Raw genomic sequence first — 54,101 nt, forward strand, 5'->3', positions numbered from 1 at the left:
CGCCCGCGGGGAACGAGGGCGAAAGTCCCCGGGGCGCGGCTCGTCGGACCAATAGGCAGAACCTTTGCGCTTGGCGGTCCCATCCGTGTATGGAGGCCCGGAACTAGGTGGTGATCCTGCGTTCTACCTGGGGTTGTCCGGGCCGCTGATGATGCGGTGGATGGTAGAGCGTCCGACGCTGTACTCGGTGGCCAGGTCGGCGAGGGAGACCTCGCCGTCGGCGTAGCGGCGGCGGATGGAGCGCCGGGCGGATTCGGGGAGTTTGGGCTGCTTTCCCTTGAGCTTGCCGTTCTTCCTAGCCAGGGCCATGCCTTCGCGGGTGCGCTGGTGCCCGATGTTGGCTTCGAATTCCGCGACCATCGCGAGGGTCTGCAGGAAGAGCCGGCCGAAGGGGTCGCTCCAATCGTAGACGGATGCGCCGAGGCCGAAGTGGACGCCACGGCCGGACAGGTCGGTGAGCAGGTCGTTGGCTTCGGCCATGTTGCGGGCGAACCGGTCGAACTTGGTGACGGTGAACACCGTGCCGTCCCACACGGCGGCGAGGGCCTGATCGAGGCCGGCGCGGTCGTCGGTGGAGCAGCGCGCGTAGCCGACCCGGGGCCCGTTCAAGTGTTCCGGATAGGGGGCCTTCACCGGAACGGTTCGCGGAACACCTATACGGAACACCCCGACCTGGGTGTCCATCCGGCCCGGGTGATGTTCCGTTGAGGGATCCCCAAAACGGAACACCAGAGTGGTCACGGTCGCGGTGGTTCCGCTGGTTTCCTCCGAAGGCCCGATGGTCGCCGGGCGGGGGTGCGGGGTGGTCCTCGGACGCTGTTTAGAGGACGGTTGTGATGCCGGCCAGAATGAGGTCGATGCCGACCAGGAACTGCGTGCGGTCGTCGTGCTCGGGCAGTTGTGTCGCCACCTGGCGCATGATCGGGTACTTGTCGGGGTCGAGTTGCGCCCACCGTGCCGCGATGTCTTCGAGTACGGCCGACCGGTCGTGCGGGTGGAGGCGGGCGCGGGCGGCGTTCTGTCCGGCGACGCCGAGGATGTAGTTCCCGAGCGCGGATCCGCAGTCGAACTGTGCTCGCTGGGGGACACCAAGCGCCTGGAGGTGCCTGCCGAGGCTTTCGGCGATCTGCAGGAACGCGGGCTGCCACGGCTCGCGCGAGAGCTGGGAGCCCGCCCAGGGGTGGGAGTCGGTCGCGTCGAACACTGCGAGGGCGGTGGCCCGGATCGCCTCCCGCGGGTCGGCGACGCTGACCACGTCGGTCATGGCACTGGCGATGGCGTCGTCGGTGGCCGCCGCGAGCAGTTCGTTCATGTTGGCGACGTGGTGATAGATCGCCCCGGTCCCTGTCGCCAGGCGGGCCGTGAGCGCGCGGATGGTCAGGGCGCTCTCACCGCCGGCGTCGAGGATCTCGATGGCCGCCTCGACGATCCGCTCCCTCGACAGCGCGTCCGCGCGCCGTTCCCCTCGTTTCGTCCTGGTCGCCATGAGCTCCATCATGCCACCGTTTGGAGCGCTGCTCCAAAATGGATATATTGGAGCAGCGCTCCAACCGAGTTTGAGAGGAACATGATGACGACACCAGTCACGATCATCGGTGCGGGCCTTGGTGGCCTCACCCTCGCCCGCGTTCTGCATGTCAACGGCATCCCCGCGGTGGTCTATGAGGCCGATTCCTCTGCGGAGGCCCGCACGCAGGGCGGCCAGCTCGACATCCACGACTACAACGGGCAGCTCGCGCTCGAGGCGGCCGGCCTGATGGAGGAGTTCCGCGCGATCATCCATGAGGGTGGCGCGGCATCACGCGTGCTCGACTCCCGCGGAACGGTGCTGGCCGAAATGCCCGACGACGGCACGCACGGGCGTCCAGAGGTGCTCCGCGGCGACCTGCGCCGGATTCTGCTCGACTCCTTGCCTGCCGAGACTATCCAGTGGGGACGCAAGGTCACCGATGCCCGGTCCCTGGGCGACGGCCTGCATGAGGTGACCTTCGCCGAGGGGCCGGCCGTGACCACCGGCCTCCTGGTCGGCGCCGACGGCGCCTGGTCGAGGATCAGGCCGCTGCTGTCCGATGCCAAGCCCCGCTACACCGGCACCTCCTCCATCGAGACCTTCCTGTACGACGCCGACGAGCGGCACCCCGCGGTGGCCAAGGCGGTCGGCGGCGGCGCGATGTACGCCCTGTCTCCCGGAAAGGGGATCATCGCGCACCGCGAGGCGGGCAACATCCTGCACACGTACTTCGAGCTGCACTGCCCTGAGGAGTGGGTGGACGGCATCGACTTCACCGCCGCCGCCGCGACCGCCCAGGTCGCGGCCGAGCTCCAGGGATGGGCGCCGGAGCTCACCGCTCTGATCACCGACAGCGACACCGCACCGGTCCCGCGCCCGATCTACACCCTCCCCGACGGGCACCGATGGGACCGCACCCCCGGCGTGACACTCCTCGGCGACGCCGCACACCTGATGCCGCCGTCCGGCGAGGGCGCGAACCTGGCGATGCTCGACGGCGCCGAACTCGCCAAGGCGATCGCCGCCAACCCCGGCGACATCGAAGCGGCACTCACCACCTACGAACAGGGTCTCTTCCCGCGCAGCGACGCCGCATACGCCGATGCGAACGAGACCGTCGACCTCTTCCTCGGCGACCAGACACCGTTCAAACTCGCCAACCTCTTCACCGCCGCCCTCAACGCGCCACACGAGGAACCCGCGCAATCCTGATACGCACCGCCGACGACCCCGTGCGATCGCGGCAGGGGAACGCGACCCACTGCAGCCTTCCTTCCTACACGGCGGTCCCGAGATCGAGGCGGCTGTCCATGTCGAGGTGGAACCGGCCGTAAGGGTTGACGTGTGCCCAGAACAGCGGCGTCAGGGCGCGCCGGTCTTCGCCATCAACGCGAACCCCAGCCGCGTCGCCCCCGACTTGTTCTTGATCAGCTTCCAGTCGCCCTCGACCAGCGTCCATGAGCCGATCAGCTCATCGGGCTCCCACTCCGCGCGCACCGCAGACCCTCCCAGACCACGAACTCTCCGAACAGACGGAGATCACGATCAAGGGGAGCCAGGACGTTCTACTGCTGCGCGACCCCGGCACGCCAACCCTGGGCAAGCCCTGAGCCCCTGCCCCATGTCGGGCTACTCGGGGTTCCGGTAGTAATCGCCGAAAAAGCAATGGATATGGCGTAACCCCTGGTCAAGGAGAGGCTTGGTGAGCTACTGGCCGTCGTGACGGTCTAGGGCTTGGGCCTGGAGGCGTTGGCGGAGGTCGGCTTCCTCGGGCGTCATTGGGTCGGCGGGGCGGCGGATCCGGGCGGGGGTGGGCCGGATCGGCTGGTTGTCGTCGGTGGTTTGCTCGGCTTCTGCGAGTGCGCGGTAGAGCGAGGCGACCGAGGGGTGCTTGCCCGCGTTCTTCCCGGTCTTGGTGCGGGTTAGGGCTCGAGCACGATTTTGCCGTGGGTGTGTCGGCGTTCGAGTTCGGTGTAGGCTTGGCGGACGTGTGTCAACGGGTAGACGTTGGCGATCGGGACTTCGAGGTGTCCCTCGGCGATCAGGGCGGCCAGTTCGGCGAGTACCTCGGCGCCCGGCCTGGCGTTGGTTCCGGGTTCGGTCATTACTCCGTACTTCGCGGCCGCGGCGAAATCGGCGATGGTGTCGATCCGCTCGACCGCGGCGCCAAGAGCAAGGGCCAGTTCGACGTACCCACCGCCGTGGGTGTCGATAAAGGCATCGATGCCGCCCGGTGCGGCGGCCTTGATCCGGTCGATGACGCCGTCACCGTATACGACCGGGATCACACCGTGGCTTTGCAGCCACTCGTGGTTGTACTGGCTCGCCAGGCCGATGACCGTGGCTCCGGCACGGCGCGCGAGCTGAACAGCGAGCGAGCCGACTCCTCCGGCTGCGGCGGAGACGACAACGGTCTCCGCCTTGTCGAGTTGCACGGCATGTACTGCCCCCCATGCCGTCACGCCGGCGACGAACAGGCCGCCCGCCACCTGCCATGAGACGTTGCGCGGTTTGGGTGTGAGGTTGTCGACGTCGACCAGGACCAACTCGGCCTGGGCGGCTCGCTTCTCGGAGAACCCGATCACCTCGTCGCCGACCGAGAATCGGTCGACTCCGACGCCGACTTCCGCGACAACCCCGGCGAGATCGCTGCCCTGCCCGGACGGAAAGGTCGAGGGAAAGATGTCAGCCATCGCGCCGGTTCGGATGGCTGCCTCACCGGGGTTGATGCCTGCCGCTTTGACCCGCACGAGGACCTGCTTGTCCCCGGGCACAGGGCGGTCGATCTCGTCGACCCGCAAGACCTCGATTCCGCCGAACTCGTGGTATCTGACTGCCTTTGTCATTGTCGTGCTTCTCCTCCGAAGCGCGACGCGCGGCTGACTTCGAGAACGGGAATGGTGTCCACCGGTGAGCCCGTCACCAGGGCACCGTTCCGGCGTCGTCGAAGAATCCTCCGGTCGGGCCGTCGTCGGGCAGGGTCGCGAGGCGAATCGCGATGGCCGCACCCTGTTGCGGTGTACGGACGCCGCGAAAACCGTTGAGGTCGGTGGCGGTGAAACCGGGACAGCCGGAGTTGATCAAGATGTTGGTATCACCCAGTTCCTTGACGTACTGGATAGTGAGGGCGTTGAGGAAGGTCTTCGAGGCCAAGTAGGCGGCGGGAACCGGGCCCATGTCGATGCCGGGTGTGGTTTGCAGGGCGAGCGAGCCGACGCTGCTGGACATGTTGACGATTCGCGGTGAGGCCGAGGCGCGCAGCATCGGCAGCATCGCGTTGGTGACCCGGATGACCCCGATCACGTTGGTTTCCACGACGATTCGCACGGTCGCGGGATCGACCGTGGTCGGTGTCTGCGGCATACCGCCGGTGATCGCGGCATTGTTGACCAGAACATCGAGCCCTCCGGCATGGTCGGCGATCAATTCGGCCGCCGCGGCCACACTTGCGTCGTCGGTCACGTCGAGCGGCACATCGAACGCATCGGTCCCGGCCGCGCGCAGCTTCTCCACCGCGGCGTCGCGGCGTTGCCGATCACGCGCGCCCACACCGATTCGCCAGCCGAGCGCGCCCAGGCCAGCGGCGATCTCGTATCCGATTCCTTTGTTCGCGCCGGTCACCAGCGCAATCGTCTGTTCACTCACGTCGCAGATCCTGCTGCGATTCCGGGTGTAGCGTCCAAGACCGATCGGGTGGGCGGCGATACCGCACGGGTATTGGTCGTGGTCATCGCCGGATAACATGACCTGGTGGAGACGCGGGAGATGCGATACTTCGTCGCCGTCGCCGAGGAGTTGCACTTCGGGCGGGCGGCACGACGGCTCGCGATCGCGCAACCACCACTATCGCGAGCCATCCAGCAGCTCGAACGGCGGCTCGGAGTCGTCCTGCTGCACCGCACTGCTCGCGCAATCACTTTGACCGAGGCCGGGTCGGTGCTTCTGCAGGAGGCCCGGCTCGCCCTCGAAGCGGTCGAAGCCGCCGAGCGCCGCACTCGCCGCGCCGCTGCCGACCGGCCCGGTGTGGTGCTGGCCACCAAGGCAGGAGCGTCCAGAGAACTGTTGTCGAAGCTGCTGGACGCCTACGCCGCCGACCCCTCCGCTGTCGCAGTCGAGGTGATGCTCTGCGGGCCCGGCGAACCGGAAGGTCTGCTACGCAACGGGCGTGCCGACGTTGCTCTGCTCCACCGGCCCTACGACATGACGGCCGGATTCGACACCGAGGATCTGCACACCGAACAGCAGGTCGTGGTCCTGCCCGCGGGGCATCCCCTCGCCAACCGACCCCACATGTCGATGGCCGAGGTCAACGCCCTGACGGACCTGCCCCTGCCACGCTGGCCTCGACGGGATGGGAGTTATCCCGACGGCCCCGGCCCGCAGGTTCGCGACCATACCCAGTTGACCCAGCTGATCACGCTTGGACGGGCCTGCGCGCTCATGCCCGAGTCGCTCCGAGCCCAGCTACGCGACGATCACGCCATCGTGCCCGTGCCGGACGCACCGGCCGTCACGACCGTCATCGCCTGGCCACCACACAGCAGATCCAAAGCCGTCGCCGACCTTGTCCGTACGGCGATACGCCTCTAGCCGACAACATCCGCAAATGCCGCATAGCGCGCGGTTCGAAACGGCCACAGATGAATGCCAAAGGCTTGCCGGTCCTCACCGGAACGGCCGCGTTCGGCCAGCTCGTCCTTCATCCGCTTCTCGGCGGCACTGAATTTCGCCGAGATCGCCTGATCGAACAACCCGACGACCTCATCGAGCACATCGGCGGCTGACTGCGCCAGCACCGTGAGCAGGATCAGATGACGCCTCTGCGGCTCCCGCCGCTCCAGCGCCTGGCTGGTCATCCGCCGGCCCATCGTCGCCAGAAACCGACGCCGCTCGGCAGGCAGCACCGACATGTCCAAACGGTCGGCACCTAGGTTGCGCAGGAACCCGAGCTTGTCGACCTCGGCCTTTACCGCCGCTGCGGACGCTTCCACCGGCCCGGTGGCAAGCCACCGCAACCGCGACATCTTCAGCGAGACATCGGTGACCAGCAGCCCGTCCAGCTCCGCGCACCGCTGCGGCGTGAGTTCGTGCGCCAGCCGGTCGTAGGTTCCCGCTGCGCTTGCTCACGGGCGTGAGCAACGCGCTCCACCAGTACCACCGGGCCCGGCCGGATCACCTTCGCCGAGATCAGGTACTCACACGCCAGCCGGAACAGTACTCGACGGCGGGGAAACGCTCCTCCACCGCCAGGCGCACCACCATGAACTCCACCGGGAGGGGGAAGGAAAGCTCGGGCCTCCCCTGCGCGCTCACCCCTCTGTGAGCTGCGTGGGGATCGTCCCGACGTCGACCTGGTCCTCGAAGGCACGGCGCACCCGGTGCGCGAGGCCGCCTTCCTGCGACGGGTCGCGGACCTGCACCCGGCCAAGCACGAGTGGTGGCACCCCACGGCCGGCCACTGTAGGGCGCTAGGCGTCCAGGCCGTTCAGCATGAGAGTGATGCCGCGGCGGAGGGCAGTGGCCTGCCCGGTGCCGCCGCGCACGGCCTGATCCAGGGGCGCGACACCCGCCACGCCCTCCATGTCGATCGAGATGAAAACTCGCATGCACGTCACCGTAACCACGGCCCACGCACACCTGATCGTGCGACGGCACGACCGCCGCGCCCCCGGCTCAGCCGTTCCGACTCGTGGAAGTGAGCCCTTCCGCGATCTTCTTCAGCTCGGCGGTGACGGCCTCGGCGCCGGAGAACTCCTTGGCGTACGTGGGGCTGAACGTGATCTCGGCCCACTGCTTTTCGCCCATTCTGAGGAAGAGCGTCGGCGTGCCCTTCATCCCGTCCTCCCCGACGTTCTGCACGACCAGGTAGCCGGTACGGTCGCCGATGGTCGCCTCCTCGCCGTCCTTCTCCTCGCGGTACGCCTGGATCCGGTCGTCGACCTCCTGGACGGCGGCCGCCTCCTCGTAGATGAAGATTTGGACGCAGTAGAAGCCCTTCTTGTCGCCCTTGTAGTCGTATGAGGTCGAGTACCTGTCGCCGAAGTTCACCGACCACCGGGACCACCGCAGCCGCTCCGGCAGGTATCCCACCCTGACATGGCCGAACTCCCTCCCGTCGCCAAGGTCCCCGAGGTCCGGCGGGTCAGAGGGCAGGGGCGGGGTGTCGTCGATGGGGGGCGGCTCCGGCGCCGCGGTGACCGTGACCTGCTCACCGGTCGTGGCCACCGAGCCGACGGTCAGGTACGTGACGGGCGCGGCGACGACGGCCACGGACGCGGCCACCGCCGCCGTCCAGGCTCTCCTCCTCTTGTTCCGGGAGGAGCGCATCACCCGTTCCACCAGATCGGGCGCGGCATGCAGGCGCGCGGTCTCTTCCTTCATGAGCCGGCGGATCTCGTCCTCAAGCGTGGGCATTCCTGATCACTTCTTCCAGAGTTTCCCGGCCGAGCGCCGAACGGAGCTTGGCTATCGCCCTCGAGGCCTGACTCTTGACCGTGCCAACCGAGCATCTGAGCACCTCGGCGGTCTGCGTCTCGCTGAGGTCCTCCCAGTACCTCAGGACGATCACCGCGCGCTGCCTGGGCGGCAGGGCACGCAGCGCCTCCATGAGCACATGACGCATGTCGGCGTCGGTCGCACGGGCCGCCGTTTCCGGCGGGCTGTGCATCGGGATGATGCTGAGGATCGCCCGGCGGCGGGCACGGCTGATGGCGGCGTTGACGATGACGCGGCGCACGTAGGGCTCGACACTCTCGACGCGGACCCGATCCCAGTTCCTGTAGGTACGCTCCAGCGCCGTCTGGAGCAGGTCCTCGGCCTCCGTCTCGTCGCCGCAGGCGAGATAGGCGACCCGCAGCAGGCTCGTGGCGCGTGCGGCCACGAAAGCGCCGAAGTCATGTTCCACGCTGCTCACGGCAGTCTGTCCGATTTCACGCCTCCTAATACGCCTCGGCCTTCACGATCGTTGCCTGCCCGCGCAGAACATTTCGCAGGCAACCGTTCAGCAGGCCCAGGCGTATGGACAGGCGTGACTTGGAAACAGATGAAGTTCGCCACCGCACCGGCCCGGCGGCCGCTGATCGCCCTCAGCGTGGGCCTTGCCGCTTTCCTGGGCACGCCGACGGCGGCCGTGGCGGCTCCCCCCGAGGGCGCCTACTGGCACACCAGGGCGCTGACGACGAGCACCCACCAGTGGCGGTTCGGCACCAAGTCGGACCCCTACTCGCTGGTCGAGCAGCGGATCGACGAGACGTGGACCGCGCCCGACGGCCGGGCGTGGTTCGGGTACCGGGAGCTCGCGACGCTGCCCCAGAGCGCGGCGGACAAGAAGGCGTGGCAGCGCGACGGCTCCCCCGCCAAATGGAGCGAATCGATCGACGGCAAGACCGTGAAGTTGTCCACCCAGCCCTCCCAGGGGCACGTGGGCCAGGCACGGAACCAGACCTCGTTCCAGCTCGCGGGGCAGCTTCTGACGTATGACGAGGTGCAGCGCCTGCCCGCCGACCCGAATCGGCTCAAGGACTGGCTCACCAAGGCCGGCCAGGTCAGCCGGATTCCGGAGCAGGCAATCGGCAGATGGCTCACCTCGACCCTGCCCCAGATCCTGCACACCCTTCCCGCTCCGAAGGAGGTCCGCGCGGCGGCCTACCAGGCGCTGCTGACGATGCCGGGCGTACGCGCCGAAGGCAACGCGACGGACACGCTGGGCAGGTCCGGCGTCGCCGTACTGATCCGCGAGAACGGGAACAAGGACGAGACCTCGACCACGATGAGGCTGATCGTCGACACAGGCAGGATGGTCCTGCTGGCAGAAGGCCAGACGGTCACACTCAACGGCAAGCCGTTCTTGCCCAAGAGCCACAAGACGCTGATCGAGGTCGGCTGGACCAACTCCCCACCGACCGCCCCGGCCCTACCCTGACGGGTCGGGACCCCGGTGAAACGCGGCCCCACTCGGTTGCCGCGGCTCTGAACCGTGCGACCCGGTTCCCGGTCATTTAGACGTCTAGTCCCATTTCCGCTGCGCAGAGCCCGTTCCGGGCTGAATGGTCACCCGCCGACGCCGTAGCTCTATGGTCGTCATGAGGCCGTCGTCTAGATGATTGATTCCAAGGTGTGAGCTTGGTCAGTGGTCGTGGGCGATCAGGGATCGTTTCACTGGCTGGTTGGTGTGGTCGTTGTGCCAGATCACTGCGGTCAGCGCCAGGATTGGGACGATCATCCGGGCGATGACGCCCGTTGCGGTGTGGGCGCCGTGGCAGGTTGAGTTGGCCCTTGAGGGTCTGGTTGATCGACTCGATGGTCTGGCGTAACGGTTTGAACAGGGGTGTTCCGGCGTTTGGGGTTCGCCTTTGCGGGTTTTGCGGAGCAGCGCGAGATCGCGTTCGGCCAGGGCGGTTTCGAAGTCGCGGTCGTAGTAGTAGTCGGCCGGTGTTCAGGTCTTTCGTCACACATTGATCTTGGGCACCCTCGCCCATGTCTGCAGACGATCAGCAAACCCACCCCTTGGAATCAATCATCTAGGCGAGGCGCGCCTGGACGACGGCGTCGCAGATCACGAGGGGGCTTCTTCGAGGAGGGGTAGGACGGTTTCCGCGGCGGCCAGGTCCTGGACGCCGAGGCCGATGAGTTTGGCCACGGTGATCTGGCGCTCGTTCGCGCGCCCACGCTGGCGGCCCAGGATGAGATCGCCGAGCTCGGCCGTCGGCTCGGCTCCGGACGCGTTCAGGTCGCCTGCGATGGCGGGTGTGTTGAGGCGGCTGTCGACCGCGATCACGTCCGCCCGGTGGAAGCAGGCGGGGTCCAGCTCCGCCTTGGTCGGCTCGTCGGCGCCCACGGCCGTGACGTGCTGGCCGGGACGCAACCAGGCGCCACGCAGGATGGGACTCCGCGCCGAGGTGGCGGTCACGATCACGTCCGCCTGCCGTACCGCCCGCTCGGGGTCGTGCGCGACGGACACCGCGGGGAACTCGCCCAGCAGCGCCTCGCGCAGCTCGCGCGCGGCGCGCGGCGAGCGACCCCAGACGACCACCGACTCGATCGGACGCACCGCGCGGGCGGCCAGCGCCTGCAGGCGGGCCTGCACGCCCGTGCCCAGTACGGCCAGCGTCGCCGCGTCCGGCCTGGCCAGCAGGCGGGTCGCCACCGCACCGGCCGCGGCCGTGCGCAGGTCGGTCAGCAGGTGATCGTCGAACAGCAGCGCGTACGGCGTGCCGGTCGCGGCGTCGTGCACGGCGATGTAGCCGCCGCTCGGCGGGTCGCCGGCGGCGAACCAGGTGCCGACCTTGACCGTGAAGTACCGGCGTCCGGGCAGCCAGGCGGCCTTGACGTGCACGTCGCCCTGCTCGCCGGCCGGGGCGAACACCATCTGCGGCGCCTGCCCGAGCCCGCGGCTGAAGTCGGCCAGGGACCGGGATACCGGCTCGATGAGGTCGGGCAGGGAGACCGCCCGCCTGATGGCCTCGGGACCGTAGATCTTCACGGCAGCTCCCGCAGGGTCGCGGTGCCGACGAACGACACGTTCCCGCCCACGGTGACCCGCTCGACGCGCTCCGGCGTGCCGTAGGCGGTGATGGCGATGCGGCTCGGGCGGCCGGTGAAGCGGCCCTGCGCCAGCGCCACCTCCTGGCCGTCGGCCGCCAGGCCGTGGCGCAGCAGGTAGGCGGCCACGCAGCCGGCGGCGCTGCCGGTGGCCACGTCCTCGACGACGCCGTCGTTGTTCCAGTGCCTGCCCTCCGGGGCCGAGGCGTCGAGCAGGTAGGCGTACTGCGCGCCGCACGAGGCGAGGAGACCGGCGAAGTCGGGATGGACGATGCGGGCGCGGGAGAGGTCGCGGACGGGCACGATCAGGTAGCGCAGCCCGGTCGAGATGATCTCCAGGGGAAGCGAGTCGTCGAGGTGCCGCAGGCCGAGCGCGGCGGCGATCTCGCCCGGGTCGGCCTTCGAAGCGATCACCTCGGGCGTCCCCTGGTCCATCAGCGCGGACACCCTGCCCTCGGACGAGGAGCGGGTGGTCACCCGGACGGTCCCGGCGCGCAGAGCGAAGGTCCATGCGCGCTCGCCGGACTCGTGGGCGAGCTCGTGCAGTACCGCGGCCGCGCCCAGGACCGGATGGCCCGCGAAGTCGAGCTCCTCGAAAAGGTCGAAGACGCGCGCCCGCACCGGGTCGCCGGAGGTCACGTAGATCGTTTCGAAGTGTCGCAGCTCCCTGGTGATCGCGGCCAGCCGATCGTCGTCCAGGGGTGGCGGGTCGACGAAAACGGCCAGGCTGTTGCCGGTGTAGGGCCGGTCGGCGAAGACGTCGACGTGGTGGTAGCCGGTCATGCGGCCAGCCTAGGCACAGGCTTGATCATTGAGAATGGCGATATTCGCGTGTGCTGCATAATCAATGCTTATGGACTTCCAGATCGCCGACCTGAGGTCGTTCGCGGCGACCGTCCGGGCCGGCAGCATCACCCGGGCCGCGGTCGTGCTGAACCTCAGCCAGCCCGCGGTCAGCCAGCGCATCCAGCGACTGGAGCGGGCCGCGGGCGAGCGCATCCTGCTGCGCGACACGCAGGGCGCCCGGCTGACCCCGGCGGGCGAGACGCTGCTGGCCTACGCCGAGCGCATGCTGGCCCTGCACGACGAGGCCCGCACCTCCATCGCAGGACCCGGCGCCGAGCCGTCGGGGCGGCGCACGATCGGGCTGCTGGAGGATCTGGCGATCACCACGTTCCCCGCGGCGCTGGCCGACTTCGCGGCGCTGCACCCGCGGGTCGAGCTCGAGGTGATCGTCAGCTCGGCGGCGTCGCTGCGGCGGCTCGCCGATCGCGGGCGGCTGGACCTGGTGTTCGGCGATCCCGCGTCCATGCCGGAGGCCTCGCTGCGCTGGCAGCGCCGGGTGCCGCTGGCCTGGGCGTGCGCTCCCGGCGTCGACCTGGCCGCCGATCCGCTGCCGCTGGTGGTGTTCTCCCAGCCGTGCCAATGGCGGCAGCCGCTGCTCGACGCGCTCGGCCGGCACGGGCGAGCGTGGCGGATCGCCTTCCAGAGCACCAGCGTCTACGCGGTCCTGGCGGCCGTCACGGCCGGGATCGGCCTCGGCGCGCTCCTGGTGGACAACATCCCGCGCGGAACGCTCATCGACCCCGAGCCGTCCGGCCTGCCGCCCGCGCCGCTGGTCGACATCGCCATCTCCCGCCGCGCCGACACCGACGCCGACCAGGCCCTCAACAGCCTCGAACGCCTCCTCCGCCGCGCCGCCCAGGACTAGCGGGCGCGGTTAGTCGATCCCCCGTCGCGGGCAGGGGTGGGATGTGGAGCACGAGGTCGAGGTGCAGGCCGGAGACGTGTGGCTGCCGGGGACCCTCGTCGATCCGAAGGGCGGCGAGGCGGTCGTCGTGTTCGCGCACGGCAGCGGAAGCGGACGGCACAGCCCGCGCAATCGCTACGTGGCGGGGGAACTGCACACCGCCGGGCTGGGGACGCTGCTGTTCGACCTGCTGACCCCCGCCGAGGAGGACGACCGGCGCAACGTGTTCGACATCGGCCTGCTCGGCGAGCGGCTCGGCCAGGCGACGGCGTGGCTGCGCGAGCGGTCGCCGTCGGCCCGGATCGGCTACTTCGGCGCGAGCACGGGCGCCGCGGCGGCGCTCTGGGCCGCCGCGGAGCCCGGCAGTGACATCGCTGCCGTCGTCTCCCGCGGCGGGCGCCCGGACCTGGCCGGCGAGCGCCTGCCCTACGTGATGGCGCCCACCCTGCTCATCGTCGGCGGTCACGACAAGCAGGTCCTCGAGCTGAACGGGGAGGCCCAGCGCCTGCTGCGGTGCGAGAGCCGGCTGGAGATCGTCCCGGGCGCCACCCACCTCTTCGCGGAACCCGGCGCCCTCGAGCAGGTCGCCGCCCTGGCCCGCGACTGGTTCACCCGCTGACCCGGTCGTACAGCAGGCACAGCGGGCCGCCCTCGCCGGAGGTCGAGTCGGCCAGCCGCCAGCTCGACGACGGCAGCCCGTCCTCGAACAGCCGGGCTCCGCCGCCGACCAGCTCGGGGCAGAGCGTGATGCTGAGCCGGTCGAGCTCGCCCGCCTCCAGCAGGCTCTTGATGACGCTGACGCTGGCCAGCACGATGATGTCGCCGCCATCCTGGCCGCGCAGCTCCCTGACCACCTCGGCGGGGTCGGCGGCGGCGACGCGGGCGTTGCGCCACTCGGCCTCCTTGAGCGTGCTGGAGAAGACGACCTTCTCCACCTCGTCCAGCCACCGGGAGAAGGCCCTGTCGCGCGGGTCGGCGCTCTCGTCCTGGGCCACCGACGGCCAGTACCCGCCGAAGCCCTGGTAGTTCTTCCTCCCGAGCAGCGCGGTGGTGGCGCTGCCCGTGACGCGGATCATGTGGTCGCGGGCCACGTCGCTGACGGCGTGCGGCACGATCCAGCTCATGTCGTAGTCGCCTGCGGGGCCGTTGACGCGGCCGTCCAGTGACAGGGAGATGTTGGCGACTACGGTGCGGTTCGACATGGTGTCCTCCTGCGGGGGTGTGTTCTCGCAGTTCAGTCTCGGCCGCGGGGCAGGGGCTAACATCGGCCAGGTGGCCGATATGGGGGACATGCCGCCCGAGTTGACGTCGTTCGTCGGCCGACGCGCCGAGCTGCACTCCATCATGGCGGCGTTGGCCGGGGCGCGCCTGGTGACGCTGACCGGTCCCGGCGGCTGCGGCAAGACGCGGCTGGCCGTACAGGCCGCGCGCAGGACGGCGGGAAGCCGGCGCGACGGCGCGTGGTGGGTGGAGCTGTCGCCCGAGTCGGATCCGGACGTGGTCGCGGCGCGAGTTGCCGACACGGTGGCGGTGCTGCTCACCTCCGAGGCGTCGCTGGCCAGGCAGCTGCGCGACCGTGAGCTGCTGATCGTGCTGGACAACTGCGAGCACCTGCTGGAGTCCGTCGCGGGCGTGGTGTCGGAGCTGCTGCGCGGCTGCCCGCACGTCACGGTGCTGGCGACCTCCCGCGAGCCGCTCGGGGTGCCGGGCGAACTGGTGTGGCGGGTGCCGCCGCTGGACACCCACGACGCGATCACCCTGTTCAACGACCGCAGCGCCGTGCAGGGACCCGACGAGGCCGTGCGGGACCTGTGCAGGCGGCTCGACGGCATCCCGCTCGCGCTCGAGCTGGCCGCCGCCTGGACGGGCACGCTGTCACCCCGGGAGATCGCCGCCGAGCTGGAGGACCGCTTCGCGGTGCTGTTCACCGGCACGCGCGGCGCGCCGCCGCGCCACCGCACGCTCGAGGCGTCGATGACCTGGAGCCACGACCTGCTGGGCGAGGGGGAGCGGGGGCTGTTCCGGCGGCTGGGGGTCTTCCAGCACGGCTTCACGCTCGCCGCCGCCCAGCGCGTCTGCGGCCCGGAGGTGCTGTACGGCCTGCGCCGCCTGGTGGACACCTCGATGCTGGTGGCCGACACCGGCGAGGGCGTGACCCGGTACCGGATGCTGGAGACCGTCCGCCACTACGCCCTGGACCGCCTGGCCGCCGCGCGGGAGCTGGAGCGGACCCGCCGCCTGCACCTGGCCGCCTACCTGGCGCTGGCCGAGGAGGCCGCGCCGCTGCTCGACACCGACAAGGACGCCTGGCGGGCCCTGGTCCACGCCGACTACCCCAACCTGCGCGCGGCGCTGGAATGGGGGCTCACGCTGGAGGACACCAGCCAGGCACGGAGCCTGGCCGCCGCGCTGGCCTGGTTGTGGCACCTGGAGGGCCGCAGGGCCGAGGGCCTTGGCCTGCTGCGGCTGGCGGCCGAGCGGGGCGCGGGCGAGCACAGCGCGCTGCAGGCCCGGGTGCTGACCGGGCTGGCTCTGGTCGCCGACACCACCCACCCGCTGGGTCCCGACTTCGACGCGGCTCGGGTCGCCGCGGAGATGGCCCGCGTGCACGGCGACGTCCGTACCGCGGCACTGGCAGGGCAGCTGAGCGCGATCGGGCTGCTGGCCACCGACCTGGAGGCCGTCAGGGCCGCCGCCCTCGAAACGCGCGCCGACCCGCTCATGGCCGAGCACTCCGACGTGCTGCTCGGCCTCGTCAGCCATCTACGCGACGAGCATGAGCAGGCCATGGCGCTGCTCGGACCGGCCGCCGCCGAACTCTCGCGGCGGCACGACCGCGGTGTGGCCGCCACCGCGTTCGGGTTCGCCGCGCTCAGCGCCGCCTACATCGGCGACCTGCCCGGCGCCGAGGAGCTGGCCAGGCAGGGCGTGGACGAGGCCAGGCCGCTGCCCGACTATCACAGGAACGGCTCGGCCCGCGGCATCCTGGCCGTCGTGCTTGTGCTGCGCGGTCGTCCCGGCGCGGCGCTCGAGGCGCTCGACCCGGTCATCAGGCTGGTCGAGGAGGCGGATCACGCGCCCTTCGTCCCCTGGCTGGCCAAGGCCGCGGGACTGGCCCACCTGTACGGCGGGCGGGCCGAGGCGGCCGTCGAGTGGTTTCGCAGGGAAGCGGACTGGCTGGGGGCCGGCCGTACCGACGCCGATCTCACGCCCGAGACGCAGATCCTGCTCGCGGCCGCCCAGCAGGCCACCGGCGACCTGGAGGCGGCGCGCCGCACCTGCGCGACGGGGCTCGAGCGGGCCCGCGCGCTCGGCCTGCCGCGGTTGATCGCCGACGGGCTGGCGCAGCAGGCCCGGCTCGCCGAGCCCGAGCGCGCCCTCGAACTCCACCACGAGGCCCTCGACCTGCGCGCCCGCCACGGGCTGCGACCTGCCTGCCTCGACAGTCTCGACGCCCTGGCTCTCGCCTACGGCGCGCGCGGATCGGACGCGGTGGCCGCCCGCCTGCGCGGCGCCTGCGACCGCCTGCGCGAGGATCTCGCCTATCCCCGGGCTTTCGAGAGGTACGGCAAGGCCGACCCGCAGGGCCGCGAGCTGGATCTGGAGGCGGCCATCGAGTACGCCCGCCGCTCGCGCGGGACCCGCGGCCGCCCCGCGAGCGGCTGGGACAGCCTCACCCCCGCGGAGCGGCAGGTCGTCCAGCTGGCGGTCGAGGGCCTGTCGAACCCGGAGATCGGCAAGCGCCTGTTCATGAGCCGCAGCACCGTCAAGACCCACCTGGCGCACGTCTACGCCAAGCTCGGCGTGGCCAACCGCACCGAGCTGGCCATGGTCAGCGCAGCGCGGGAAAGAACTCCGTGACATCGCCGAGCTCGAAGCCCTGGTGGGCGGCGCGATCAGCATGATGGCGGGGGTTCTGCGCCCGCTCGGCACGGCCCTCACCCGCCGCCCGGCCGGTCCCTCACACCAGGGCCGTACGGCAGGCCCGGCCTTCGAGATGTACTACCCCCTGGGCAACGTGGTGCCGTGGCGGGAGGCGGCCTGGACGGTCCTGTGCGAACGCGTCCACCAGGTCGCCACCAGGTGCGCCGGGCACGCCAACGACGATCCTGTCATCACCGCCGCCGCGGCCCGCGCCGCCGCGGTGGCCGCTTCCCTGGACGCCGCCCGCACCTGAGCCCGCACGGCGAGGGGTCACTGGCCGTAGGAGAAGCGGAGTTGCGCGTTGATGAGGAAGTTGAGGCGGTGGCGGAGGTGGCCGAGGACGGCGGAGTCGGGGATCTCGCCGGGGGTCAGCAGGGTCCAGCGCAGCGCGGAGCCGCCGTGGGCCGGGCGGATGTCGAAGTGGATCTCGTCGTCGGGTCTGTCCGGCCACAGGGAGGACCAGACGACGAGGTCCGGCCGCACGGCTCGGAGGATGCGGGGCTCGATCTCGTCGCGGCGTAGCTCCAGCCACTGTCGTGCGCCGGGGCGGCGCGGCTCGGTCAGGCTCTCCCACACGACCAGCGGCGGAGGCGGCTGTGGACGCTCTCGCGAGCCCAACTCGATCACTCCGCCAGTCTAGAGCCGACAATCGGAGCGGAATGCTCCGGATACGATGAGCGGGGTGAGCACGCCCACGCGCCGTGGCCCGCGCAGGGTCGAGGCGGAACGCAACGATCGCGCTCTCCTGGAGGCCGCCCGCGAGGTGCTGGCCGAGGACGGAGCGCATGCCTCGGTGGCCGCCATCGCCGCCCGCGCGGGGGTGGGGATCGGCAGCCTCTACCGGCGGTACCGGACCAAGCAGGAGCTCTTCCAGCGGCTGTGCGTGCTGAGCATGGAGCACTCGATCCAGGCCGCCGAACGGGGACTGGACGACGCCGACCCGTGGCGCGGGCTGGCGGGGTTCGTGGTCGAGTGCGTGGAGTTCGGGCAGGGGCAGCTCGGGCCGATCGCCGGATCCATCGAGGTGACCGAGGAGATGGCGGCCAAGGCGCGGCGCGCCGATGAGGTGGCCGCGGCGCTGGTGGAGCGGGCGCACGCGGCAGGCGTGCTGCGGCCGGACGTCACGCGGATCGACCTGGCTCTGCTGATCGAGCAGCTGGGCAGCTCGCCGATGCTGAAGCAGCTGCGCGGCAGGGAGAAGCTGTTCAGCGCGGCCGAGAGGGCGCACCGTCGGATCGTCGCGATCGCGCTGGACGGGCTGCGGGCCCAGGGGGCCTCGAAGCTGCCGGGGGAACCGCCCACCGACGAGCTCTTCTCAGGACGCTGGGAAAAACTTCCCTGACGACGTCGAAATCCGGTCGCGGGGTTCTACGTCCCTGATGAGAAGGGGATGGAGGACACCATGAGCTACACCCGCGACCCGCGCGTCGACGCCTACATCGACGCGTTGCCCGACTGGCAGCAGGCCATCTGCCAGGAGGTACGCGATCTGGTCCACGCCGCCGACCCGGAGGTTGAGGAGACCGTCAAGCGCACCCGCCAGCCGTACTTCGTGCTCGACGGCAACATCTGCGCCCTGCTGGCCGCCAAGGACCACGTCAACGTCTTCGTGTACGACGGCGCGATCGTGTCCGACCCGGAGGGCATCATCACGGCCGGGCACGGCAACAAGACCGCCCGTACGGTCGCCTTCAAGGAGGGCGAGACGATCAACGCCAGGGCGCTGAAGGCGATGTTCCAGCAGATCATCGCCAACAACCGGGCAGGTGGATGGCGCAAGCTGAAGGGTAGGACGCAGATGTGAAGCTGGGACTTCCCGACGGCACGCGCGCGTGCCTCTTCGACATGGACGGCGTGCTCACCGACACCGCCTCGGTGCACGCCGCGGCATGGAAGCAGATGTTCGACGAGTTCCTGGGAGCCGACCGGGAGCCGTTCGACATCCATCGCGACTACGACGACTACGTGGACGGCAAGCCGCGCGAGGACGGCACCCGCTCCTTCCTGGCCTCGCGCGGGATCGTGGTGGACGAGGCCACGATCAGGCGGTTGAGCGACAGGAAGAACGCGCTCGTCCAGGACAAGATCGCGGAGCTGGGCGTCAAGGTCTTCGACGGCTCGGTGGCCTACGTGCGGGCGGCGACCGCCGCAGGGCTGAAGACTGCCGTGGTCTCCGCCAGCGCCAACACCCACCAGGTGCTGGCCGCGGCCGGCATCGACGACCTGTTCCACGTGGTGATCGACGGCATCGTGACCAAGCAGCGCGGCCTGGCGGGCAAACCGGCGCCCGACACCTACCTGGCCGCCGCCCACGACCTCGGCGTCGAGCCGGGCGCTGCCGCGGTGTTCGAGGACGCGCAGGCGGGCGTGGCCGCGGGGCGCGCGGGCGGGTTCCACCCGGTGGTCGGCGTCGACCGGGTGGGCCAGGCGGCCGAGCTGCGCGAGCACGGCGCCCACCTGGTGGTCAAGGACCTGAGCGAACTGCTGGAGCCGTCGTGATCGAGCATCCCGCCTATCCGGCCGAGCCGTGGCAGGTCAGGGAGACCTCGGTCGACCTGGACCGCCTGGCGCAGAGCGAGTCCGTGTTCGCCCTGTCCAACGGGCACATCGGGCTGCGCGGCAACCTCGACGAGGGCGAGCCGTACGGCCTGCCGGGCACCTACCTCAACGGCGTGTACGAGACGCGCCCGCTGCCGTACGCCGAGGGCGGCTACGGCTACCCGGAGACCGACGACACGGTCGTCAACATCACCAACGGCAAGCTCATCCGGCTCCTGGTCGACGACGAGCCGCTGGACATGCGCTACGGCACGGTCGAGGCGCACGAGCGGATCCTGGATCTGCGGGCGGGCACGCTCACCCGGCACCTGGACTGGACCTCGCCCGCCGGCAGGCGGGTGCGGGTCACCTCGACCCGGCTGGTGTCGTTGGAGCAGCGCGCCGTGGTCGCCATCCGCTACGAGGTGGCGCCGGTCGACGAGCCGGTGCTGGTGGTCGTGCAGTCGGAGCTGGTCGCGAACGAGACCGTGCCCACCGAGGAGGACGATCCGCGGGCCGCCGCGGCGCTGGCCGCGCCGCTGGAGGCGGAGTACCACGCGACCGGGGCGGGCAAGGCGGCCCTGGTGCACAGCGTCCGCCGCAGCCGCCTGCGCGTGGCCGCGGCGATGACGAACCTGGTCGACGGGCCCGAGCGGATGCACACCGAGCTGGTCAGCTCCGCGGACCTGGCCCGGTACACGGCCGCGGCCAGGCTCGAGCCGGGGGAGCGGCTGCAGCTGGTGAAGCTGGTGGGGTACGGCTGGTCCAGGTCGCGCTCGGTGCCGGCGCTGCGCGACCAGGTGAGCGCCGCGCTGACCGCCGCCGAGCTGTCGGGCTGGGAGGGACTGGCCGCGGGCCAGCGACAAGCCATGGACGACTTCTGGTCCCGCGCCGACGTCGAGATCGACGGCGACGTGGCGCTGCAGCAGGCGGTCCGCTTCGGGCTCTTCCACATCCTGCAGGCCTCGGCCAGGGCCGAGCACCGGCCGATCCCGGCCAAGGGGTTGACCGGCTCCGGCTACGACGGGCACGTCTTCTGGGACACCGAGGCGTTCGTGCTGCCGGTACTCATGCACACCGCGCCCAAGACGGTCGCCTCGGCGCTGCAGTGGCGGCGGCACACGATGCCGATCGCGCAGGAGCGGGCCAGGCAGCTCGGCCTGCAGGGCGCGGCGTTCCCGTGGCGCACCATCCACGGGATGGAGTGCTCCGGCTACTGGCCCGCCGGCACCGCCGCCTTCCACCTGAACGCCGACATCGCCGGCGCGGTGATCCGGTACGTGCGGGCCACCGGTGACACCGAGTTCGAGGCGGGCACGGGGCTGGAGCTGCTGGTGGAGACCGCCCGGCTGTGGCGGTCGCTGGGCCACCACGACAAGAGCGGCGCCTTCCGCATCGACGGCGTGACCGGCCCCGACGAGTACAGCGCGGTGGCCGACAACAACGTCTACACCAACCTGATGGCCCGCCGTAACCTCGCGGCCGCGGCCGACGCGGTGGCTCGCTACCCCGGCCACCACGAGGTGAACGACGAGGAGGCCGCCTCCTGGCGGGACGCGGCGGAGGCGATGACGATCCCCTACGACCGGCAGCTGCGCGTGCACCCGCAGGCGGAGGGCTTCACCGCACACGCCGAGTGGGACTTCGCCAAGAACAACCGCTACCCGCTGTTGCTGCACTACCCCTACTTCGACCTGTACCGGCGGCAGGTGGTCAAGCAGGCCGATCTGGTGCTGGCCATGCACCTGGTCGGCGAGGCGTTCACCCCGGAGCAGAAGGCCCGCAACTTCGCCTACTACGAGCGGCTGACGGTCCGCGACTCCTCGCTGTCGGCCTGCACCCAGGCGGTGCTCGCGGCCGAGGTGGGCCACCTGGCCCTGGCCCACGCCTACCTGTGCGAGGCCGCCCTGATGGACCTGGACGACCTGGAGCACAACACCCGTGACGGGCTCCACCTGGCGGCGCTGGCCGGGGCGTGGATCGCGCTGGTGGAGGGCTTCGGCGGGATGCGGTTGCTCGACAGCGTGCTGTGCTTCGCGCCGCGCCTGCCCGACACCCTGTCCAGGCTCACTTTCCGGCTGGCCTACCGCGGTCGCAGGCTGCGGGTCACGGTGACGCACGCCGCCGCGACCTACGAGCTCATGGAGGGCGACCCGCTGCACGTCACGCACTACAGCGAGGATGTGGAGCTGGGCAAGGAGCCGGTGCACCGGCCGCTGCCGCCGCTGCCGGACCCGGGCCCGACGCCGGAGCAGCCGCCGGGCAGGGAGCCGCCGCTGGGTAGGGATATCCCTACCCCCGAGACGCCGGGGAGCAGGGTCGATCAGGAGAGCGGGCGCTCGTAGCGTTTCAGTCATGGAAACCCTCCGGCACCGAATCGCCACCGACACGCGCTACGTCATGGCCGGCTTCCCGGTCTCCGTGATCGCTTTCACGCTGGTCGTCGCCGGTGTATCGGCCGGGCTCGGCAGCCTGGTCGTATTCGTCGGCCTGCTGATCCTGGCGGCCACCGCGCTGGTCGCCCGCAACTTCGCCGACCTGGAGCGGGCCATGCTGCCCGAGGTGGTCGGCCGCCCGCTGGCCCGGCCCGAGTACCCGGAGGCCCCCGCGGGCGCCGGGTGGCTGCGCCGGGCGGTGAACCCGCTGGCCTCCGGCCAGGTCTGGGCCGACCTGCTGCACGCGATCGTGATCTTCCCGTTCGCCGTGGCCTCCTTCGTGGTGACCGTGGTGTGGTGGGCCGGCGCGATCGCCGGGCTGACCTTCCCGGTCTACGGATGGATCCTCGCCAAGATCCCCGGAATGATCGACGGCGGGCTGCCCGCGCTGCTCGGCCTGGCTCACACCGAGTCCATGTTCATCACCTTCAACACCCTGGTGGGGGTGGGCTTCGCCCTGACGCTGGTCCCGGTCGTGCGGGTCGCCGCACTGTGCAAGGCCGGCATCTCCCAGGCGATGCTCACGCGGGCGGTCTACCCCGTCCGGTCTGGGATGATCCCCGCGGTATAATTGATCGATAGGGCCGCTCCTCCGGGGGCGGCCATTGTGCGTTCATGACCATTCCCGCGCAGCTCGACAGGACGCGCCGCTTCACGCTCGGCGCCCCCAGCCAGATCACGATCTCTCCCGACGGCCGCACGCTCTTCTTCCTGCGTTCCGGCCGCCTGTGGAGCATGACCGCCGGCCGCGAACGCCTCGTGACCGACCGCGAGGTCGACTCCTACGCCGCCGACGAGGCCTGCCAGGTGCTCGTCTGCACCGCCGGCGGCCGCCTGTGGACGGTCCGCCCCGGCGACGGTCTGGTCCGCGACATCCCCGTGGACGGGCCGGTGACCGATCCCCGGCCCGACCCCACCGGACGCCGCATCGCCTACGTGCGCGACGGCGCGCTGCACGTGGACGGGCGGCCGCTCGCCGTACCCGAAGGGCCAGAGGTGACCTACGGGCTCCCCGAATACGTGGCCGCGGCCTCCATCGGGCGCACGCGCGGCTACTGGTGGGCTCCCGACGGGCAGGCGCTGCTGGTCGCGCGGGCGGACAACACGCCCGTGCAGCGGTGGCACATCGCCGACCCGGCCGACCCCGCCCGGGAGCCGCGGGTCATCCGCTACCCGTCGGCGGGAACCCCCAACGCCGAGGTCAGCCTGTGGATAACCGGGCTCGACGGGGGACGCACAGCTGTGGACCTGCGCGGCATGGAGTACCTCACCGCCGCGGGCTGGGACGCGCACGGCCCCTACGTGGCCGTGCAGAGCCGCGACCAGCGCCACGTTCAGGTCCTGGCCGTCGATCCCGGCACCGGCGCCACCGAGGTGCTCGCCGAACAGCACGACGAGCACTGGGTGCGGCTGGTCCCCGGCCTGCCTGCCCGCAGTACGGCAGGCGTCCTGTTCACCAGCGCCGACCTCGACGACACCCGCCGCCTGCTGGCCGACGGCAAGCCCGTCACCCCGCCCGGGCTCCAGTTGGACGAGGTCGTGGCCGTCGACGGCGAGTCCGTGCTCTTCACCGCTTCGGACGAGCCCACAGAGACCCACCTGTGGGTCTACGACGGCGAGCCGCGGCGGCTGAGCGACGAGCCGGGCACGCACACCGGCACCCGGCGCGGCGGCACCACGGTCCTGGGCCGCCGCGTCCTGGGCACCGGCGTGGAGCTCGCCTCGCACGCCGAACGCCCCGCCCTCGACCTGCGTATGGAGCTGCGGTCCTGCGGCCCACGCGCGCTGCGCACCGCGCTGTTCCTGCCCTCCTGGCACCGCCCGGCCGACGGCCCGCTGCCCGTCCTGATGGACCCGTACGGCGGGCCCGCCTTGCGCAAGGTCACCGCCGAACCGGCGTGGTGGGCCTACGTCTCGCAGTGGTTCGCCGAGCACGGCTTCGCGGTGCTGGCCGTGGACGGCAGGGGCACGCCGGGCCGCGGCCCCGCCTGGGAGCGGGAGATCGTGGGAGACCTGGCGGGCCCGGTACTGGCCGACCAGGTGGAGGCCCTGCACGCCTACGACCATCCCGCGCTCGACCTGACCAGGGTGGCCATCCGCGGCTGGTCGTTCGGCGGCTTCCTGGCCGCGATGGCGGTGCTGCGGCGGCCCGACGTCTTCCACGCCGCGATCGCCGGGGCGCCCGTCACCGACCAGCGCCTGTACGACACCCACTTCCGCGAGCGGCACCTGGGCCACCCCGCGCGGAACCCAGAGGCCTACGACCGCAGCTCGCCCCTCCTGGAGGCCGCCGACCTGACCAGGCCGCTGCTGCTGATCCACGGGCTGGCCGACGACAACGTGGTCGCCGCCCACACGGTGCGCTTCTCGGCCGCGCTGCTGGCCGCGGGGCGGCCGCACGAGGTGCTGCCGCTGGCCGGGGCGGGGCACCGGGCCTCGCAGGAGCACCTGCTGGCGCACCAGCTCGACTTCCTGCGACGCGCGCTGGGGCTCACTGGCCGACAATGAACCCATGGGTAAACACGACGGGGCCATCCACCATCCCCGGGCATACGGCGCTTTCGCCACGATCGGCTTCCTCGGCCGCAGGAGGGAGGCGTTCACCCGGCTGGCCGCCCGGTCGGGGGTCAGGCCCGGGGATCGGGTCCTCGACGTGGGGTGCGGAACGGGCTACCTGACCCGGGTGCTGTCGCCGGTCGTGGGACCGTCGGGGCGGGTGACCGGGCTCGACCCGTCGCCCGGCATGATCGAGCACGCTCGCGGGCGGGCGCCGGACAACTGCGACTACGTGGTCGGGGAGGCGCAGGCGCTGGAGTTCGCCGACGGCTCCTTCGACCTGGTGGTCTCCACGCTGGCCGTGCACCACGTACCCCCGGGGGCGCGCGGCGCCGCCGTACGGGAGATGTTCAGGGTGTTGCGGCCGGGCGGCAAGCTGCTGATCGCGGAGACCAGGCTGCCGGGAAACCCGCTGGCGGCCAGGCTGCTGCGGCTGGTGACCGGGCCCAGGCACCAGCACGACCCGCGCGAGATGCTGGGCGAGCTGGTGCCGCAGGCGGGCTTCCAGGTCAAGGACGATGCGGACCTGCCGCCGCTGCTGTACTACGTCCGCGCGAACCGGCCGGCCGGCTGACGGGGATGGCGATCGAAGCCAAGGCAGGGCGCAGGATCGTCCTGTCAGTGATCTCGCTGGCACTCGCGGCGTTATTGATCTCGTTCCTGCCGCGTATCGCCGGGATCACCTGGGGGCAACTGTACGGGCGGCTGGCCCAGGTCGGCTGGGGCACGATGGCGACGCTGGCCGCGTTATGGGTGGCCGGGCTGGCGGCCTACACCTTCGTGCTGAGCGGGTCGCTGCCGGGGCTGAGCAAGCGGCGGGCGCTGCTGATCAACTGCGTGGGCAGCGGGGTCAGCAACGTGCTGCCGTTCGGCGGGGCCGTGGGCGTGGCGATGACCTTCGCGATGACGGCCACCTGGGGGTTCAAGCGGCAGCCGGTCGTGGTCTCGACCGTGGTGACCGGGGTGTGGAACATGCTCACCCGGTTCCTGCTGCCGGCGGTGGGGCTGGCCTGCCTGCTGGGCGCGGGACGGGTGCCCGACCACCGGCTGGCGCTCGCCGCGGGGACCGGGGGAGCGCTCCTGGTCGGGATCGCGGCGGCGCTGTCGGCCGCGCTCTACAAGGAGGCCTTCGCCGACCTGCTCGGCCGCGGGCTGGACCGGGTCGCCGGGCTGCTGCCCCTCAAGCGCAAGCCGCAACTGCGGCAGATGCTGCTCGACCTGCGGCACTCCATCATCGACATCGCCCGCAGCCACTGGCCGCGGCTCACGCTCGGCATGGTGGCCTACATGGGGCTGCAGGGCGTGCTGTTCGTGGGCTGCCTGCACGCCACCGGCAGCCGGATCGCGATCCCCGAGGCCATCGCGGCCTTCGCCATCAACCGGGTGCTCACCACGGCGGTGATCACTCCTGGCGGGTCGGGGATCAGCGAGTCGGCCACCGTGCTGGCGCTGATCGGGTTCGGCGTGGCACCTGCCGCCGCCACCGCGTCCGTGCTGCTGTTCTGGTTCTTCGCACACCTGATCGAGATCCCGGTAGGCTGGCTGGCCTGGACCACCTGGTCGTTCACTGCTCGCAGAACGGACGCCGCATGACCGTCAGCTCGCAGGACTGGGACTCGCGCGATCTCACCGGCGAGCACCATGAGGGCGTCGTGTTCGTCGACGTGGACATGACCGAGGCGCACGGCAGGGGCGCCGTGTTCACCGACTGCACCTTCCGCGACGTGCGCTTCAACGTCTCCGAGCACGTCGACGCCGCCTTCTCCAACTGCACGTTCGTCGGCTGCTCCTTCTTCGACGCCACCTTCACCAGTTGCAAGCTGGTCGGCAGCAGGTTCGACGGGTGCACCTACGACCTGATGAAGGTCGAGGGCGGCGACTGGTCCTTCGCCGTACTGGCGGGGGCCGACCTGCGCCGCGCCTCGTTCACCGGCGTCCGCATGCGCGAGGCCGACCTGGGCGGCGCGCGCTGCGCCGGCGCCACCATCCGCGACGTCGACCTGTCCGGCGCCACGCTGGACCGGGCCGACCTGACGGGCTGCGACCTGCGCGGCAGCGACCTGTCGGCCCTCGACCCGCGTACCGCCGAGCTGAAGAAGGCCATCGTCGACCAGGCGCAGGCCGTCACCCTGGCCCGCGCCCTCGGTCTGGACGTGCGCGCCCGCTGACTGGGGTCCGGGCACAGCGGCGGTCAGGTCCTGCGCAGGACCAGCAGCAGGAGAACCAGGGCGTAGCCGATCAGCACCGCCAACCCCGCCCTGGCCGCGCCGGCCCACCCCTCGCCCAGCGCGCCGAGGAACACCGTGCCGGCCAGCGTCCCGCCCAGCACCCCGCCCATCTCCTGCACCGTCCCCAGCACCCCGGCCGCCGCCCCGGCCAGCTCCGCCCGCACCCCCGACAGCGCCGCCGACACCAGCGGCGACATCAGCAAACCCATCCCCGCCCCCGTCACCAGCAGCGCCCCCACCAGCGGGTACGGCCCGGCCGCGGCGTCGACCGCCTGGTAGAGCAGCGCGAGCCCGCCCAGCAACACCACGGTCCCGGCCACCGGCAGCCCGCGGCCGAGACGGGCGGCCATCCGCGCCGAGCGCGTGGAGGCGGCGAAGAAACCCACGTTGAGCGCCACCGCCACCGCGCCCGCCCGCAGCGGCGACATGCCCAGCCCGTCCTGCAGGTACAGGGCCAGCACGAACGACAGCCCCGCCGACCCGCCGAACAGCAGGGCGATCGCCAGCAGCCCGCGCGCGAATCCCCGCTCGCCGAACACGCCGAGATCCAGCAGCGGAGGCCGCCCCGCCGCCACGAGCCGCCGCTGCCGCCGGGCGAAGGCCAGCAGCACGGGCCCGGCCAGGCCCAGGCTCAGCCAGCTCCACCACGGCCAGCCCTGCTCACGCCCGAGCGCCAGCGGCAGCACCACGGCCACCAGCCCGCCCGCCACCAGCAGCGCCCCGCCGAGATCCACCTCCTTCACCGAGCCCGAGGCGGTGGCCACCCCCTTGCCGACCAGGACCGGCTGCAGCCGCGGGACCAGCCGGGGGAGCAGCACCAGCGCGGCCACGCCCACGGGCAGGTTGACCAGGAAACAGGTACGCCAGCCCAGCCCCGCCGGCGACACCGCCACCAGGAACCCGCCGATCACCTGACCGCTCACCCCGGCCAGCCCGACGGCCGTGCCGTACCAGCCGAAGGCCCTGGCCCGGTCGCGACCCGGGTACAGCTCGCCGATCAGGGTCAGCACCTGCGGCGCGAGCAGCGCCGCCGCCACACCCTGCGCCACCCGGGCCAGCACCAGCGGACCCGCCGCCGGGGCCAGCCCGCAGGCGGCCGAGGCCGCGGTGAACAGCGCCAGCCCGGCGGCGAACACGCGGCGCGAGCCGTACAGGTCACCCAGCCGGCCCGAGACGATCAGGCCCGCCGCGTACGCCAGCCCGTAACCGGCGATGACGAGCTGGCCAGTCGCGGCGCTCGACCCCAGGCCGGCCCTGATCGAGGGGATCGCCACATTCGCCACGAAGAAGTCCAGGGTGGTCATGAAGACCGCGACCAGCACGATCGGCAGCGCCAGCCAACGCGATGACAAGGGAGCCTCCAGGGACGCGAGTGCACGAGCGGGTGAGAGAACACCGCCGCGCACCCAGAGGTTGACCCCGGGCGGTTATCGTTCACTGCGGATTCGCTGCGGATCGCGCATAATGACCCCCAATGCGGAAATATGCGGCACAAATCGCCCCGGTGATCGACGCGGTTCACGTCCACGTGCACGCCGCGTCCCGCGCGGCGGGCGCCGAGCTCGCCAGGGCCCACGGCATCACCCCCGGAATCCTCATCGACCTGCGCATCGCACTGCCGATGCACCCGCTCACCCGCCAGACGCTGGCCGCCGTCTACCGCTACACCGAGCCCGCCGAGCTGGACGCCGAGATCGCCGACCATCTGAAGCAGGGCACGCTGGCCGAGGACGGCGGCGCGCTGCGGGCGACCGGCAGGACGATCGTGTTCATCGACGCCCTCTACGACCTGCACGCCGCCGCCACGCGGCGGATCTGGGCGGGACAGGACGTGCGCCCGCTGGCCGACCTGGTGGACCGGGTGCTGGCCAGGTCACAGCGGCCCCGGGGCGGCGCGCTCGAGGCGATGGCCCCGCCGTACGAGCCGGACGGGGCGCCGCCCGGACTGCTGCTGTTCAACCGCCTGGCGGCCCTGCGCTACCACCGGGCCGACGCCCACGCACTGAGCTGGCAGGAGGCCGGCCTGACGGCGCGCGACATCGTCACGCTGCGCGGCGGCCCGCTGCGCGAGCGCGTCGAGGACGAGACCAACCGGCGCGCCGCGCAGCCCTACGAGACCTTCACGGACCAGGAACGCGAGCTCCTGTTCGACGGCCTGCTGAAGCTGGCCTAAAGGGAGGTCAGCAGGCGGCCCACCTCCGTGCGGTCGTTGACGCCGAGCTTGTCGTAGACCGCCTGCAGGTGGTTGGCGGCCGTCCGGGTCGAGACGGTGAGCTGGTCGGCGATCTGCCGGTTCGTCAGCCCGGCCGCCGCCAGCTGCACGATCTCCCGCTGGCGCGGCGTCAGCTCGGGCGTGGCCAGCTCGACCAGCGCCGGCGTGGTGACGCCGCGGCAGCGCCTGGCCAGCGCCCACGCCCTGGTCTGCGCCCCCCTGGCCAGCGAACCTCGCCCGGTGGCCAGGTAGGCGGACGCTTCCTGCGCGGTGGCCTCGGCCGCGTACAGCACCAGCCCCAGCCGCTCGAACTCCAGGGCCGCCGCGCGCAGCCCTGCCGGATCGGCCAGCTCGGCGGCGCGGGCGTGCGCGGCCATCGGCCGGACCAGCTGCCCGTCAAGCCGCTCGGCCAGGTCGCCGAGCCGGTCGGCCGCCAACGGCGCCGCGCCCAGCCGCACCAGATCGTGCAGCGCGAACATCAGCCAGCCCAGCTGCTCGTGCTTCTCGGCCAGGTCGGCCGCGGCGATCGCCTCGCTGATGGCCGCGTCCAGATCGCCCGCGGCCGCCGCCAGCCAGATCCCGGCCTGCAGCACCGGCTGGCGGGTGAACGACCACCTGGCCGCCAGCCGCTCGGCCTCCGCCAGCGCCGCGCGCGCCTCGTCCGTACGCCCGAGCAGCGCGCACGCGTGCGCCAGCTCGGCCAGACACCGTCCCAGGTACGGCGTGCGGGCGGGCAACCGCCCCGCGTCCTCCCTGGCCCAGCGCATCGCCCCGTCCGCCTGCCCACGCAGCCGGCTGACCATCGCGCGGTAGGCGCCGAACCCGGAGACCGACAGCTCGCTGGCGGCCAGCTCCATGCCCTCCTCGGCGGTGCGCGCCGCCCCCTCGAGCCGGCCCGCGAACACCTGCGCCGCGCACTGGGCGTCCAGCAGCGTGGGCAGCGCGTGCGGCGCCTCGTCCCGCCACTCGTCCACGCCGGCCAGTACGTCCTCGGCGACCGCGAGGCTGCGGACGGTCCTGCCCGCGTACGCGGCGATCCAGGCCTCCATCGAGGCGGCGTGCGCCGTGCCCCTGACGGTCATCGGACCGCAGTTCCTGGCCCTGGCCAGCCAGCGCGCCGCCCCGCTCAGCCGCCCGAAGAAGACGTCCACCGCGCCGCGGTAGATGTACACCTCCTGCTGCCAGGCAGGATCGGTCAGCGTCCCCGCCGCTACCTCGAGCGCCCGGCAGGCCTCGGCGTCCGACCCGGCCCAGGCCAGCGCGACGCCCACGCTCAGAGCGTGCTGGGCGCGCTCGTCCTCGGTGACCGCGTTGCGCGCCGCCTGCCGGAGCGCCGTGAGCGCCTCGTCGCCGTCGCCCAGCACCGTCAGCACCTCGCTGACCAGCGCCACCGCCGCCACGCCTGCCCCCGCCTCCTGCGCGGCCTTGCCCAGCCGGGCGGCCAGTCGCGGATCCTGCCTGGCCCAGGCCAGGTTCGCGGCGGACAGCAGCATCTCGGGCGCGGCGACCGAGCCGCTGTCCAGCCGCCACACCGCCGCCCGCAGCACGTCCTCGCGCCTGCGCAGCCCCGTGTCCTCCAGCGCCTCGGCCAGCATCCGCAGCCGCCGGCGGGTGCGCAGCGTGCCGCAGCCGTCCCGCACGACCTCCCCGTACAGCGGGTGGCCCAGCCGCACGTGCTCGCGCCCCGCGTCGGCCACGGTCACGATCAGCCCGCGATCCTCCACCCGCTCCACCGCGTCGCCCGAGGTGAGCGAGACCAGCAGCTCGGTGCCCACCGGCTCGCCGAACGCCACCAGCTCGAGCACCTCGCGCTCGTCCTGGTCCAGGTGGCCGATCCGGTCGCCGACCAGCTCGCGCAGGCGGGTGGTCACCGACAGCTCGCCGCGCCAGCACCAGCGCCCGTCCACCTGGCTCAGGCTGCCCGCGGTACGGCCGGCGTGCACGATCTCGCGCAGGTACAGCACGTTGCCCTCGCTGACCCTGGCCAGATGGCGGACGGTCTCGGCCGTCACCTCCCCGTCCAGCGCCGCGGCCAGCACCAGCCCGACCTCGTCGCGGGTCAGCGGCGCCAGCTCGATCCGCTCCAGTAACTCGTCCTTCCACAGCGCGGCGATCGGCGCCGGCAGCGGCTCGCCCGACCGTACGGTCACCAGCACCTGAGCCGCGCCGCTGTCCGCCAGATGGTGCACCAGCGCCGCGGCGGCCGGGTCGAGCCGGTGCGCGTCGTCCACGCTGACCAGCAGCTTCCCGCGCCCGGCCAGCCCGGCGATGCTGCGCGCCGCCCACCGCATCGGGTTCTCCCCGCTGTCCGGCGGGCCGGTCAGCACGTGCGCGAACGCGCCGAACGGGATCACCGCCGCGGTCTCCGTGCCGAGCGCCCGCACCAGCGTGCGGCCGGGCACCCCCCTCACCGCTTCCGCCGCCAGCCTGCTCTTGCCGACCCCCGCCGCGCCCGCGATCATCACGCCGGGCCCTGACTCCAGCGCTCCCCTGACGGCCGCGAGCGGAACGTCACGGCCGGCGAACGGCCATCCACTCCCCTGATCGCTCATCGCGACCTCCTCTCGACACCGATGGTGCGGGCAGAGGTTCGCGGGAGGTTCAGGTCGGCTCGCGCGTCAGCCCGGCCGCCAGGAGCAGCATGTCGAGCACCGCCTCGTTGCCGCTGAACGGCACCGGCTCGCCGCCGACCACTTCGAGCAGCCCGCGGAGCTGGCCGCCGGACTGCTCCGGCTCGACCAGCCGAACGATGACGGTCCTCATGACCGCCACCTTCTCTCCGGCGGTTCAGGTCTGGTTCAGGTGGGGTACGGCGCGGGCTCTACCTCCAGCTCGCGCATGCGCTCCGCGTACAGGTGGTAGCGCCTGCGGGCGTCGCCGCGCCGCCCCGCCAGGTCCAGCACCCGGATCAGCCGGAGATGGGCGCGCTCGTCGTACCTGTCACGCTCCAGCAGCCGCAGCCAGTATCGGGCCGCCTCGTCGTGGCTCCCGCTCTCCTGGTGCGCCACCGCCAGCCGGGCGGTCGCCTGCACGTAGGCCAGCCGGGCCTGCTCGCGCAGCCCCACCGCCCAGTCCGCGTACGGGTCCTCCTCGCAGAACTCCCCGCCGTAGGAGGCCTCAGCCTCGGCCCACAGCCGCAATGCCTCCCCGGTACGGCCGGCCTGGTCCGACCGGATCGCCGCCCCCACCAGATCCAGGAACCGCTCGACGTCGACGTCCACGTGCGACAGGTCCAGGCGCAGCGCGCCCTCGTCGGAGACCACGATGTCGTCGGCGGGACGCGTGTGCGCGGGATCCAGCACCGCCCGCAGCGTGGACACCATCACGTTCAGCCGCTTGAGCCCGACCGGCTCGTCCTGCTGGTCCGGCCAGAGGATCTCGACCAGGCGCTCCCTGCTGACCGGCCTGCCCCTGCGGCTGACGAGGATCTTCAGCAGGTCGCGGGCCTTGCGCGACTGCCAGGCGGTACGCGCCACCGGCGTCGAGCCGCGCAGGACGCGGAAGGTTCCCATCGTCTCCACGCTCACCCTGACCGCCGAGGCCGGGGCGGCCCTGCTGATCAGCAGGTCGATGCGGTCGTCCAGCGTCCGGCAGCCGATGGCCTGCATGCGCGCCCTGACGTCCTCGGCCACCGTGGCCCCGGCCGCCGGATCGGACAGCGCACCCCTGACCAGCTCGGCCCTGGCCTGGCCGATCGGGTCGCCCAGCGCCGTCCACCGGCGCACGGCCTCGTCGGCCCTGATCGGATCGCCGTCCAGCTCGGCCCTGAGCTCGGCCACGGTGGCCAGGCCCGCGTGGTGGCGGCGCTGCTCGGCGATCGGCTCGACCTCGGCCAGCAGGGCGCCCGCCTCGTCGCGGCGGCCCGCGGCCAGCGCCACCCGGGCGGCGATCAGGCGAGCGTTCACCCCGGCGATGCCCTCGGCGTGCTTGAGCGCCTGGGCCGCGACCCTGGACGCCTCGGCGGGATCCTCGGTGGCCAGCAGGCCGGCCAGCTCGTTGAGCGCGTTCGACAGCTCCTGGACCTCGCCGGACTCGGCCGCGTCCGCGATGATCCGCCGGTAGATCGCGATCGCGGCCAGCCGGTCGCCGCGCAGCGCGTGCACGTTGGCCAGCCGGATGAGGCCGTAGCCGACGAAGCGCGAGCCCATCGCCTCCCACCTGGCCACCGCGTCGGCGGCGTCGATCGCGGCCTCCTCCAGCCTGCCCAGCCCGATCAGCGCCTTGGCCCGGTTGGAGACGGTCAGCGCCGCGTACGGGGCGAACGCCACCAGGTCGGCGAGCCGGTTGGCGATCTCCACCTCGGCCAGCGCCTCCTCGTAGGCGCCCTCGTCCAGGTGGCGGGAGGCCCGGTTGGCCCGGATCCTGATGAGCTGGACCACGTCACCGGCCCGCTCGGCGTACTCCAGCGCCCTGACGTAGTGGGCGTCGTTGGCGCGCCTGTCTCCGTCGAGCGCCGCCAGCATGGCCAGCACGGTGTTGGCCGCCGCCAGCGCGCCCGGGTCACCCAGGGCTCCGGCCTGCTCGAGCGCCCGGTCGGCCAGCTCCGCGCAGCCCGCCCTGTCACCCTTCAGCCAGAGCACCGAGGCCGCCGACGCCGCGCACGTGGCGGCGTCCGCGGGCGGCATGCCGTACTCCATGCCCCGCAGGTACAGGGACATGGCCGAGTTGAGGTCGCCGCGCAGGTGGTCGATGAGGGCCAGGCGGCGGGCGGCGAACGCGTCGAAGGCGGGCCCGTCGGCGACCTCGGCGAGCAGCTCGCGGGCGCGGTTCCAGTCGCCGCGGTTCTGCTCGGCGATGCCCTCCAGGCGCAGCATCGCCGGCGACCGCCTGACCGCGCCGGGCAGCAGTTCCAGCGCGGCCACCAGGTCGTCGCCGCGCTCGGCCAGGCGCGGGCCGTGCCCGGCCAGCAGGGATCCCACCAGGTCGGTGTGGGCGGTGGCGACGGCGGCCCGCAGCGCCAGCTCCGGCTGGTCGTGCTCGGCGTACCAGCGGGCGGCCACGGCGGCCACGTCGTGCGCCTCGTGCCGGTCCAGCGGGGCGTGCCTGGACAAAACGTGGCGGCTGGTGCTGGTGAGCCGGTGACCGTCCTGGTCGGCCTCCAGGAACAGGCCGCGCGCGACCAGCGAGGACAGCGTGTCGGGCGGGGCGCCGAGCGTGGCGGCCAGCTCCTCGGTCAGGACCGGCAGCACCGTCGCGGCCCGCAGCAGCTCCCGCATGGCCGCGGGCAGGTCGCGGTAGGCCGACAGCGTCAGCTCCTCCAGCGTGGCGGAGGTGGCGGCCAGACCGGCCGCCGTGGCACTCCAGGCCGCCGGGTCGGTCCTGCTGAGCGTGTCGATGGCGGCCTGGACCGCGGCGGGCCAGCCCGCGCAGGCCGTGTGCAGCGTGGCGGCGACGGCCGATCCAGCGTCGCCGAGCCGCTCGCGCGCCCAGGCGGCGGTCTCCTCCTCGGTCAGCGCCAGGTCGGTGGCGTCCAGGTCGAGCACCTCGTGATCCTGGCGCAGCCGCGCGGTGGGGAACGGCAGCGGCGCCCGCGAGGCGGTCACCAGGTGCAGGTGCCGCGGCGCGGCCCTGACCAGGGTCTCCACGTACCGCACCGGCCCGGCCGCGCCGGTGATGGCGTCGATGCCGTCGAAGACCAGCACCAGCCCGCGGCGCAGCCGCCCGGACAGCGCCTCGGCCAGCCCGCCCGCCAGCGCGGCGGCCCTGGCCAGCTCGTCGGTGTCGGGACCAAGCGGCGACTCAGCGGCCGCCACCAGCTCCGAGGGCAGGCCGGGGACCGTGTCGGACAGGGCGGCGGCCACGGCTCCCGCCAGCGTGGGCAGGTCGCGATCAGCGGGGCCTAACCGGTGCAGCACGCCGCCGACGGCGCGGCTCCAGCCGTCCAGCGCTATCGACTTTCCGTAACCGGTCGTGGCGACGAGAGTAGTGAGCCTGTGCGTCAGTGCCCCGTCGAGCCGCCGGTCGAGGGCGGGACGGGGTTGCACCCACCCTCGTTCCACGCACGCATGCTACGCCCCGGTCCGCGGGCGACTCCAGAGTTCGCAAAGTGCCACCTCCCGGTAACCGAACCGTAGGAGCACTATGGTCGGGTACCTCTTCAAGGAGGGCGCCGTGGATGAAGACCTGCCCGGCGGAGCGAGGGTGGTCGTCGGGGTGGACGAGACCCCTGCCTCGCGCTGGGCCCTGGCTTGGGCCATCGGGACGGCGAGGCTGCGCCACATGCCCATCGTCGCGGTTCATGTGAGCAGGGCGCCCATCCATCCCTTCCCCGAGGCGCTGCCCGTCCAGCACGCCATCAGGCAGGGGGAGGAAGCCCGCTGCACCGAGGTGGTCACCGCGGCCTTCGAGGACGTGTCGGGCGGGGTGCCCTGGGACCTGACCACGGCCATCGTGGGCCGCGTGGGCGATCCCGGCTACCACCTGGTCGACCTGGCCAGGGAGGGCGATCTGCTGGTGCTGGGCCGTAGCAGGCGAGGGTTCCTCAGCCGGTTGCTCCTGCCCTCGACCAGCATGTACTGCGCCCGTTATGCCAAGACCACGGTCGTCATCGTCCAGCAGCCCTCCCCGCCGGACGACGCCGAGTTATCGGCCGAGCGGACGCGCCGCTTCTGGCACTTCTGATCCAGCCGCCGGCCGCTGCTCGAGGGCGGCGACTTCCGCGTCCGTGCACTGGTCGACGAACTCTATAACTGCCTTTGACCTTTGACGGGGAAGATCATCCCATGTGAAGTGTCTCGTCATCGGCCTGATGGCCACCGTTCTCGCCATCACACCCGTCCACGCCGCCTCCGCCGCCCCCGATCCGACCAAGCACCTGCGCGAGCAGTTCGCCTCCGGGCATGGCGTGGTCGTGAAGGAGTCCGCCCGGACCCGCGTCAAGGGCATCAAGGGCGACTTCATCGCCCACACCACCGGCGTCATCGGCTTCACCTCGAAAAACGCCGCGAACTACGACCTGGTCTCGAACTACACCTCGCCGCTGAAGAAGCAGAAACAGCCCCAGCCCATCCACGCGATCAAGATGGGTGGCGCCACCTACTTGAACGGCTTCACCTGGCGTGGACTGCCCGAGGGCAAGACCTGGACCCGCTTCCGCGACAGGAAGTCATGGGGGGAGAACGGCCAGCGCGGCGACCAGCTCATGGACGTCCTGGACCCGAAGTTCCTCAGGATCGTGATCGACGAGTCCACCAAGGTCGAGCCCGGCGTGTACCAAGGCGCCCTGGACCGCAAGACCCTCGAGGACGACTGGAAGTGGAGCGCCTACCCGGCCGAACTCCTCGTCAAGCTCTACCTCGACAAATCCGGCCTGCCCACCCGGCTGATCACCGCCTACTCCGAACGCAGCCGCGGCCGCAACCGCAAGGGCAAGCTCGTCACCCGCCACACCCGGGTCAGGGTGGACACCCGGTACACCGACTGGGGTGCCAATGTCGACATCACCACCCCGCCGGCCGAGGACGTGGCCGACTACAGACTCCCGAAAAGGCCCGCCAAGAAGTAGACCCGGCAGGCGGGGAAACGGCGGGGAAACATGCCCGTGGGTTGCATGACGGGCATGATTGCTGACAACGATCCCGGTAGGCGCGCGTTCCTCAGGCAACCGCACGACCACTCGCGAGTCCCGTCAGGCTCCCGCTCTGGCTGGCCGGGGACCACTTCCCGGGCACGGTGGGCAGCCTCGGCGACTACGGGCCGCGGATGGTCACCGTCGACACCGGCGGCATCGGCAGCGCCTTCGACACCACCGTGGAGCTCGCCGAACGGGTCGGCTTCAAGGTCGACTACGACCATCCCATCGAGCGTTTCGGAAACAAGATCTATCCGGTCACGGCCGACCGCATCAGCCTTGGCCGCGCGGTCGGCCGCGACCTGGGCGGCCACGCGGCCGAGAAGGTCTTCCCCGGCCTCCCTGGCCCCGGCCAGTCCGCCCCATTCGGTTTCGACGTGATCGCCAACTTCACCCACGAGTTCTTCAAGCCGTACGCCGTCACCTTCGACTACACCCACATGCACCTGCACATCACCGGCGGAGCAGTTGCGTCAGCCTGAGGAGCGCCAGAATGCCCACTCCCAGATGCGCGGAAACGAGGGCGATCTGGAAGACGCGCTGGCCCGCCGTGAGATCGGCGGCGTAGCCGCCGTCGTAGAAACCGGACAGGAACGCCAGCACCCCGGCGACCACCAGCAGCGCGGCGGCCGGTACGGCCAGGCCACGGTGGCGCCGGGTGGCCAAGACCACCAGGACGACCTGAGCGACCATCATCGGGATCGGCGCGGAGAGCCGCGCCTGGGAGCCGAGCGCGTCCAGGAACGTCGCGTTCAGCCCGCCCGACACGGACAGGAACGCGCCGACGAGGTCCATGACGAGCAGCAGCCCCACCCCGACGAACAACCTGACGGACATGTCTTGCTCCTTCCTCTGCTGTTCCGTCGAGCATGCGAGGCGGGCAACCGGGCGTCATGAGCCTGCGGTCCCGACCACGTCGGGACTTCTCGTCCCGTGACGACGGGACAGCCGGATGACACGATGCACCTCATGACGGACAGATCGGTCTGGCGGGCCGTCGTGGCGGGCGGCCTGCTCCTTGTTCTGGTCGTCGCCGCGCTGGCGGTGGAGCCCCGGCTGCGGGCGCTGGGCGTGACGGGGATCGTGGAGCGATTCGACGCCTTCCGCGCCGTCGCGGCGCTGTCGTTCGGGGTGCCCGGCCTGTTCGTGGTGTCGCAGCGGCCGGGGTTCCGGGTGGGCTGGGTGATGGTGTCCATCGGGGCGGCCCAGGCGCTGGGAGTCGCGCTGGGGGCGTACGGCCTGCTAGGCATCAACCTCGGCGTGCAGGGCGGGCGGCTGCCGGGCGACGACTGGGCGATGTGGGTGTCGAACTGGCTGTGGTTGCCCGCGTACCTGCTCGTGCCGACGGTCTTCCTGATGCTCTTCCCCGACGGGCGGCTGCCCTCGCGTCGCTGGCGGCCCGCGATGGCCGCGGCGCTCGTCGGGATCGTGATCGGCACGCTGGACTGGGCGCTGCGGCCGGTGACCTACGAGAACGTCCCCGGCCTCTTCCCGTCCGGGTACACGGGCGTGCTGTCCGATCTCCGCGGCCTTCCTGAGGCGCTGACCACGATCGGCACGGTGGGCACCGTCGCGGCGGTGGTCGCGGCGGTCGTCTCGCTGGCCGTCCGGTACCGGGCCTCGGGCGAGGAGGTCCGCAGGCGGCTGCAGTGGGTGCTGGCGGCGGCTTTGCTGACCGTGGGCCTGGCCGGGGTGGCGCTGGCCGGGCCGTGGGGGCCGGTCGTCCTCGCGCTGGCCGCCGTCCCGCTGCCGGTCGCGGTCTCGGTCGCGATCGTGGCGCACCGGCTGTGGGACCTGGACCCCCTGTTGTCGCGGGCGCTGGCGTTCGGTGCGCTCGCCGTGGCCCTGCTGGCCGCGTACGCGCTGGTCGCGTTCACGCTCGGCGGCGTCATCGGCGCGGGCGCGTCCGCGGTGATCGTGGCGCTCGTGGTGCACCCCTTGTACGTGCGGGTTCTGGCCGGCGCCAACCGCCTGGTCTACGGCGACCGGGAGGACCCGGCGCGGGCGCTGCGGCGGCTCGGCGCGCGGCTGTCCGACGCCGGCGCCCCGGGCGACCTGCTGGAGCGGATGGCCGCGGAGGTCGGCCGCGTACTGCGGATCCACTACGTGGCGGTTGAGGAGTCCGGCGCGGTGGTGGCGTCCTGGGGCCATCCCGGTGACGTGGTGGAGCGTGTGCCGCTGCTGCACCGGGGCGGGCCGGTCGGCACGCTGCTGCTGGGCGAGCGGCTCCGCGTCAAGGACGGGCCGCTGGTGGCGGAGCTGGCGCCGCACGTGGCGGTAGCCGTACACGCCCATCGGCTCGGCGCGGACCTGGAGCGGTCCCATGGACGGATGCTGGCGGCCCGGCAGGAGGAGCGCGACCGCCTGCTGTTCGAGCTCCACGACGGGCTCGGTCCCACCCTGGCCGGTCTCGCGCTCCAGACCGAGCGCAGCCGCCGGCTCGTGGACCGCGACCCGGAGGAGGCCAAGCAGGTGATGGAGGAGCTGTCCCGGCGCATCCGCGGCACCGTCGAGGACGTCCGCTCGATCGTCAACGACCTGCGCCCGCCGCCGCTGGACGACCTGGGGCTGGCCGGGGCGCTGACCGAGCTCGGCCGCGGCTTCGCCGGCGACCTCGCCGTCGAGGTGGAGGTCCCGCCCGACCTGCCCGCGCTGCCGCCGCCGGTCGAGCTGGCCGCCTATCGCATCGCCGCCGAGGCACTGACCAATGCCGTACGGCATGCCATGGCCTCCCGTTGCACGGTCACCCTGCGCGCCACGGATGCCCTGGAGTTACGGGTCGAGGACGACGGCGTCGGCGTCGGCGCGCCGGTACGCCACGGGTTCGGCCTGGCCTCGATGCGGCGCCGTTCGGAAGAGCTGAACGGCACGTTCGAGCTGCTCACCGGCGCCGGGGCGGGCACGCACCTGGTCGTCAGGCTGCCGCTGGCGGCGGCCTGATGATCAGAGTGATGGTGGTGGAGGACCACCCGGTGTTCGCCGAGGGCCTGGTCTCGCTCTTCCGCGACCTGCCGGAGGTGGAGGTCGTGGGAGTAGCCGGCACCGGCGAGGCCGCCGTCGACCTGGTCGAACAGGTGGCCCCGCAGGTGGTGCTGATGGACCTGCACCTGCCAGGCATCAGCGGGATCGAGGCCACCTCCCGGATCACCGAACGCCACCCCGAGGTGGCCGTGTTGGCCCTGACCATGCTCTCCGACGACGAGACGGTCCTGGCCGCGATCCGCGCCGGTGCCCGCGGCTACCTGCTGAAGGAGGCCAGCGGGGCGGACATCGTGCGGTCACTGGAGGCGGTGGCGACCGGGCAGGTGGTGTTCGGCGCCTCGACGGGCAGCCAGGTGCTGGCCGCCCTCTCCGCCCAGCCGGCCCGCCCGCGGCCGATACCAGAACTGACGGACCGCGAGATCGAGGTGCTCGAGCTCGTCGCGGCCGGGCTCAACAACCACGCGATCGCGCAGCGGCTGGTGCTGAGCGAGAAGACCGTCCGCAACCACGTGTCGAACATCTTCGCCAAGCTGCACGTCACCGACCGCTCCGCCGCCGTAGCCCGGGCCCGCGACGCCGGCCTCGGCCCCCGATGAGTCCCGCGGTGGCTGCCGCGCTCAGCCGGATCAGCTGCCCGCGGACGGCGAGGGCGGGGGATCGCCGCGCAGCTCATAGTCCGCGTCGACGACGGTGCACGGCTTGACCTCGCCTGTGATCAGCAGCCCTCGGAACTTCAGGTTCTGCCCCGGAATCTTGGGGCCGAAGCCGTTCTTTTCTGCGATCTCCATCACCAGGGTCTGATCGTTGCCGATGTACTGGGGGTGGATGGCGACCTTGCCGTCGCCGATCAGGTCGGCCACCTTGCTGTGAACGGACCGCACCCACTCCTTGGGCGACATGCCCATCTTGCCCTCGGCGAGTCGGCCCCTGTCAGCCTCGCAGGCCTTTCCGGGCTTGAGATAGGTGATGTCGGCGGGAATGCCCAGCTTGCCGAGGTCCTGCTCCAGCTTGTCGGCGTCCCTGAACTCCTTGATCTGCACGCTGATCGTGCCGTCGGTGTTCTTGGTCACCGCGTACGCCGGACTCTCCGTGCCGGTCAGCAGCGGTAGCGTGATCGCCCCCGCGGCGGCGATCGCCGCCACCGTAGCCACCACGGACATACGGCGAACACCACGGCGTCGGCGGTCCGTCCGCGCGGCGAATTCGACTTTCAGATCCATCAGCAACTGCTCCTCGAAACTCATGTGCCGGTTCCTTCCATGACGAAGGGCAGTTCCTGGAGAGTTCGGCGAGCGCGGTGCAGCCGTACCATGGCGGTCCCCGGCCTGATGCCCAGGACGCTCGCGGCTTCCGTGACCTTCAGCTGGTCGAGGACGACCACCGCTCAGCGAACCCTCCGGCGGTCAGGGGCTGGGCGGTGGGCCGGGGTCTCCGCTGGCCTTGGCGTCCTCCATCTCCACCCGTTGGAAACCCACCGTATACATGGCCAACCCCAGGGTCCCGGCAACCAGGATGGCCACTCCGGCGAGCATCATGATGTGCCAGAAACCGGCGACCACTCCGATGAAGCCGAGCCCGAGCGCCCCCTGACCCATCACGAGCACGAAGACGGACGTCGTCGCACGCCGCCGGTAGGTCTCCTGCCGATTCAGCACCATGAGGGCGGCCAGCAACGGGATAGCCAGGGAGAAGGCGATCACACAGATCTTGGCGGACAGATCAAGGGTGGCGATGTCCACCGTCAGGAACGGCTGGACCAGGACGACCCCGATGCCGATCAATCCGCCATACATCATGTTGTTCTGCCGGAGCTTCTCCTCCTGCTGGCCTTCCGCCCGTTTCACCCACCATGCCGATTGGGCGGCGGAGTGCTGCTCCCACAGCTCTTGCTCCTGCTGGTTCTCATCCATGGCGACCATTGTGCAGATGTCCCGGATGCACTTGTTAGGAACGGTCTCAGGCGCTCAATGCACGCCGGGGGCACCGGGGGCAAGCCGCTCACGGTCCACAACGTTCGCCGGGACTTCCGGAAGGTGCTCGACAGGGCGGGCTTGGTCGGTAGCGAGTGATCGCCGCGTGAGATGCGGCACAGTTTCGTGTCGATGCTGTCGGACTCGGGGGTTCCGATAGAAGACATCTACCGCCTGGTCGGCCACGCCAACACAGTGGTCACGGAGAACTTCCAGCTCCGGCCGGTGCTTCTCAAGGGAGCGGAGGCCATGGACGGCATCCTGCCGGTCACGCAGACGGCTTGGTCAAGCAGTTAGACGAGCACCCCCGCTGAATGATCTTCAGCGGGGGTGTAGAAGTGCTGGTGGAGCCTAGGAGATTCGAACTCCTGACCCCCTGCATGCAAGGCAGGTGCTCTGCCAACTGAGCTAAGGCCCCAATCACCGCCCCACAGCTTACCCGGCCGTGGCGGGTATCTGGTGCGTACCCAGGTCCTCCCTGAGGATCAGGTCGGGAAACTCGGTGATCGAGTCGAGGATATGCGTCGCGCCGCCGTTGAGGAGGCGCTCGCGACTGTGGGCGCCCGTGAGGACGCCGGCCACGATGGAGGCGCCCGCCCGGCGGCCCGTGAACATGTCGCTCTCGGCGTCGCCGATGACGGCGACCTGGCGCACGTCCTCGATCTGGAGCCGGAGCACCGCGTGCAGGACCATGTCGGGCCAGGGACGGCCGCGCCCGGCGGCGTCCTCGGGACACAGGGCGAGGTCGATCTTCTCGTCCCACCCGAGCACGCTGAGCACCCGGCTCAGGGTCGCACGGCTGAACCCGGTGATCACCGCGAGCTTGATCCCGGAGCCGCGCAGCTTGTCGAGCACTTCCACGACCCCGGGTATGGCTACGAGACCTGCCCGATCGAGCGCCCCCTCGTAAGCACGCTCGAACGTCAGGTTGGCCGCCTGGGCCTGGGCCTCGTTGCCGGGGAAGATCCCGCGGAAGACCTCGATCTTGGGGCAGCCCCGGGACCGGTGCACGTGAACCATGGCACGCGCATAGGCCCCGGTGCCCGGGACTATGCCCTGAGTGGCGATCGCCTCGGCGAACGCGCGTTCGACCGTGGCGATGTCACCGATCGTTGTGCCGGCGAGGTCCAGGCACGCCAGCTTGATGGTGCCGACGACGTCACTCATCGCCTCGCCAGGTCGGCTAGTTCTCGCTGCCGGTGGCCTCGGTCCAGAGGTCAAGCTCGGCGCGGTCGGCCTGCACCTTACGCCAGATCAGCAACCCCCCAAGGGCGATCAGCGCCAGAACGATCAGCTTCTTCATCGGTGTGACCCCACTTCTTCGACGGCCTCACCTGCCGGGGTGAGACCCAACGGTTGACAAGCAGCCTAGCAAGGGTTGGCGGTGGTCCCCGTGTTGCGCGCTATCCGGATATGTCGAATCTGCGGATAAGGCGCGTGTGGGACCAGTGTGTTGACAAACCCCTGGGGGGTATGAGAGCTTCTCGGCCGTCCCGCAGATACCTCTAGGGGGTATAGAGATGGAAACGTCAAGAAGGTGGTGGGCGCTGGTCGTGCTCGCCGCCGCCCAGTTCATGGTGATCATGGACACCTCGATCATCGGGGTGGCGCTCCCCGACATGCAGCGCGAGCTCGGTTTCACTCAGAGCGGACTGCAGTGGGTCTTCAACGCCTACGTGATCGCCTTCGGCGGCCTGCTGCTGCTCGGTGGACGGCTGTCCGACCTGATCGGCGCCCGCAGGGTGTTCAGCTCGGGATGGGTGATCCTCATCGCGGGCTCGGTGGTGGCCGCCGCCGCGAGCACCGCCTGGGTCGAGGTGCTCGGCCGCGCCGTACAGGGCGTGGGCGGCGCGCTCATCGCGCCCGCGGCGATGACGCTGCTCATGATGCTCTTCGGCGACAAGCCGAAGGAGCTGGGCAAGGCCATGTCGCTGTACGGCGCGGCCGCCCCGGCAGGAGGCACGGCGGGAGTCTTCCTCGGCGGCGTGATCACCGAATACCTGAGCTGGCCGTGGGTGTTCATCGTGTACATCCCCATCGGCGTGGCGACCTTGGCGGCCACCAGGCTCCTGCCCGCGGTGAAGGGCCGGCGCGGCTCGGTCGACGTGGTCGGTGCGATCTCCGTCACAGCGGGCCTGGCCCTGGCGGTGTACGCGATCGTGGCGGCCGACTGGATCGCCGGAATCGCCGGCGCGGCGCTGCTGCTGCTCTTCCTGATCGTGCAGCGCACCGTCAAGCAGCCGCTGATGCCGCTGTCGATCTGGCGCACCCCGGGCCTGGCCACCGCCAACCTGGCGATGGGCCTGCTCGGCGCGGCCTGGATCCCCATGTGGTACTTCCTGAACCTCTACCTCCAGCAGTCACTCCGCTTCGGCGCGTTCGCCAGCGGGGCGGCTCTGCTACCGATGACGGTGGCCGTTATGGTGTTCATGGTCGGCATCACGGCGCGGTTGCTGGCCAGATTCGGCGCCAAGCCGCTCATCGTGATCGGCCTGGCCGTGCTGGCCGCGGGCGTGCTGGGGTTGTCGTTCGCCAGGCCGGACGGAGCGTTCGTCAGTGACGTGCTGCCCGCCAGCCTGGTGGCCGCGATCGGGATGTCGCTGGCGTACATCCCGGCGATGATGTCGGCCATGTCCGGCGCCAAGCCGGAGGAAGCCGGGCTGGCCTCGGGGATCGTCAACACGGCCTACCAGGCGGGCTCCGCGCTCGGCCTGGCCGTGATGACGGCGCTCGCCGTGGCCCAGCAGCAGAGCGTGGCCTTCGCAGGCGCCGCGATCGTGGCCGTGGTGGGCGCGGTGGCGTCCCTCGTGCTGATCAGGCGGCCCGCCGTACAGGAAGAACAAGCCTTGAACGCATAGCACCGGAATACCCTAGGGGGGTACGGTGTTAGTATCGTCAGTAGAGCGAATTGAGGAGATGGACATGAGCACCGCCACCTACACCGTCAAGGGCATGACCTGCGGACACTGCGTCAGCTCGGTGAAGGAAGAGGTCAGTGAGGTCGTCGGCGTCACCTCCGTCGAGGTGGACCTGGCCAGCGGCAAGCTGACGGTTGGCAGTGACAGCCCGATCGACCAGGCGAGCATCAGCGCCGCGGTCGAGGAGGCGGGATACGAACTGGTGGCCACGGCATGAACACCGCGGCCAGGCTCGGGCTCTACGTGGCAGGTCTGGCCGTGGTCTTCGGTGGGGCGTTGGGGGTCGGCAGCGCAGTCGGCGACGTCGCCCCCGCGCCCACCGCGAGCCAGGCCGGCCACCAGTCGATGAACATGAGTACGACGAACAGCGATACCCCCGGGGGGCTCCAAGTGTCGCAGAGCGGCTACACCCTCAACCCGCTGACCGCCATCGCGGCGGGGCAGCCCACAGACTTCAAGTTCACCGTGACGGGTCCCGACGGCAAGCCGGTGACCGCCTATGAGGTGGAACACGATAAGAAGCTCCACTTCATCGTGGCTTCGCGAGACCTGACTCTGTTCCAGCACGTGCATCCGGAGATGACCCCCGACGGCGTCTGGTCGATCAAGCTGACGCTGCCCGAGGCGGGCGCCTACCGCGCCTTCGCCGACTTCACCCCCACCGGCGGGAGCGGGCTGACCCTCGGCGCCGACCTGCAGGTCGCGGGTGAATTCCAGCCCAAGCCCCTGCCCCAGGCCAGCCGTACGGCGAGCATCGACGGCTACAACGTGACCCTCGACGGGGACCTGGTTCCCGGCCAGGCGAGCAAGCTCACGCTGAAGGTCAGCAAGGACGGCGAGCCGGTCACGGACCTGCAGCCCTACCTCGGCGCCTACGGCCACCTGGTGGCGCTGCGCGCGGGCGATCTGGCCTACCTGCACGTCCACCCCGAGGAGAGCAAGGCGGCCGGCCCCGACATCACCTTCTACGCCGAGGTCCCCAGCCGCGGCGACTACCGGCTGTTCCTCGACTTCAAGCACGGCGACACGGTCCGCACCGCGGCCTTCACGGCACACGCCGACGGCACCGCCGCCGCGGAGACCGACAGCGCCGCCCCGCACGGCCACTGACCCGAGAAAGGAGAGGTGAGATGTCTTCCCTCACCGATGTCGAACTCTCGATCGGTGGCATGACGTGCGCATCCTGCGCCAACCGGATCGAGCGCAAGCTCAACAAGCTCGAGGGCGTGACGGCGACGGTCAACTACGCCACGGAGAAGGCGAAGGTCACCTTTCCCGAGGGCACCGACCCGCAGCAGCTGATCGCCACGGTCGAGTCGGCCGGATACACCGCGGCGCTGCCCCGGCCCGCGCAGCCGGAGGAAGCGGAGCCCCAGGACGAGCTCCGCCCCCTGCGCGACCGGCTGATCACCGCGGTGGTCCTGGCCGTGCCCGTGATCGCGATGGCGATGATCCCGCCGCTGCAGTTCACGAACTGGCAGTGGCTGTCGCTGACGCTGGCCGCCCCGGTGGTGGTCTACGCCGGCTGGCCGTTCCACCGGGCCGCCTGGACCAACCTGCGGCACGGCGCGGCGACCATGGACACGCTGATCTCCATCGGCACGCTGGCCGCCCTGGGCTGGTCGCTGTGGGCGCTGTTCTTCGGTACGGCGGGCACCCCCGGCATGACCCACCCGTTCGAGCTGTCGATCTCCCGCACCGACGGCTCGGGCAACATCTACCTGGAGGCCGCCGCGGGCGTGACGGCGTTCATCCTGGCCGGGCGGTACTTCGAGTCCCGCTCCAAGCGCCGGGCAGGCGCCGCCCTGCGGGCGCTGCTCGAGCTGGGCGCCAAGGACGTCGAGCTGGCCGACGGCCGCCGGGTCCCCACGGACCAGCTGAAGGCGGGCGACAGGTTCGTCGTCCGCCCCGGCGAGAAGATCGCCACGGACGGCGTGATCGAGGAGGGCACCTCGGCGGTCGACGCCTCGATGCTCACGGGCGAGTCCGTGCCCGTCGAGGTCAGCCCCGGCGACGCGGTGACGGGCGCGACGGTGAACGCGGGCGGCCGGCTCATCGTCCGGGCCACCCGGGTGGGCGCCGACACGCAGCTGGCCCAGATGGCCAAGCTGGTGGAAGAGGCACAGACCGGCAAGGCGCAGGTGCAACGGCTGGCCGACCGGATCTCCGGGGTGTTCGTGCCGATCGTGATCGCGCTCGCCGTGGGCACGCTGGGCTTCTGGCTCGGCACCGGCGGCGGCGCGGGGGCGGCCTTCACCGCGGCGGTAGCCGTACTGATCATCGCCTGCCCGTGCGCGCTGGGGCTGGCGACGCCGACGGCGCTGCTGGTGGGCACCGGCAGGGGCGCCCAGCTGGGCATCCTGATCAAGGGGCCCGAGGTGCTCGAGTCCACCCGCAAGGTCGACACGATCGTGCTGGACAAGACCGGCACGGTCACCGAGGGCAGGATGACGCTCACGGACGTGCACCTGGCCGACGGGGAGTCCAAGGAGGAGGTGCTGCGGCTGGCGGGGGCGCTGGAGCACGCTTCCGAGCACCCCATCGCGCAGGCCGTCGCCAAGGCGGCGAAGTCCGACGCCAAGGTGGAGGACTTCGCCAACGTCGAGGGCTTGGGCGTGCAGGGCATCGTCGACGGCCACGCCGTACTGGTGGGGCGTCCGCGGCTGCTGGAGGAGTGGTCGCAGCACCTTCCGGACAACCTGCGTGAGGCTCTCGAAAGCGAGCAGAACAAGGGCCGTACCGCGGTCGCAGTCGGCTGGGACGGCAAGGCCAGGGCGGTCCTCGTGGTCGCCGACGTGGTCAAGCCGACCAGCAAGGAGGCCATCCAGCAGCTGCGCGCCCTGGGCCTCACGCCGGTGCTGCTGACCGGTGACAACGAGGCGGTGGCCAGGACCGTCGCCGCCGAGGTCGGGATCGACGAGGTCATCGCCGAGGTGCTGCCCGCCGACAAGGTCGAGGCGGTCAAGAAGCTACAGGCGGAGGGCAAGGTCGTCGCGATGGTCGGCGACGGCGTCAACGACGCGGCCGCGCTCGCCCAGGCCGACCTGGGGTTGGCCATGGGCACGGGCACCGACGCGGCCATCGAGGCCTCCGACCTCACGCTGGTCCGCGGCGACCTGCGGGTGGCGGCCGACGCGCTGCGGCTGTCGCGCCGGACGCTGAAGACGATCAAGGGCAACCTGTTCTGGGCCTTCGCCTACAACGTGGCCGCCCTGCCGCTGGCCGCGCTCGGCCTGCTCAACCCGATGATCGCGGGAGCGGCGATGGCGTTCTCAAGCGTTTTCGTGGTGAGCAACAGCCTGCGGCTGCGGGCCTTCAAGTAGCCGGGTCCGCTCCGCCCATCTGACGGCCGGCGCCATGACGGCGCCGGCCGTCACGAATATCACGCCCACGATCAGCCAGCCGATCGCACCCCAGCCGATGACCAGAGTGGTCAGTACGGCGGGGCCGAGCATCCTGGCCACGGCCGGCGCGATCCCGAAGAACCCCTGGTACTGGCCCTGCTTGTCGGCCGGAGCGAGCCCGAACCCGATCTCCCACGAGCCCGACGAGAGCAGCATCTCGCCCGCCACCTGGAGCCCGCCCGCCACCAGCAGGAAGAGCCACGCCCACGATCCGAAACCGGACAGGGCGAACACCGCGCACGCGGCCAGCATGATCAATCCCGCCAGCCGTACGGACCTGGTCGCGTCGGCCAGCCCCTTCACCCGGCGCGCGACGCGCACCTGCAGCAGCAGGACGCTGACGGTGTTGAGCACGAGCAGCGCGGAGATCAGCCAGGTCGGCGCGGTGGTGCGCTGCGCGATCCACAGCGGCACGACCAGGCTCAGCAGCGGCATGTAGAGCAGCATCACGGTGTTGACCAGCGTCACCACCGCGTACGGTCTGTCCCTGAGTACGGCCAGCCGCGGGCCGTGGGTTCGCACGACGGGCGCGACGGCTGGCAGCCGGGACAGGACCAGTGCCGCGGCCAGGAAGCTGACGGCGTCCACCGCGAAGACCGCGAGATACGCCTCCCGGGTGCCCAGGTGCAGGGCGAGGCCGCCAAGGGCGGCGCCGATCGCGAGCCCGCCATTGCGGGTGGCCTGGAGGACCGCCCGGACTCCGGTGCGCTCCGCGGGCGCCACGAGCCCGGCGAGCAGCGCCTGGCGGGCCGCCGACTGGCCCGTCTGTGCCGTGCCGTACAGGCAGGCGGCCAGGACGAACAGTGCGAAGGACCTGACGAGCAGGAACGAGGCGACGCCGGCGGCGGTCGCGACCGCGAGGGTCACCGCGACGCCGCGCGGCCCGCGACGGTCGGCCAGGTGGCCGAGCGGCACCCCGGCGACCGCCCCGACGGCCCAGCCGAGCGTCAAGCCGACACCGATCTCGGTGGCCGACAGGCCCACGATCCTGGCGAAGTACAGCGCGGAGGTGACCAGGAAGGCGCCGTCACCGATCGAGTTGGCCAGCTCCGCGAACGTCAGGTTCCTTCGCGTGGTCACTTGTACGACTCGGGGGTCATCCGGGTGGGTACGGCGATCCTGTTCCAGGCGTTGATCGTGGCGATGGCCACGATCAGCGTCGCGAGCTCCTGCTCGGAGAAGTGCTCGGCCGCCCGGTCCCACACCTCGTCCGTCACGTCGTCGGTGGTCAGTTTGGTGGCGGCCTCCGTCAGGGCCAGCGCGGCCCGCTCCTTGTCGGTGAAGAAGGGTGCCTCCTGCCAGACCGTCAGCGCGTGCAACCTGTTGTCGGCCTCGCCGGCGTCCTTCAGGTCGGTGCTGTGCATGTCCACGCAGTACACACAGCCGTTCAGCTGGCTGGCGCGCAGCCGCACCAGGTCGAGCAAACCCTTGGGCAGGGTGCTCTGGGTCGCGAAGCGGTCCAGTGCGGCCATGGCGCGGTATGCCTCGGGGACGAGCTTTCCGATTTCCATTCGCTGAGTCATGACGCCAGGCTATGGGCTGATTTGTCATATGGTAAGCGCCAATTCCTGACAATATGATTGGGCCAAGATGGACGTTCACGTGAGCCTCGAGGGGCGCGGCGACCTGGCGGCTCAAATCTACCGGCAGCTGCTCGACGCGATCCTGGACGGGCGGCTGCGCTCCGGTGATCGGCTACCGCCGACCAGGGAGCTGGCCGCGCGGCTCGACGTGTCGCGCAACACCGTCGGCGTGGCCTACGACCGGCTGGTGGCCGACGGGTTCCTGGTGGGGCGGGCCGGGGCGGGGACCTTCGTGGCAGCCTCGCCGGTGCGGGGGCGCTCGGCGCCCCGGGGCGTGGTGGAGCCGCGGGCGGTCTGGCGGTCGATCCCGGTGGACACGGGGCAGGAGCCCACTGCCTACGACTTCCGGGTGGGGACGCCTGATCCCGCGCTGTTCCCGATCGCGGCCTGGCGGCGGCTGGTGGCTCGGGAGCTGCGGGTGGGCTCAGTCGGCTACGCGGATCCCTCCGGATTTTTGCCGCTACGAGAGGCGATCGCACGACATATCGGGATAAGTCGGTCGGTACGTGCGGGGGCGGATGATGTGATCATCACGCACGGGGCGCAGCAGGCGCTGGACCTGGTCGGACGGGTCCTGATCGAGCCCGGCGCCACGGTCGCGGTCGAGGAGCCCGGTTACCCGCCCGCCCGCCGCCTGTTCCAGTCGCTCGGCGCCCGCGTGGCAGGGGTACCCGTCGACGCCGAGGGCATCGACGTCTCGGCCATCCCGCGAGCCGCCCGGCTGGTCTACGTCACGCCGTCGCACCAGTTCCCGCTCGGCACGCCGATGTCGCTGGCCCGCCGCGCGGCGCTGCTCGCCTGGGCGGAGCGGCGGCGGGCGGCGGTGATCGAGGACGACTACGACTCCGAGTTCCGCTTCGCCGAGCGGCCGCTCGAGCCGCTGCAGAGCCTCGACCGGGCGGGGCGCGTCATCTACGTCGGCTCGTTCTCCAAGACGCTGCTGCCGATGCTGCGGCTCGGCTTCCTGATCGCGCCAGCGTCGCTGCGCCCGGCCCTGCGCGCGGCCAAGCAGGTCACCGACTGGCACGGGGACGTGCCCACGCAGGCGGCGCTGGCCCGCTTCATCGACGAGGGCCTGCTGGCCCGCCACATCAGGAAGGCAGGCCGCGAATACGCCGCCCGCCACGCCCTCATCGCCGAGACCCTCGCCCGCGACCCTCGCCTCGACCTCGTCCCCTCGGCCGCCGGCCTGCACCTCTGCGCCCGCCTGTCTCCCGGCTTCTCGGTACGGCCGGCCGCCGGCCTGGCCATCGAGCTCCTCGAGTCGTACTCCGGCGAATCACCACCCCAGCACGGCGTGGTCCTCGGCTACGGCGCCATCCCCCTACCCCGCATCCCCACCGGCCTCTCCCTCCTGGCGGCCTCGATCGCTGAGGAGCAGTGAAAACGGGCCAACCGCGCCAACAGGCGGTATGCGGCGCAGGTCCTTGAGGGAGGCGTCGGAGCGGTCGATCCCGCTGCCGAGGAGGCGGTTGAGCGGCGGTTGGGGGTCAAGCGGTCGAAGCGGTGGAAGAAGTAGTCCGACGCGCCACTGGGTTCGACGGTCCTGGAGGCGCTGGCGTGGCGGGCTGGGCGGGGATCGTAGGATGCGAGGGCTATGACCCGACTCGACCTGGCGGCATTACGGAATCCGGGGTTTCGGGTGCTCGGGTTGAGCCAGGTGGTGTCCGTCGCGGGGGACCAGGTGCTGACCGTGGCCGCGACGATCGCCGTGCTCGATTCCGGGGGCGATGCGACGGCGCTCGGCGTGGTGCTGGCCTGCCGAGGTGTAGGGCTGGTGCTGTTCCTGCTGGTCGGGGGCGTGTGGGGCGACCGGGTGCCGCGGCGCGGGGTGCTGGTCGTCGCGTATCTCGTCCAGGCGGCCGGCGTGGGGGTCCTGGTGGTGGCGCCCCGGGTGTGGGTGCTGGGGGCCGTGATCTTCCTGGCGGGAGTGCTGGAGGCGTTCATCAGACCCGCCTTCAACGCCGTGCTCGGGGCGGTGCTCCGCGAGGACGAGCGGGTTTCCGGGCGGGCGCTGGTCAGCATCGCCATCAGGACCGCGATCATCGCGGGGCCGGGGCTGCGTACCGCCGATGCTGGTGCGGATCGAGGGGATGAAGCAATGGTGAGCCGGGGGACGGCGCTGGAGGCGATCGCGCGGCGGCCGGCGGACTTCCTGCGTTCCGCCTGGCCGTGGCGGTCGCTGGCGTACCTGCTTGCCAGCGTGGTGCCGGGCGTGTGCGCCGTGGCGGCAGGGATGCTCGGGGCGGCGACGATCGTGGTGGTCGGGATCGTGGCGGGAGCGCTGGCCGTACCGCTGATGGGGCGGTTCGAGCGGTGGCGGCTGCGGCTGGTGGACGATCGGGCGGTCGCCGCGTCCGGCACGAGGGAGCTGGGGCTGGGCGCGCTGGCGCTGCTGGTGCTGTGGTGGATCGACCTGGTGCTGGTGGGCTTCGCGATCGGCGGGCCCGTGGTGCTGATGCTGTCGCCGGTCGTGCAGCCCGATCCCGGGCCGGGAGCGGCGGGGTCGGTGATGGGGGTCCTGCTGCTGCCCGTGGCGGTGTACACGATCACGGCGTGGGCGGGCGCGCGCGGCGTGGTGACCAGGTCGATCCTGGCGCCGCGCGACTCGGAGCTGGAGGAGGTGCTGCGCTCGCGGGCGCGCCTGGTGGACGCCTACGAGCTGGAGCGGCGCAGGATCGAGCGGGACCTGCACGACGGGGCGCAACAGCGGCTGGTCGCGCTGAGCATGAAACTCGGCATGGCCAGGCTGGACCTGCCCGATCAGGAGCTCGTGGCCGAGGCGCAGGAGGAGGCCAGGCTGGCGCTCACCGAGCTGCGCGAGCTCATCAGGGGCGTCCACTCGCGGGTACTGACCGACCGCGGGCTGCCGGCCGCGATCAGGGACCTGGCCGGACGCTCTGCTGTGCCGGTCGACGTCGAGGTCGCCATCCCGGAAAGGCCGAGCCAGGAGGTCGAGGTGGCCGCCTACTACGTCGTCAGCGAGGCGCTGGCCAACGTGGCCAAACACAGCGGGGCAACAAAAGCCGAAATAATCGGACATGTGGCCAAGGGCTGGTTGGTGCTGGAGGTCCGCGACGACGGCAGAGGAGGCGCTGTCCCCGGAGGAGGGTTGACCGGGCTGGCCGACCGCGTGTCGGTGGTGGACGGCAGACTGTCACTGTCCAGCCCGACGGGCGGCCCGACCCTGCTGCGAGTGGAGATTCCGTGCGCGTAGTGATCGCCGAGGACGCGGTCCTGCTGAGAGAGGGCCTGTCCGGCCTGCTCGAACGCTTCGGGCACACCGTGGTCGCCGCGGTGGGCGACGCCCCGTCCCTGGTCGCGGTCGTGACCGAGCACCGGCCCGACGTGGTGGTGACCGACGTGCGGATGCCGCCGGACTTCACCGACGAGGGGCTGCGGGCGGCCGTCGAGCTGCGCAGGGACCAGCCGGGGCTGGCGGTGCTGGTGCTCAGCCAGTACGTCGAGCAGACCTATGCCACCGAGCTCATCGACTCGGGCACGGGCGCCGGAGTCGGATACCTGCTCAAGGACCGGGTCGGCGACGTCAAGGAGTTCGTGGACGCGCTCGAACGGGTGGCGGCGGGCGGCACGGTGGTCGACCCCGAGGTGGTCCGCCAGCTGCTGCGCCGCCGCCGTGACCCGCTGCAGCGGCTCACCCCGAGGGAGCTCGAGGTGCTCGGGCTGATCGCCGAGGGGCTGTCCAACGGCTCGATCGCCCGCCGGCTCGTCGTCACCGAGGCGGCCGTGGCCAAGCACATCGCCGGCATCTTCACCAAGCTCGACCTGCCTCCCACCGCCGACGGCCACCGCAGGGTGCTCGCCGTACTGACCTATCTCGAGGAGTGACCCCCGGATGAACGAGCCCTGGCAGGAGATCGGCGACGGCGTCTACGTCAGGCGCCACCAGTCCCTGGACATGAACGTCGGCCTGGTCGTGGGGGAGGGTCACTGCCTGGTCCTCGACACCCGCATGTCCTACCAGGAGGCCGAGGACCTGATCGAGGCGATCAGGAGGATCACCCCGAGTCCCTGGACGGTCGTCAACAGCCACTCCCACTTCGACCACTACTTCGGCAACGCGCTGTTCCGCGGCGCGGAGATCTGGGGTCACATCCGCTGCGCCGAGGAGATCGAGCAGACCGGCGAGGAGCAGCGCGCCAAGCTGGTCGGCGAGTATCCCGAGGTGGCCGAGGTGGAGATCGTGGCGCCCGACCAGACCTTCGCCGACCGGGCCACGCTGGACATCGGCGGCCGTGCCGTACACCTGCGCCATCTGGGGCTCGGCCACAGCAGCAACGACATCGTGGTGGAGGTGCCCGACGCGGGCGTGCTGTTCGCCGGCGACCTGGTCGAGGAGGGGGCGCCGCCGGCCTTCGGCGACTCCTACCCGCTCGACTGGCCGGGCACGATCGCCACCATGCTCGCCGAGCACCCCGACCCGGTGATCGTGCCTGGGCACGGCGCCGTGGTCGACCGCGCCTTCGTGGCCACCCAGCAGCAGGAGCTGGCCGTGGTGGCGGAGCTGGCCAGGCGGGCGCACGTCGAGGGACTGCGCGACCTCATCGGCGCCTTCCCCTATCCGGAAGAGGTCGTACGGCAGGCCCTGGAGCGGGCCTTCCGGCAGCTCGACTGACGACGTATAGTGCATATTGCAATATGGGAGGTGGCAACATGGCGCGACGCCATGACTTGGTCGGCCTGACCGTGCTGGCCCTGCTCACGGTGCGCGCCAGCCACCCCTACGAGCTGCACCGGTTCATCGTCGACACGCACAAGGACTACATCACCGGCCTGCCGCGCAGCCTCTACCACGCGGTCGAGCGGCTGGCCAGGGACGAGCTCGTCGTCCCCGTGGAGACGCACCGGGAAGGCAGGAGGCCGGAACGGACCGTCTACGAGATCACCGAGGAGGGCCGCGGGGAGCTGGTCACCCAGCTGAGAAGGCTGATCGAGCAGCCCGATCCCGACCGGCGCACGT

58 protein-coding genes and 1 tRNA gene (1 of these 59 running past the window's edge) are annotated in these 54,101 nt (G+C 71.3%); 32 read left to right on the top strand and 27 right to left on the bottom strand.

What is annotated here, in order from left to right; genetic code table 11:
• Nucleotides 1-123: 123 nt before the first annotated feature.
• Both ACIBHX_RS41890 and ACIBHX_RS41895 read right to left on the bottom strand, forming a co-directional pair.
• Complete coding sequence (locus tag ACIBHX_RS41890; RefSeq protein WP_397073241.1) at nucleotides 124-741, bottom strand: recombinase family protein; 618 nt, start codon at nucleotides 739-741, stop codon at nucleotides 124-126.
• 79 nt (nucleotides 742-820) lie between these two features.
• A complete protein-coding gene (locus ACIBHX_RS41895; RefSeq protein WP_397073243.1) occupies nucleotides 821-1,486 on the bottom strand; it encodes a TetR/AcrR family transcriptional regulator in 666 nt (221 codons plus the stop codon).
• An 81-nt stretch (nucleotides 1,487-1,567) separates the two neighbouring features.
• Here ACIBHX_RS41895 and ACIBHX_RS41900 point away from each other — a divergent pair, with 81 nt between their 5' ends.
• Complete coding sequence (locus ACIBHX_RS41900; RefSeq protein WP_397073245.1) at nucleotides 1,568-2,722, top strand: FAD-dependent oxidoreductase; 1,155 nt, start codon at nucleotides 1,568-1,570, stop codon at nucleotides 2,720-2,722.
• A 150-nt stretch (nucleotides 2,723-2,872) separates the two neighbouring features.
• Here ACIBHX_RS41900 and ACIBHX_RS41905 read toward each other — a convergent pair whose 3' ends face one another.
• From ACIBHX_RS41905 to ACIBHX_RS41915, 3 genes are all read right to left on the bottom strand, one after another.
• Nucleotides 2,873-3,007, bottom strand: a complete 135-nt coding sequence (locus ACIBHX_RS41905; RefSeq protein WP_397073246.1) for a hypothetical protein — start codon at nucleotides 3,005-3,007, stop codon at nucleotides 2,873-2,875.
• 425 nt (nucleotides 3,008-3,432) lie between these two features.
• Nucleotides 3,433-4,356, bottom strand: a complete 924-nt coding sequence (locus ACIBHX_RS41910) for an NADP-dependent oxidoreductase (protein WP_397073248.1) — start codon at nucleotides 4,354-4,356, stop codon at nucleotides 3,433-3,435.
• A gap of 73 nt (nucleotides 4,357-4,429) precedes the next feature.
• A complete protein-coding gene (locus tag ACIBHX_RS41915; RefSeq protein WP_397073250.1) occupies nucleotides 4,430-5,155 on the bottom strand; it encodes an SDR family oxidoreductase in 726 nt (241 codons plus the stop codon).
• 105 nt (nucleotides 5,156-5,260) lie between these two features.
• Between ACIBHX_RS41915 and ACIBHX_RS41920 the strand changes: the two genes are divergently transcribed.
• Entirely contained in the window at nucleotides 5,261-6,100 is an 840-nt protein-coding gene (locus tag ACIBHX_RS41920; protein WP_397073252.1) for a LysR family transcriptional regulator, read from the top strand.
• Here ACIBHX_RS41920 and ACIBHX_RS41925 read toward each other — a convergent pair.
• From ACIBHX_RS41925 to ACIBHX_RS41945, 5 genes are all read right to left on the bottom strand, one after another.
• Nucleotides 6,097-6,525, bottom strand: a complete 429-nt coding sequence (locus ACIBHX_RS41925) for a hypothetical protein (protein ID WP_397073254.1) — start codon at nucleotides 6,523-6,525, stop codon at nucleotides 6,097-6,099. The two genes, ACIBHX_RS41920 and ACIBHX_RS41925, sit on opposite strands and share 4 nt — an antisense overlap.
• A 294-nt stretch (nucleotides 6,526-6,819) precedes the next feature.
• A complete protein-coding gene (locus ACIBHX_RS41930) occupies nucleotides 6,820-6,942 on the bottom strand; it encodes a hypothetical protein (RefSeq protein WP_397073256.1) in 123 nt (40 codons plus the stop codon).
• Between the two features lie 36 nt (nucleotides 6,943-6,978).
• Nucleotides 6,979-7,116 carry a M55 family metallopeptidase gene (locus ACIBHX_RS41935; RefSeq protein WP_397073258.1) on the bottom strand — a complete coding sequence of 46 codons (138 nt, stop codon included), beginning with the start codon at nucleotides 7,114-7,116 and terminating at the stop codon, nucleotides 6,979-6,981.
• A gap of 67 nt (nucleotides 7,117-7,183) precedes the next feature.
• On the bottom strand, nucleotides 7,184-7,924 hold the full coding sequence (locus tag ACIBHX_RS41940; RefSeq protein ID WP_397073259.1) for a hypothetical protein: 741 nt from the start codon (nucleotides 7,922-7,924) through the stop codon (nucleotides 7,184-7,186).
• Nucleotides 7,911-8,414, bottom strand: a complete 504-nt coding sequence (locus ACIBHX_RS41945; RefSeq protein ID WP_397073260.1) for a SigE family RNA polymerase sigma factor — start codon at nucleotides 8,412-8,414, stop codon at nucleotides 7,911-7,913. The genes ACIBHX_RS41940 and ACIBHX_RS41945 overlap by 14 nt, the downstream gene beginning before the upstream one ends.
• A 123-nt stretch (nucleotides 8,415-8,537) precedes the next feature.
• Between ACIBHX_RS41945 and ACIBHX_RS41950 the strand changes: the two genes are divergently transcribed.
• Nucleotides 8,538-9,431, top strand: a complete 894-nt coding sequence (locus tag ACIBHX_RS41950; RefSeq protein ID WP_397073262.1) for a hypothetical protein — start codon at nucleotides 8,538-8,540, stop codon at nucleotides 9,429-9,431.
• Between the two features lie 633 nt (nucleotides 9,432-10,064).
• Here the strand turns inward: ACIBHX_RS41950 and ACIBHX_RS41955 are convergent.
• Both ACIBHX_RS41955 and ACIBHX_RS41960 read right to left on the bottom strand, forming a co-directional pair.
• Nucleotides 10,065-10,991 (bottom strand): ornithine cyclodeaminase family protein, encoded by a 927-nt coding sequence (locus tag ACIBHX_RS41955; RefSeq protein ID WP_397073264.1) that lies wholly within the window; start codon nucleotides 10,989-10,991, stop codon nucleotides 10,065-10,067.
• A complete protein-coding gene (locus tag ACIBHX_RS41960; protein WP_397073266.1) occupies nucleotides 10,988-11,833 on the bottom strand; it encodes a PhzF family phenazine biosynthesis protein in 846 nt (281 codons plus the stop codon). The genes ACIBHX_RS41955 and ACIBHX_RS41960 overlap by 4 nt, the downstream gene beginning before the upstream one ends.
• A 70-nt stretch (nucleotides 11,834-11,903) precedes the next feature.
• Here ACIBHX_RS41960 and ACIBHX_RS41965 point away from each other — a divergent pair, with 70 nt between their 5' ends.
• Nucleotides 11,904-12,761, top strand: coding sequence for a LysR family transcriptional regulator (locus tag ACIBHX_RS41965; RefSeq protein ID WP_397073268.1), 858 nt, complete (start codon nucleotides 11,904-11,906; stop codon nucleotides 12,759-12,761).
• A gap of 43 nt (nucleotides 12,762-12,804) precedes the next feature.
• Complete coding sequence (locus ACIBHX_RS41970; protein WP_397073270.1) at nucleotides 12,805-13,419, top strand: dienelactone hydrolase family protein; 615 nt, start codon at nucleotides 12,805-12,807, stop codon at nucleotides 13,417-13,419.
• Here ACIBHX_RS41970 and ACIBHX_RS41975 read toward each other — a convergent pair.
• Nucleotides 13,409-14,002: a dihydrofolate reductase family protein gene (locus tag ACIBHX_RS41975; RefSeq protein ID WP_397073272.1), complete on the bottom strand. Its 594-nt coding sequence runs from the start codon at nucleotides 14,000-14,002 to the stop codon at nucleotides 13,409-13,411. The two genes, ACIBHX_RS41970 and ACIBHX_RS41975, sit on opposite strands and share 11 nt — an antisense overlap.
• A gap of 79 nt (nucleotides 14,003-14,081) precedes the next feature.
• Between ACIBHX_RS41975 and ACIBHX_RS41980 the strand changes: the two genes are divergently transcribed.
• Together ACIBHX_RS41980 and ACIBHX_RS41985 are read left to right on the top strand one after the other, a co-directional pair.
• Nucleotides 14,082-16,661, top strand: coding sequence for a LuxR C-terminal-related transcriptional regulator (locus tag ACIBHX_RS41980; RefSeq protein WP_397073494.1), 2,580 nt, complete (start codon nucleotides 14,082-14,084; stop codon nucleotides 16,659-16,661).
• A 22-nt stretch (nucleotides 16,662-16,683) separates the two neighbouring features.
• The gene (locus ACIBHX_RS41985; RefSeq protein WP_397073274.1) at nucleotides 16,684-16,977 is read left to right on the top strand and encodes a hypothetical protein; all 294 of its coding nucleotides are present in this window, start codon (nucleotides 16,684-16,686) and stop codon (nucleotides 16,975-16,977) included.
• A 17-nt stretch (nucleotides 16,978-16,994) separates the two neighbouring features.
• Here ACIBHX_RS41985 and ACIBHX_RS41990 read toward each other — a convergent pair whose 3' ends face one another.
• Entirely contained in the window at nucleotides 16,995-17,351 is a 357-nt protein-coding gene (locus tag ACIBHX_RS41990; RefSeq protein WP_397073275.1) for a hypothetical protein, read from the bottom strand.
• 55 nt (nucleotides 17,352-17,406) lie between these two features.
• Here ACIBHX_RS41990 and ACIBHX_RS41995 point away from each other — a divergent pair, with 55 nt between their 5' ends.
• From ACIBHX_RS41995 to ACIBHX_RS42035, 9 genes are read left to right on the top strand one after another with little or no spacing between them, the layout of a single operon-like run.
• Complete coding sequence (locus tag ACIBHX_RS41995; RefSeq protein WP_397073276.1) at nucleotides 17,407-18,066, top strand: TetR/AcrR family transcriptional regulator; 660 nt, start codon at nucleotides 17,407-17,409, stop codon at nucleotides 18,064-18,066.
• Between the two features lie 60 nt (nucleotides 18,067-18,126).
• On the top strand, nucleotides 18,127-18,528 hold the full coding sequence (locus ACIBHX_RS42000) for a DUF1801 domain-containing protein (RefSeq protein ID WP_397073278.1): 402 nt from the start codon (nucleotides 18,127-18,129) through the stop codon (nucleotides 18,526-18,528).
• Nucleotides 18,525-19,223, top strand: coding sequence for a beta-phosphoglucomutase family hydrolase (locus ACIBHX_RS42005; protein ID WP_397073280.1), 699 nt, complete (start codon nucleotides 18,525-18,527; stop codon nucleotides 19,221-19,223). Before ACIBHX_RS42000 ends, ACIBHX_RS42005 begins: the two co-directional genes overlap by 4 nt.
• Nucleotides 19,220-21,607 (top strand): glycoside hydrolase family 65 protein, encoded by a 2,388-nt coding sequence (locus ACIBHX_RS42010; RefSeq protein WP_397073282.1) that lies wholly within the window; start codon nucleotides 19,220-19,222, stop codon nucleotides 21,605-21,607. Before ACIBHX_RS42005 ends, ACIBHX_RS42010 begins: the two co-directional genes overlap by 4 nt.
• A gap of 10 nt (nucleotides 21,608-21,617) precedes the next feature.
• Nucleotides 21,618-22,268, top strand: coding sequence for a sensor domain-containing protein (locus ACIBHX_RS42015; protein WP_397073283.1), 651 nt, complete (start codon nucleotides 21,618-21,620; stop codon nucleotides 22,266-22,268).
• Nucleotides 22,269-22,312: 44 nt separating this feature from the next.
• Nucleotides 22,313-24,205: a prolyl oligopeptidase family serine peptidase gene (locus tag ACIBHX_RS42020; protein ID WP_397073285.1), complete on the top strand. Its 1,893-nt coding sequence runs from the start codon at nucleotides 22,313-22,315 to the stop codon at nucleotides 24,203-24,205.
• A gap of 4 nt (nucleotides 24,206-24,209) precedes the next feature.
• The gene (locus ACIBHX_RS42025) at nucleotides 24,210-24,827 is read left to right on the top strand and encodes a class I SAM-dependent methyltransferase (protein WP_397073286.1); all 618 of its coding nucleotides are present in this window, start codon (nucleotides 24,210-24,212) and stop codon (nucleotides 24,825-24,827) included.
• A gap of 5 nt (nucleotides 24,828-24,832) precedes the next feature.
• Entirely contained in the window at nucleotides 24,833-25,846 is a 1,014-nt protein-coding gene (locus ACIBHX_RS42030) for a lysylphosphatidylglycerol synthase domain-containing protein (RefSeq protein WP_397073287.1), read from the top strand.
• Nucleotides 25,843-26,421 (top strand): pentapeptide repeat-containing protein, encoded by a 579-nt coding sequence (locus ACIBHX_RS42035; RefSeq protein ID WP_397073289.1) that lies wholly within the window; start codon nucleotides 25,843-25,845, stop codon nucleotides 26,419-26,421. Before ACIBHX_RS42030 ends, ACIBHX_RS42035 begins: the two co-directional genes overlap by 4 nt.
• A gap of 23 nt (nucleotides 26,422-26,444) precedes the next feature.
• Here the strand turns inward: ACIBHX_RS42035 and ACIBHX_RS42040 are convergent, their stop codons facing one another.
• Complete coding sequence (locus ACIBHX_RS42040; protein ID WP_397073291.1) at nucleotides 26,445-27,833, bottom strand: MFS transporter; 1,389 nt, start codon at nucleotides 27,831-27,833, stop codon at nucleotides 26,445-26,447.
• Between the two features lie 122 nt (nucleotides 27,834-27,955).
• Between ACIBHX_RS42040 and ACIBHX_RS42045 the strand changes: the two genes are divergently transcribed.
• Nucleotides 27,956-28,654 (top strand): hypothetical protein, encoded by a 699-nt coding sequence (locus ACIBHX_RS42045; protein ID WP_397073292.1) that lies wholly within the window; start codon nucleotides 27,956-27,958, stop codon nucleotides 28,652-28,654.
• On the opposite strand, the gene ACIBHX_RS42050 is transcribed toward ACIBHX_RS42045, so the two are convergent.
• Genes ACIBHX_RS42050 through ACIBHX_RS42060 form a run of 3 tightly spaced genes read right to left on the bottom strand, consistent with a single transcriptional unit; the run spans nucleotide 28,651 to nucleotide 34,692 of the window.
• Nucleotides 28,651-31,245: a LuxR C-terminal-related transcriptional regulator gene (locus tag ACIBHX_RS42050; RefSeq protein ID WP_397073293.1), complete on the bottom strand. Its 2,595-nt coding sequence runs from the start codon at nucleotides 31,243-31,245 to the stop codon at nucleotides 28,651-28,653. The genes ACIBHX_RS42045 and ACIBHX_RS42050 overlap by 4 nt on opposite strands.
• Nucleotides 31,246-31,294: 49 nt before the next feature.
• Nucleotides 31,295-31,456, bottom strand: coding sequence for a hypothetical protein (locus ACIBHX_RS42055; protein WP_397073295.1), 162 nt, complete (start codon nucleotides 31,454-31,456; stop codon nucleotides 31,295-31,297).
• Between the two features lie 35 nt (nucleotides 31,457-31,491).
• Complete coding sequence (locus ACIBHX_RS42060; RefSeq protein ID WP_397073297.1) at nucleotides 31,492-34,692, bottom strand: BTAD domain-containing putative transcriptional regulator; 3,201 nt, start codon at nucleotides 34,690-34,692, stop codon at nucleotides 31,492-31,494.
• 112 nt (nucleotides 34,693-34,804) lie between these two features.
• On the opposite strand from ACIBHX_RS42060, the gene ACIBHX_RS42065 reads away from it, so the two are divergent.
• From ACIBHX_RS42065 to ACIBHX_RS42075, 3 genes are all read left to right on the top strand, one after another.
• Nucleotides 34,805-35,314 (top strand): universal stress protein, encoded by a 510-nt coding sequence (locus ACIBHX_RS42065; protein ID WP_397073298.1) that lies wholly within the window; start codon nucleotides 34,805-34,807, stop codon nucleotides 35,312-35,314.
• Between the two features lie 127 nt (nucleotides 35,315-35,441).
• Nucleotides 35,442-36,197 (top strand): hypothetical protein, encoded by a 756-nt coding sequence (locus ACIBHX_RS42070; RefSeq protein ID WP_397073300.1) that lies wholly within the window; start codon nucleotides 35,442-35,444, stop codon nucleotides 36,195-36,197.
• A gap of 197 nt (nucleotides 36,198-36,394) precedes the next feature.
• The gene (locus ACIBHX_RS42075; RefSeq protein ID WP_397073302.1) at nucleotides 36,395-36,745 is read left to right on the top strand and encodes a hypothetical protein; all 351 of its coding nucleotides are present in this window, start codon (nucleotides 36,395-36,397) and stop codon (nucleotides 36,743-36,745) included.
• Here ACIBHX_RS42075 and ACIBHX_RS42080 read toward each other — a convergent pair.
• Nucleotides 36,717-37,100 carry a hypothetical protein gene (locus ACIBHX_RS42080; protein ID WP_397073304.1) on the bottom strand — a complete coding sequence of 128 codons (384 nt, stop codon included), beginning with the start codon at nucleotides 37,098-37,100 and terminating at the stop codon, nucleotides 36,717-36,719. The two genes, ACIBHX_RS42075 and ACIBHX_RS42080, sit on opposite strands and share 29 nt — an antisense overlap.
• A gap of 132 nt (nucleotides 37,101-37,232) precedes the next feature.
• On the opposite strand from ACIBHX_RS42080, the gene ACIBHX_RS42085 reads away from it, so the two are divergent.
• Nucleotides 37,233-39,203 (top strand): sensor histidine kinase, encoded by a 1,971-nt coding sequence (locus tag ACIBHX_RS42085; protein WP_397073305.1) that lies wholly within the window; start codon nucleotides 37,233-37,235, stop codon nucleotides 39,201-39,203.
• Nucleotides 39,203-39,841 (top strand): response regulator, encoded by a 639-nt coding sequence (locus ACIBHX_RS42090; RefSeq protein WP_397073307.1) that lies wholly within the window; start codon nucleotides 39,203-39,205, stop codon nucleotides 39,839-39,841. Before ACIBHX_RS42085 ends, ACIBHX_RS42090 begins: the two co-directional genes overlap by 1 nt.
• Nucleotides 39,842-39,871: 30 nt before the next feature.
• Here the strand turns inward: ACIBHX_RS42090 and ACIBHX_RS42095 are convergent, their stop codons facing one another.
• From ACIBHX_RS42095 to ACIBHX_RS42105, 3 genes are read right to left on the bottom strand one after another with little or no spacing between them, the layout of a single operon-like run.
• Nucleotides 39,872-40,489 carry a hypothetical protein gene (locus tag ACIBHX_RS42095; RefSeq protein ID WP_397073309.1) on the bottom strand — a complete coding sequence of 206 codons (618 nt, stop codon included), beginning with the start codon at nucleotides 40,487-40,489 and terminating at the stop codon, nucleotides 39,872-39,874.
• Nucleotides 40,486-40,626, bottom strand: a complete 141-nt coding sequence (locus ACIBHX_RS42100) for an RNA polymerase sigma factor (RefSeq protein WP_397073311.1) — start codon at nucleotides 40,624-40,626, stop codon at nucleotides 40,486-40,488. Before ACIBHX_RS42100 ends, ACIBHX_RS42095 begins: the two co-directional genes overlap by 4 nt.
• Before the next feature lie 22 nt (nucleotides 40,627-40,648).
• Entirely contained in the window at nucleotides 40,649-41,155 is a 507-nt protein-coding gene (locus tag ACIBHX_RS42105; protein ID WP_397073313.1) for a hypothetical protein, read from the bottom strand.
• A 171-nt stretch (nucleotides 41,156-41,326) separates the two neighbouring features.
• On the opposite strand from ACIBHX_RS42105, the gene ACIBHX_RS42110 reads away from it, so the two are divergent.
• On the top strand, nucleotides 41,327-41,512 hold the full coding sequence (locus ACIBHX_RS42110) for a hypothetical protein (RefSeq protein WP_397073314.1): 186 nt from the start codon (nucleotides 41,327-41,329) through the stop codon (nucleotides 41,510-41,512).
• Between the two features lie 45 nt (nucleotides 41,513-41,557).
• On the opposite strand, the gene ACIBHX_RS42115 is transcribed toward ACIBHX_RS42110, so the two are convergent.
• From ACIBHX_RS42115 to ACIBHX_RS42125, 3 genes are all read right to left on the bottom strand, one after another.
• Nucleotides 41,558-41,633, bottom strand: a tRNA-Ala gene (locus ACIBHX_RS42115).
• A gap of 17 nt (nucleotides 41,634-41,650) precedes the next feature.
• Nucleotides 41,651-42,382 (bottom strand): HAD-IA family hydrolase, encoded by a 732-nt coding sequence (locus ACIBHX_RS42120; protein WP_397073316.1) that lies wholly within the window; start codon nucleotides 42,380-42,382, stop codon nucleotides 41,651-41,653.
• Between the two features lie 16 nt (nucleotides 42,383-42,398).
• A complete protein-coding gene (locus ACIBHX_RS42125; protein WP_214319204.1) occupies nucleotides 42,399-42,518 on the bottom strand; it encodes a DLW-39 family protein in 120 nt (39 codons plus the stop codon).
• 217 nt (nucleotides 42,519-42,735) lie between these two features.
• On the opposite strand from ACIBHX_RS42125, the gene ACIBHX_RS42130 reads away from it, so the two are divergent.
• The 4 genes from ACIBHX_RS42130 (at nucleotide 42,736) to ACIBHX_RS42145 (ending at nucleotide 47,456) form a co-directional block, all read left to right on the top strand.
• A complete protein-coding gene (locus tag ACIBHX_RS42130) occupies nucleotides 42,736-44,073 on the top strand; it encodes an MFS transporter (RefSeq protein WP_397073317.1) in 1,338 nt (445 codons plus the stop codon).
• A 64-nt stretch (nucleotides 44,074-44,137) separates the two neighbouring features.
• Complete coding sequence (locus ACIBHX_RS42135) at nucleotides 44,138-44,350, top strand: heavy-metal-associated domain-containing protein (RefSeq protein WP_397073319.1); 213 nt, start codon at nucleotides 44,138-44,140, stop codon at nucleotides 44,348-44,350.
• Nucleotides 44,347-45,243 (top strand): hypothetical protein, encoded by an 897-nt coding sequence (locus ACIBHX_RS42140; RefSeq protein ID WP_397073320.1) that lies wholly within the window; start codon nucleotides 44,347-44,349, stop codon nucleotides 45,241-45,243. Before ACIBHX_RS42135 ends, ACIBHX_RS42140 begins: the two co-directional genes overlap by 4 nt.
• Nucleotides 45,244-45,263: 20 nt before the next feature.
• Nucleotides 45,264-47,456 (top strand): heavy metal translocating P-type ATPase, encoded by a 2,193-nt coding sequence (locus ACIBHX_RS42145; RefSeq protein ID WP_397073322.1) that lies wholly within the window; start codon nucleotides 45,264-45,266, stop codon nucleotides 47,454-47,456.
• Here the strand turns inward: ACIBHX_RS42145 and ACIBHX_RS42150 are convergent.
• Entirely contained in the window at nucleotides 47,406-48,617 is a 1,212-nt protein-coding gene (locus ACIBHX_RS42150) for an MFS transporter (RefSeq protein ID WP_397073323.1), read from the bottom strand. The genes ACIBHX_RS42145 and ACIBHX_RS42150 overlap by 51 nt on opposite strands.
• Nucleotides 48,614-49,060, bottom strand: coding sequence for a carboxymuconolactone decarboxylase family protein (locus ACIBHX_RS42155; RefSeq protein ID WP_397073325.1), 447 nt, complete (start codon nucleotides 49,058-49,060; stop codon nucleotides 48,614-48,616). Before ACIBHX_RS42155 ends, ACIBHX_RS42150 begins: the two co-directional genes overlap by 4 nt.
• Before the next feature lie 67 nt (nucleotides 49,061-49,127).
• On the opposite strand from ACIBHX_RS42155, the gene ACIBHX_RS42160 reads away from it, so the two are divergent.
• From ACIBHX_RS42160 to ACIBHX_RS42180, 5 genes are all read left to right on the top strand, one after another.
• The gene (locus ACIBHX_RS42160) at nucleotides 49,128-50,504 is read left to right on the top strand and encodes a PLP-dependent aminotransferase family protein (protein WP_397073327.1); all 1,377 of its coding nucleotides are present in this window, start codon (nucleotides 49,128-49,130) and stop codon (nucleotides 50,502-50,504) included.
• 213 nt (nucleotides 50,505-50,717) lie between these two features.
• On the top strand, nucleotides 50,718-52,337 hold the full coding sequence (locus ACIBHX_RS42165; RefSeq protein ID WP_397073328.1) for a sensor histidine kinase: 1,620 nt from the start codon (nucleotides 50,718-50,720) through the stop codon (nucleotides 52,335-52,337).
• Complete coding sequence (locus tag ACIBHX_RS42170; RefSeq protein ID WP_397073330.1) at nucleotides 52,328-52,969, top strand: response regulator; 642 nt, start codon at nucleotides 52,328-52,330, stop codon at nucleotides 52,967-52,969. The genes ACIBHX_RS42165 and ACIBHX_RS42170 overlap by 10 nt, the downstream gene beginning before the upstream one ends.
• Nucleotides 52,970-52,976: 7 nt before the next feature.
• Nucleotides 52,977-53,756 (top strand): MBL fold metallo-hydrolase, encoded by a 780-nt coding sequence (locus ACIBHX_RS42175; protein ID WP_397073331.1) that lies wholly within the window; start codon nucleotides 52,977-52,979, stop codon nucleotides 53,754-53,756.
• 38 nt (nucleotides 53,757-53,794) lie between these two features.
• Nucleotides 53,795-54,101 carry the 5' portion of a PadR family transcriptional regulator gene (locus ACIBHX_RS42180; protein WP_397073333.1) on the top strand. The gene runs 278 nt beyond the window's last position, so 307 of the gene's 585 nt are visible here — the first part of the coding sequence; its start codon is at nucleotides 53,795-53,797; its stop codon lies off the right edge, out of view.

This window comes from Nonomuraea sp. NPDC050536 (assembly GCF_044457685.1).
GTDB lineage: Bacteria > Actinomycetota > Actinomycetes > Streptosporangiales > Streptosporangiaceae > Nonomuraea.

Bases quoted from the DNA above. Each gene is read 5' to 3' on its own strand.
- ACIBHX_RS42095 (WP_397073309.1), bottom strand. From the start codon at position 40,489: ATGAGTTTCGAGGAGCAGTTGCTGATGGATCTGAAAGTCGAATTCGCC.
- ACIBHX_RS42175 (WP_397073331.1), top strand. From the start codon at position 52,977: ATGAACGAGCCCTGGCAGGAGATCGGCGACGGCGTCTACGTCAGGCGC.
- ACIBHX_RS42145 (WP_397073322.1), top strand. From the start codon at position 45,264: ATGTCTTCCCTCACCGATGTCGAACTCTCGATCGGTGGCATGACGTGC.
- ACIBHX_RS42025 (WP_397073286.1), top strand. From the start codon at position 24,210: ATGGGTAAACACGACGGGGCCATCCACCATCCCCGGGCATACGGCGCT.
- ACIBHX_RS42035 (WP_397073289.1), top strand. From the start codon at position 25,843: ATGACCGTCAGCTCGCAGGACTGGGACTCGCGCGATCTCACCGGCGAG.
- ACIBHX_RS42140 (WP_397073320.1), top strand. From the start codon at position 44,347: ATGAACACCGCGGCCAGGCTCGGGCTCTACGTGGCAGGTCTGGCCGTG.
- ACIBHX_RS42075 (WP_397073302.1), top strand. From the start codon at position 36,395: ATGGTCACCGTCGACACCGGCGGCATCGGCAGCGCCTTCGACACCACC.
- ACIBHX_RS42110 (WP_397073314.1), top strand. From the start codon at position 41,327: ATGCGGCACAGTTTCGTGTCGATGCTGTCGGACTCGGGGGTTCCGATA.
- ACIBHX_RS42130 (WP_397073317.1), top strand. From the start codon at position 42,736: ATGGAAACGTCAAGAAGGTGGTGGGCGCTGGTCGTGCTCGCCGCCGCC.
- ACIBHX_RS41960 (WP_397073266.1), bottom strand. From the start codon at position 11,833: ATGACCGGCTACCACCACGTCGACGTCTTCGCCGACCGGCCCTACACC.
- ACIBHX_RS42085 (WP_397073305.1), top strand. From the start codon at position 37,233: ATGACGGACAGATCGGTCTGGCGGGCCGTCGTGGCGGGCGGCCTGCTC.
- ACIBHX_RS41895 (WP_397073243.1), bottom strand. From the start codon at position 1,486: ATGGCGACCAGGACGAAACGAGGGGAACGGCGCGCGGACGCGCTGTCG.
- ACIBHX_RS42165 (WP_397073328.1), top strand. From the start codon at position 50,718: ATGACCCGACTCGACCTGGCGGCATTACGGAATCCGGGGTTTCGGGTG.
- ACIBHX_RS41910 (WP_397073248.1), bottom strand. From the start codon at position 4,356: ATGACAAAGGCAGTCAGATACCACGAGTTCGGCGGAATCGAGGTCTTG.
- ACIBHX_RS42015 (WP_397073283.1), top strand. From the start codon at position 21,618: ATGGAAACCCTCCGGCACCGAATCGCCACCGACACGCGCTACGTCATG.
- ACIBHX_RS42080 (WP_397073304.1), bottom strand. From the start codon at position 37,100: ATGTCCGTCAGGTTGTTCGTCGGGGTGGGGCTGCTGCTCGTCATGGAC.
- ACIBHX_RS42045 (WP_397073292.1), top strand. From the start codon at position 27,956: ATGCGGAAATATGCGGCACAAATCGCCCCGGTGATCGACGCGGTTCAC.
- ACIBHX_RS41965 (WP_397073268.1), top strand. From the start codon at position 11,904: ATGGACTTCCAGATCGCCGACCTGAGGTCGTTCGCGGCGACCGTCCGG.
- ACIBHX_RS42155 (WP_397073325.1), bottom strand. From the start codon at position 49,060: ATGACTCAGCGAATGGAAATCGGAAAGCTCGTCCCCGAGGCATACCGC.
- ACIBHX_RS42160 (WP_397073327.1), top strand. From the start codon at position 49,128: ATGGACGTTCACGTGAGCCTCGAGGGGCGCGGCGACCTGGCGGCTCAA.
- ACIBHX_RS42105 (WP_397073313.1), bottom strand. From the start codon at position 41,155: ATGGATGAGAACCAGCAGGAGCAAGAGCTGTGGGAGCAGCACTCCGCC.
- ACIBHX_RS41975 (WP_397073272.1), bottom strand. From the start codon at position 14,002: ATGTCGAACCGCACCGTAGTCGCCAACATCTCCCTGTCACTGGACGGC.
- ACIBHX_RS42135 (WP_397073319.1), top strand. From the start codon at position 44,138: ATGAGCACCGCCACCTACACCGTCAAGGGCATGACCTGCGGACACTGC.
- ACIBHX_RS41980 (WP_397073494.1), top strand. From the start codon at position 14,082: ATGGGGGACATGCCGCCCGAGTTGACGTCGTTCGTCGGCCGACGCGCC.
- ACIBHX_RS42120 (WP_397073316.1), bottom strand. From the start codon at position 42,382: ATGAGTGACGTCGTCGGCACCATCAAGCTGGCGTGCCTGGACCTCGCC.
- ACIBHX_RS42030 (WP_397073287.1), top strand. From the start codon at position 24,833: ATGGCGATCGAAGCCAAGGCAGGGCGCAGGATCGTCCTGTCAGTGATC.
- ACIBHX_RS42050 (WP_397073293.1), bottom strand. From the start codon at position 31,245: ATGAGCGATCAGGGGAGTGGATGGCCGTTCGCCGGCCGTGACGTTCCG.
- ACIBHX_RS41935 (WP_397073258.1), bottom strand. From the start codon at position 7,116: ATGCGAGTTTTCATCTCGATCGACATGGAGGGCGTGGCGGGTGTCGCG.
- ACIBHX_RS42000 (WP_397073278.1), top strand. From the start codon at position 18,127: ATGAGCTACACCCGCGACCCGCGCGTCGACGCCTACATCGACGCGTTG.
- ACIBHX_RS42020 (WP_397073285.1), top strand. From the start codon at position 22,313: ATGACCATTCCCGCGCAGCTCGACAGGACGCGCCGCTTCACGCTCGGC.
- ACIBHX_RS41900 (WP_397073245.1), top strand. From the start codon at position 1,568: ATGATGACGACACCAGTCACGATCATCGGTGCGGGCCTTGGTGGCCTC.
- ACIBHX_RS42090 (WP_397073307.1), top strand. From the start codon at position 39,203: ATGATCAGAGTGATGGTGGTGGAGGACCACCCGGTGTTCGCCGAGGGC.
- ACIBHX_RS42125 (WP_214319204.1), bottom strand. From the start codon at position 42,518: ATGAAGAAGCTGATCGTTCTGGCGCTGATCGCCCTTGGGGGGTTGCTG.
- ACIBHX_RS41940 (WP_397073259.1), bottom strand. From the start codon at position 7,924: ATGCCCACGCTTGAGGACGAGATCCGCCGGCTCATGAAGGAAGAGACC.
- ACIBHX_RS42070 (WP_397073300.1), top strand. From the start codon at position 35,442: ATGGCCACCGTTCTCGCCATCACACCCGTCCACGCCGCCTCCGCCGCC.
- ACIBHX_RS42055 (WP_397073295.1), bottom strand. From the start codon at position 31,456: ATGAGGACCGTCATCGTTCGGCTGGTCGAGCCGGAGCAGTCCGGCGGC.